At 46.7% G+C, this 57,671-nt stretch carries 47 protein-coding genes and 1 pseudogene; 14 read left to right on the forward strand and 34 right to left on the reverse strand.

Annotation, left to right across the window (positions count from 1 at the left end; all coding sequences use genetic code 11):
* Positions 1 to 330 precede the first annotated feature (330 nt).
* Positions 331 to 543, forward strand: coding sequence for a DUF2949 domain-containing protein (locus K4A83_RS04910; protein WP_265263319.1), 213 nt, complete (start codon positions 331 to 333; stop codon positions 541 to 543).
* Here the strand turns inward: K4A83_RS04910 and K4A83_RS04915 are convergent, their stop codons facing one another.
* The 8 genes from K4A83_RS04915 to K4A83_RS04950 all read right to left on the reverse strand — a co-directional run bounded on the left by K4A83_RS04915 (position 544) and on the right by K4A83_RS04950 (position 8,780).
* Positions 544 to 1,323, reverse strand: a complete 780-nt coding sequence (locus K4A83_RS04915; protein ID WP_265263320.1) for an ABC transporter permease — start codon at positions 1,321 to 1,323, stop codon at positions 544 to 546.
* Positions 1,324 to 1,338: 15 nt separating this feature from the next.
* On the reverse strand, positions 1,339 to 1,962 hold the full coding sequence (locus K4A83_RS04920; RefSeq protein ID WP_265263321.1) for a hypothetical protein: 624 nt from the start codon (positions 1,960 to 1,962) through the stop codon (positions 1,339 to 1,341).
* Between the two features lie 124 nt (positions 1,963 to 2,086).
* The gene (locus K4A83_RS04925) at positions 2,087 to 2,629 is read right to left on the reverse strand and encodes a hypothetical protein (protein ID WP_265263322.1); all 543 of its coding nucleotides are present in this window, start codon (positions 2,627 to 2,629) and stop codon (positions 2,087 to 2,089) included.
* A gap of 576 nt (positions 2,630 to 3,205) precedes the next feature.
* Positions 3,206 to 3,988, reverse strand: a complete 783-nt coding sequence (locus K4A83_RS04930) for a hypothetical protein (protein ID WP_265263323.1) — start codon at positions 3,986 to 3,988, stop codon at positions 3,206 to 3,208.
* Positions 3,989 to 3,995: 7 nt separating this feature from the next.
* Positions 3,996 to 5,342 (reverse strand): Mur ligase family protein, encoded by a 1,347-nt coding sequence (locus tag K4A83_RS04935; RefSeq protein ID WP_265263324.1) that lies wholly within the window; start codon positions 5,340 to 5,342, stop codon positions 3,996 to 3,998.
* Between the two features lie 60 nt (positions 5,343 to 5,402).
* The gene (locus K4A83_RS04940; RefSeq protein WP_265263325.1) at positions 5,403 to 6,290 is read right to left on the reverse strand and encodes a methylenetetrahydrofolate reductase; all 888 of its coding nucleotides are present in this window, start codon (positions 6,288 to 6,290) and stop codon (positions 5,403 to 5,405) included.
* A gap of 79 nt (positions 6,291 to 6,369) precedes the next feature.
* The gene (murJ, locus tag K4A83_RS04945; RefSeq protein ID WP_265263326.1) at positions 6,370 to 7,962 is read right to left on the reverse strand and encodes a murein biosynthesis integral membrane protein MurJ; all 1,593 of its coding nucleotides are present in this window, start codon (positions 7,960 to 7,962) and stop codon (positions 6,370 to 6,372) included.
* A 362-nt stretch (positions 7,963 to 8,324) separates the two neighbouring features.
* Positions 8,325 to 8,780, reverse strand: a complete 456-nt coding sequence (locus K4A83_RS04950; RefSeq protein WP_265263327.1) for an RNA recognition motif domain-containing protein — start codon at positions 8,778 to 8,780, stop codon at positions 8,325 to 8,327.
* A 722-nt stretch (positions 8,781 to 9,502) separates the two neighbouring features.
* On the opposite strand from K4A83_RS04950, the gene K4A83_RS04955 reads away from it, so the two are divergent.
* From K4A83_RS04955 to K4A83_RS04965, 3 genes are all read left to right on the forward strand, one after another.
* Positions 9,503 to 9,697 carry an NblA/ycf18 family protein gene (locus tag K4A83_RS04955; protein WP_265263328.1) on the forward strand — a complete coding sequence of 65 codons (195 nt, stop codon included), beginning with the start codon at positions 9,503 to 9,505 and terminating at the stop codon, positions 9,695 to 9,697.
* Between the two features lie 561 nt (positions 9,698 to 10,258).
* The gene (locus K4A83_RS04960) at positions 10,259 to 11,137 is read left to right on the forward strand and encodes a universal stress protein (RefSeq protein ID WP_265263329.1); all 879 of its coding nucleotides are present in this window, start codon (positions 10,259 to 10,261) and stop codon (positions 11,135 to 11,137) included.
* A 126-nt stretch (positions 11,138 to 11,263) separates the two neighbouring features.
* The gene (locus K4A83_RS04965; RefSeq protein ID WP_265263330.1) at positions 11,264 to 12,586 is read left to right on the forward strand and encodes a four-carbon acid sugar kinase family protein; all 1,323 of its coding nucleotides are present in this window, start codon (positions 11,264 to 11,266) and stop codon (positions 12,584 to 12,586) included.
* A 219-nt stretch (positions 12,587 to 12,805) separates the two neighbouring features.
* Here the strand turns inward: K4A83_RS04965 and ftsH are convergent, their stop codons facing one another.
* The 16 genes from ftsH to K4A83_RS05045 all read right to left on the reverse strand — a co-directional run bounded on the left by ftsH (position 12,806) and on the right by K4A83_RS05045 (position 28,135).
* Positions 12,806 to 14,752: an ATP-dependent zinc metalloprotease FtsH gene (gene ftsH / locus K4A83_RS04970; RefSeq protein WP_321160995.1), complete on the reverse strand. Its 1,947-nt coding sequence runs from the start codon at positions 14,750 to 14,752 to the stop codon at positions 12,806 to 12,808.
* Positions 14,753 to 14,955: 203 nt separating this feature from the next.
* Positions 14,956 to 15,795 (reverse strand): hypothetical protein, encoded by an 840-nt coding sequence (locus K4A83_RS04975; RefSeq protein ID WP_265263331.1) that lies wholly within the window; start codon positions 15,793 to 15,795, stop codon positions 14,956 to 14,958.
* Between the two features lie 94 nt (positions 15,796 to 15,889).
* Positions 15,890 to 16,162: a CRISPR-associated endonuclease Cas2 gene (gene cas2 / locus K4A83_RS04980; protein WP_265263332.1), complete on the reverse strand. Its 273-nt coding sequence runs from the start codon at positions 16,160 to 16,162 to the stop codon at positions 15,890 to 15,892.
* 126 nt (positions 16,163 to 16,288) lie between these two features.
* Positions 16,289 to 17,290, reverse strand: coding sequence for a type I-D CRISPR-associated endonuclease Cas1d (gene cas1d / locus K4A83_RS04985; RefSeq protein WP_265263333.1), 1,002 nt, complete (start codon positions 17,288 to 17,290; stop codon positions 16,289 to 16,291).
* Between the two features lie 2 nt (positions 17,291 to 17,292).
* Positions 17,293 to 17,889: a CRISPR-associated protein Cas4 gene (cas4, locus tag K4A83_RS04990; protein ID WP_265263334.1), complete on the reverse strand. Its 597-nt coding sequence runs from the start codon at positions 17,887 to 17,889 to the stop codon at positions 17,293 to 17,295.
* Positions 17,886 to 18,140 carry a hypothetical protein gene (locus K4A83_RS04995; RefSeq protein ID WP_265263335.1) on the reverse strand — a complete coding sequence of 85 codons (255 nt, stop codon included), beginning with the start codon at positions 18,138 to 18,140 and terminating at the stop codon, positions 17,886 to 17,888. The genes cas4 and K4A83_RS04995 overlap by 4 nt, the downstream gene beginning before the upstream one ends.
* 130 nt (positions 18,141 to 18,270) lie before the next feature.
* Positions 18,271 to 20,565, reverse strand: a complete 2,295-nt coding sequence (cas3, locus tag K4A83_RS05000; RefSeq protein WP_265263336.1) for a type I-D CRISPR-associated helicase Cas3' — start codon at positions 20,563 to 20,565, stop codon at positions 18,271 to 18,273.
* Positions 20,558 to 21,343, reverse strand: a complete 786-nt coding sequence (cas5d, locus tag K4A83_RS05005; RefSeq protein ID WP_265263337.1) for a type I-D CRISPR-associated protein Cas5/Csc1 — start codon at positions 21,341 to 21,343, stop codon at positions 20,558 to 20,560. Before cas5d ends, cas3 begins: the two co-directional genes overlap by 8 nt.
* A 114-nt stretch (positions 21,344 to 21,457) precedes the next feature.
* A complete protein-coding gene (gene cas7d / locus K4A83_RS05010) occupies positions 21,458 to 22,465 on the reverse strand; it encodes a type I-D CRISPR-associated protein Cas7/Csc2 (RefSeq protein WP_265263338.1) in 1,008 nt (335 codons plus the stop codon).
* 124 nt (positions 22,466 to 22,589) lie between these two features.
* A complete protein-coding gene (locus K4A83_RS05015; protein WP_265263339.1) occupies positions 22,590 to 25,286 on the reverse strand; it encodes a hypothetical protein in 2,697 nt (898 codons plus the stop codon).
* 22 nt (positions 25,287 to 25,308) lie between these two features.
* Entirely contained in the window at positions 25,309 to 25,746 is a 438-nt protein-coding gene (hepT, locus tag K4A83_RS05020; RefSeq protein WP_265263340.1) for a type VII toxin-antitoxin system HepT family RNase toxin, read from the reverse strand.
* Positions 25,743 to 26,177, reverse strand: a complete 435-nt coding sequence (mntA, locus tag K4A83_RS05025; RefSeq protein WP_265263341.1) for a type VII toxin-antitoxin system MntA family adenylyltransferase antitoxin — start codon at positions 26,175 to 26,177, stop codon at positions 25,743 to 25,745. Before mntA ends, hepT begins: the two co-directional genes overlap by 4 nt.
* A gap of 146 nt (positions 26,178 to 26,323) precedes the next feature.
* A complete protein-coding gene (locus tag K4A83_RS05030) occupies positions 26,324 to 26,533 on the reverse strand; it encodes a hypothetical protein (protein ID WP_265263342.1) in 210 nt (69 codons plus the stop codon).
* A 318-nt stretch (positions 26,534 to 26,851) separates the two neighbouring features.
* Positions 26,852 to 27,445 carry a Uma2 family endonuclease gene (locus tag K4A83_RS05035; RefSeq protein ID WP_265263343.1) on the reverse strand — a complete coding sequence of 198 codons (594 nt, stop codon included), beginning with the start codon at positions 27,443 to 27,445 and terminating at the stop codon, positions 26,852 to 26,854.
* 88 nt (positions 27,446 to 27,533) lie between these two features.
* Positions 27,534 to 27,887 carry a DUF5615 family PIN-like protein gene (locus tag K4A83_RS05040; protein WP_265263344.1) on the reverse strand — a complete coding sequence of 118 codons (354 nt, stop codon included), beginning with the start codon at positions 27,885 to 27,887 and terminating at the stop codon, positions 27,534 to 27,536.
* The gene (locus K4A83_RS05045) at positions 27,884 to 28,135 is read right to left on the reverse strand and encodes a DUF433 domain-containing protein (protein WP_265263345.1); all 252 of its coding nucleotides are present in this window, start codon (positions 28,133 to 28,135) and stop codon (positions 27,884 to 27,886) included. Before K4A83_RS05045 ends, K4A83_RS05040 begins: the two co-directional genes overlap by 4 nt.
* Positions 28,136 to 28,294: 159 nt before the next feature.
* Between K4A83_RS05045 and K4A83_RS05050 the strand changes: the two genes are divergently transcribed.
* Entirely contained in the window at positions 28,295 to 29,161 is an 867-nt protein-coding gene (locus K4A83_RS05050; RefSeq protein WP_265263346.1) for a helix-turn-helix transcriptional regulator, read from the forward strand.
* On the opposite strand, the gene stpA is transcribed toward K4A83_RS05050, so the two are convergent.
* Positions 29,144 to 30,427: a glucosylglycerol 3-phosphatase gene (gene stpA, locus K4A83_RS05055; protein WP_265263347.1), complete on the reverse strand. Its 1,284-nt coding sequence runs from the start codon at positions 30,425 to 30,427 to the stop codon at positions 29,144 to 29,146. The two genes, K4A83_RS05050 and stpA, sit on opposite strands and share 18 nt — an antisense overlap.
* A 367-nt stretch (positions 30,428 to 30,794) precedes the next feature.
* Positions 30,795 to 31,406, reverse strand: coding sequence for a molybdenum cofactor guanylyltransferase (locus K4A83_RS05060; protein ID WP_265263348.1), 612 nt, complete (start codon positions 31,404 to 31,406; stop codon positions 30,795 to 30,797).
* A 241-nt stretch (positions 31,407 to 31,647) separates the two neighbouring features.
* On the opposite strand from K4A83_RS05060, the gene K4A83_RS05065 reads away from it, so the two are divergent.
* Entirely contained in the window at positions 31,648 to 33,369 is a 1,722-nt protein-coding gene (locus tag K4A83_RS05065; protein ID WP_265263349.1) for a diflavin flavoprotein, read from the forward strand.
* Positions 33,369 to 36,062, forward strand: a complete 2,694-nt coding sequence (locus tag K4A83_RS05070) for a serine/threonine-protein kinase (RefSeq protein WP_265263350.1) — start codon at positions 33,369 to 33,371, stop codon at positions 36,060 to 36,062. The genes K4A83_RS05065 and K4A83_RS05070 overlap by 1 nt, the downstream gene beginning before the upstream one ends.
* A gap of 224 nt (positions 36,063 to 36,286) precedes the next feature.
* Here K4A83_RS05070 and K4A83_RS05075 read toward each other — a convergent pair whose 3' ends face one another.
* Positions 36,287 to 37,669 carry a cation:proton antiporter gene (locus K4A83_RS05075; protein WP_407809843.1) on the reverse strand — a complete coding sequence of 461 codons (1,383 nt, stop codon included), beginning with the start codon at positions 37,667 to 37,669 and terminating at the stop codon, positions 36,287 to 36,289.
* Between the two features lie 282 nt (positions 37,670 to 37,951).
* Between K4A83_RS05075 and bicA the strand changes: the two genes are divergently transcribed.
* From bicA to K4A83_RS05090, 3 genes are all read left to right on the forward strand, one after another.
* Positions 37,952 to 39,646, forward strand: a complete 1,695-nt coding sequence (gene bicA / locus K4A83_RS05080) for a bicarbonate transporter BicA (RefSeq protein ID WP_265263352.1) — start codon at positions 37,952 to 37,954, stop codon at positions 39,644 to 39,646.
* 569 nt (positions 39,647 to 40,215) lie between these two features.
* Complete coding sequence (locus K4A83_RS05085) at positions 40,216 to 42,123, forward strand: cation:proton antiporter (RefSeq protein WP_265263353.1); 1,908 nt, start codon at positions 40,216 to 40,218, stop codon at positions 42,121 to 42,123.
* Positions 42,124 to 42,144: 21 nt separating this feature from the next.
* Positions 42,145 to 43,788 (forward strand): serine/threonine protein kinase, encoded by a 1,644-nt coding sequence (locus tag K4A83_RS05090; protein WP_265263354.1) that lies wholly within the window; start codon positions 42,145 to 42,147, stop codon positions 43,786 to 43,788.
* A 222-nt stretch (positions 43,789 to 44,010) separates the two neighbouring features.
* Here the strand turns inward: K4A83_RS05090 and ureE are convergent, their stop codons facing one another.
* The 3 genes from ureE to K4A83_RS05105 all read right to left on the reverse strand — a co-directional run bounded on the left by ureE (position 44,011) and on the right by K4A83_RS05105 (position 47,082).
* Positions 44,011 to 44,451 (reverse strand): urease accessory protein UreE, encoded by a 441-nt coding sequence (gene ureE / locus K4A83_RS05095; protein WP_265263355.1) that lies wholly within the window; start codon positions 44,449 to 44,451, stop codon positions 44,011 to 44,013.
* Between the two features lie 27 nt (positions 44,452 to 44,478).
* The gene (locus K4A83_RS05100) at positions 44,479 to 44,946 is read right to left on the reverse strand and encodes a DUF4168 domain-containing protein (RefSeq protein ID WP_265263356.1); all 468 of its coding nucleotides are present in this window, start codon (positions 44,944 to 44,946) and stop codon (positions 44,479 to 44,481) included.
* A gap of 318 nt (positions 44,947 to 45,264) precedes the next feature.
* Positions 45,265 to 47,082, reverse strand: coding sequence for a serine/threonine-protein kinase (locus tag K4A83_RS05105; protein ID WP_265263357.1), 1,818 nt, complete (start codon positions 47,080 to 47,082; stop codon positions 45,265 to 45,267).
* Positions 47,083 to 47,374: 292 nt separating this feature from the next.
* Between K4A83_RS05105 and groES the strand changes: the two genes are divergently transcribed.
* Both groES and groL read left to right on the forward strand, forming a co-directional pair.
* Positions 47,375 to 47,689 (forward strand): co-chaperone GroES, encoded by a 315-nt coding sequence (gene groES / locus K4A83_RS05110; protein ID WP_265263358.1) that lies wholly within the window; start codon positions 47,375 to 47,377, stop codon positions 47,687 to 47,689.
* An 80-nt stretch (positions 47,690 to 47,769) separates the two neighbouring features.
* Complete coding sequence (gene groL, locus K4A83_RS05115; RefSeq protein ID WP_265263359.1) at positions 47,770 to 49,395, forward strand: chaperonin GroEL; 1,626 nt, start codon at positions 47,770 to 47,772, stop codon at positions 49,393 to 49,395.
* 283 nt (positions 49,396 to 49,678) lie between these two features.
* Here groL and K4A83_RS05120 read toward each other — a convergent pair whose 3' ends face one another.
* The 4 genes from K4A83_RS05120 to hemW form a co-directional block, all read right to left on the reverse strand.
* Entirely contained in the window at positions 49,679 to 51,130 is a 1,452-nt protein-coding gene (locus K4A83_RS05120; RefSeq protein ID WP_265263360.1) for a RecQ family ATP-dependent DNA helicase, read from the reverse strand.
* A gap of 18 nt (positions 51,131 to 51,148) precedes the next feature.
* Entirely contained in the window at positions 51,149 to 51,988 is an 840-nt protein-coding gene (locus K4A83_RS05125) for a Uma2 family endonuclease (protein WP_265263361.1), read from the reverse strand.
* A 131-nt stretch (positions 51,989 to 52,119) separates the two neighbouring features.
* Positions 52,120 to 52,806 (reverse strand): helix-turn-helix transcriptional regulator, encoded by a 687-nt coding sequence (locus tag K4A83_RS05130; protein ID WP_265263362.1) that lies wholly within the window; start codon positions 52,804 to 52,806, stop codon positions 52,120 to 52,122.
* 30 nt (positions 52,807 to 52,836) lie between these two features.
* A complete protein-coding gene (gene hemW, locus K4A83_RS05135) occupies positions 52,837 to 54,045 on the reverse strand; it encodes a radical SAM family heme chaperone HemW (RefSeq protein ID WP_265263363.1) in 1,209 nt (402 codons plus the stop codon).
* Positions 54,046 to 54,148: 103 nt separating this feature from the next.
* On the opposite strand from hemW, the gene K4A83_RS05140 reads away from it, so the two are divergent.
* Both K4A83_RS05140 and K4A83_RS23020 read left to right on the forward strand, forming a co-directional pair.
* Entirely contained in the window at positions 54,149 to 55,228 is a 1,080-nt protein-coding gene (locus K4A83_RS05140; RefSeq protein WP_265263364.1) for a PIN/TRAM domain-containing protein, read from the forward strand.
* Between the two features lie 694 nt (positions 55,229 to 55,922).
* A pseudogene (locus K4A83_RS23020) lies at positions 55,923 to 56,480 on the forward strand (DUF4912 domain-containing protein); the annotation flags it as partial.
* Positions 56,481 to 57,671 lie beyond the last annotated feature (1,191 nt).

Here is a 57,671-nt window from a genome sequence, read left to right on the forward strand (position 1 = left end):
TGCTCCCCTGCTCCCCCTCTCCCCTGCTCCCCCGCTCCCCTGCTCCCCCTCTCCCCCGCTCCCCCTCGGGGATCAAGGGAAAAATAATAAAAATTGATACAAACCTCACAAATTCAACACAATTGTCGGTTAGAATGGCCGCATTCACTTGAGCGGGTTCTCCCGGATGAAGAGAAAAGGCTTGGGTGATTAAGCAATCCTCAAGGGTTGGTGAGTGGGGGGCTAATTCGCTTGAAGCCTGAGTTTTTCCTAAACTCTGGTTTCGTTCCTCTTCCCGGACTCCATAGGACTGCTATCTCTATGTTCTATCGTTTATTTCCGATCAGGCTCATGGCATCCTCTTTACCTCCTCCCTTTCTCGCTTACCTTGAGGAAGAACTGGCAATCCCTCGGGAGTCTATTCAGTTAGTCTTGCGTTGTCAGTCTGTCACCCTCAGTTCTTTTCCTATGTTGTTGTGGCAGTATGGTTTGATTAGTTTGGCGCAACTGGAAGAGATTCTGGACTGGCTGGATAATTTGCCGACTCCGGTGTTAACTGTGTGATTAACTCGACGCGCTGGTATAGAAGCGTAGGGCGAACTGCCAAAAGATTTGGGAGCAGTAGAAGAGTGCGATCGCCAAAAGAGCGGATCCTAACAGCCAAACTCCCGAACTTCGCCCTAAAAGCGTTTGGGCTGGAACCGTGGTGAGAAAAGCTACAGGCACAATAAAGGTGAAGAATACCCGAAACAAACTCGGATAGGCCACTAAGGGAAAACGCCCCGCTTCTAAGAGGCCGCGCAACACTTCGGTAACGTTATAAATCTTGACAAACCAGATACTGGTTGCCCCTAAGATAAACCAGAGACTGTAGAGAATAATCAGGCCCAAGGTGAGGGGAAAGAGGGCGATGAGATAATTCAACGGGTCGAGATTAAGGCGAATGCCCGCGTAGAGAATCAAGATTAGACCAAAGCAGAGATCGGGAAATCCCCAAGGGGAAATCTTGCGCGTCGAGAGCCAAAACTGACTACTAATGGGTTTGAGCAGGACAAAATCGAGGGTTCCCTCTTGAACTTGCTCCACAATGCGGTTGAGATTGGGGCTTAAAAAGGTAGCGGCACAGCCTTGAAGGAAGGTAAATAGGCCCAAGACAATCAGGGCCTCTTCCCAAGTCCACCCGGAGAACTCGTAACCTGTACGATAAAACAAAAATAGCCCGAAGAGGCTACCGGAAAGATTAATGGAACTGGTGAGAGCAGCGATCGCAAAATTGAGCCGATATTCTAGCTCTGCTGCGATCGCCGTACTCCAAAACAACTTTAAAACCTGCCAGTAGCGCATTCCCTAATACTCTGCCTAATACAAAGACAAACTTGAACGTAAAATCACCCCTAAATCTTCCTCGGGATAAATACTAATTAATTCCGCCTTATTCCGACCGCCCAAGAGATAGCCCCCTAAAGCGCCAGCCCCGGCACCGCCTAATATTGTACCAACATTCAGGCGACGACTCCCCGTTACCGTAGAAATCACCGTCGCGGCCGCCGCACCAATGGCCGCCCCCTGTAGAATACTCCCGGTATTGGTTCCCCGCTCAATTTCTTCGGTTCGGGTCACCACCTCGGAACTGCCATCAATGGCAATGCGTTGCGTTCCCTGAGCATTTTCAATGATTAATTCTTCCGCTACAAAGCGCATCCCCTTTTCATCCGGCACCGGTTCAATTTGTCCCACAATTTGACTCCCGGCCGGAATAATCATCCGACGCTGGGAGTCCCGTAAATTCGCCGCCACCGTTAAGGTCAGGGGGACTGTTTCCTCCCGAGTGAGCAGGATTTTCTCTGCTTCCTCATAGCGGACTGGAATTTTCTGCCCAGCGCGCACCGTAAAGCGGGGAATCTCGCTGGGAATTTGTCCCGACGAGGGAAAGAGTTGTGCCGTTGCCGAGAGCGGGATTAAGAGTGGGGCAAATGCACCCATTGTGCAACAGAGAACCATGAGAGTGGATGTTCTAGCCTGCCACGTTTTGCCCAACATAGTGAAAGTGTCCTAATCATGCGCTATTTTGAACTCTAGACGTAAACCCTTCCCCTTTTGTTGCCTCCTAGAAGCGAATCTGGCTATGGTGAATCAGTCCCATTGAACCACAAGCATCGGTATAATACCAATCTCCCGCATTGCCAGCGTTGCCATAGATATTAATGGTTTGGCGCGATCGCACCACACACATAATCGGCCCATTAGGACTACTACGCACATTAGAAGGGGGATCAATCACCAGAGCTACCCAAGCTTCCCCCCCAGCCCCATCTCGGCACACCATATCTAACATATTCGCCGTAGCCTGAGAACGAGGACTGTGGGTGATACCATCATGAAACGTCGTCCAAGTTCCCTCAGAACAATGAGCTTGCCCATTAATGCGTTGTTGCCCCAAAAAGTAAGTAAAATTAACACTGCGAGCGCTGACCGGATTCACCGAACATAAATCCACAAACACACTTTGTCCCGTCACAGCCTGACCCGCATAAGAGCGGCAATTTTGAGGCGATATAGGGGATTGAGAACCTAGCAGTGTCCCCACAATAATACCGACCGGGAGAGTGGTCAACAGAAGAATTCGACCGATTAAATTAAGTTTTTTCATAGTTCCTCCGCAGGGTTTTCACCCGTGGCGAATGATGAGTTAAGGTACTGCACGAACCGCAAAAGGAGGAGATCCATCTCTTCCCCTTACAGAATCTCCAAGGGGAAAGATGTAGGGAGTCAGGCGAAATCGTCGGTAGATACATCTGATTCCCCTAACAAGGGTCAGCTTCTCATTCGATCCTAATTGAGTATTCCTACGGATGCCCTTAAATTCCTGATGTTGTTTACAAAAATGCAGAGATTGAGGGTAAAGCACAACAAAAACTGATGTAATTGCTCTCCTTAAGATTTTTTGTACTAAAGCATTCTTTTTTCTATGTTGGAGAATCACTAATAGGGGAGTTCTGAATTGAAAACCGATGAAACTGTAGAAAAAGCGGGTTGCTCTAAGGTCTTAAAATATTGAACCGATTGGGTTTCAGGTTCTTTAGTATGAGTTGACCAAATTTGCATAGATTGAGTGTCTGAGGCAAAAATGACCCTCGGCCAAATAAATCCATGATAACGTCCTGTGGCTGATGACTCAAGCTGTGCTTCTAAGGGAGTTCCATCATCCAACACTGACCAAACATTTTTAGGCTATCCTTGTGTAATTAATCAAACTGGCTGCGATAAAAGCAATATTACTGACTGAAATCATAATCAAAAATAAGAACCTTTTTTGCTTCAATGCGGCTATAGGATCTGCCACCCATTCAATGATTGGGGCATCAGAATTAGCCTGTAAACTATAGTCCTCAGTGGCTTTTTGAATGGCTTGTTTGTAATAAGAATTACTGCCAGAATCGACTCTTAAACCCGCTTGATGGAGAACTTGCCAATCCCTCCGACAGGGATTAATAGAACTCGCTGTAGTTGAACAAGCAGCCCATAAGGATATGGGATCTTCTATTCGCCAATCTGAGGGGACAATGGGAGCAACAAAATAATAGTAGTAGCGCGTTGTGCGGTCAGCACTATTACGAACTCTGCGACTATAAATTGTAACAGCATTGTTATTTACTGCACCATTATTAAAGTAAAAAATAGTCGCTTTAGGATAGTTAACAGCTTCACTCACTGAGATTTGCTCAACAGTTTCCCCTCTAGCAACTTCATAGTATTGTCCCCCTAAAACTCCTGAAATTCCTGACAAAACTATAAATATAATTGAAATAACTAATTGCCAGCCACTATTGAGGGAAAAGGAGAAAAAAATCGCCGCAATAATGAATGAAAAAATCAAAAAAGCATACATTAATATTGTGGAAATTGTGCTTAACCAAGCACAGCCTAAAAAGATAAAATTACCGACAACTAAACCGAATAAGATAATTTGCCAGAGGGATAAGTTTGCTAGGGGTTTAAAACTAAACATCTAATTTTTACAAAATTTTTCGCCCGGTGAGGAATTGTCGCACTTCTAACATGGCGGAATAGGTTGGGAGAATGTGTAAGGTTTCTTGGGGAGGGGTGTGGGTGAGTGCGGTGGAAATGGCTTCTTCTAGGTTCTCTTGGATGATTAAATTAAGGGGTTTTGCGGCTTCGGAAAGCTTGTCCTGACTGTATTGGAGACGTAATGCCATATCATAGACGCGATCGCCACTTACCACAATGGTTCCCCCATTAGCGACTAATTTCTCTGTATCGACATCCCAAATCCAAGAAACATCCGTGCCATCGGGAATCCGATCATTCAAAACAATTAAACTCACCGAAGATTTACCTTTTGCTTGAATATCATTCACAGCGCGGATGGTTTCATTCATCCCCACGGGATTTTTAGAGAGTAAAATTCTAACGTGCTTGCCGTCTACGGTTAATTCTTCTGCCCTACCAAAGGCTGCCCGGAAGTTTTTAATTGTCTCATCAATGGCAGGGCGTTCAATGCCAATTTCTTGGGCTAAAGTAGCAGCCGCTAGGGTGTTATACTTATTATAAACTCCAATCAAAATTTGTCCCCATTCTGTACTTTGTAATAGTGGGGGACTTTTTTCAAAACCACAACTGGGACAGTGATAATCTCCTAAATGGGACAGGTACACTCCTTTATAGTCTAATAAATGACCGCAACTGGGGCAATAAATAGAGTCTACGGCGTGGGGAATTTCTCCTAAGTATAAGTCGGGTTCGTTTAAGCCAAAAAATAAAACTTTTTGGGGTAAATTTTGCCCAAGATAAGCGAGGGTAGGATCATCGGCATTGAGTACAACAACGGTATCCTTGGGGAGGGGTGAAATGGCTTTTTGCCATCGGAAACTAATGGTGTCTACTTCTCCGTAACGATCCAGTTGATCGCGAAATAGGTTTAAGCCTAAAATATAACGGGGACAACAGTCTTTTAAAATGAGGGGCAAAATGTTTTCATCAACTTCTAAGATGGCGTAATCTCGATTAAGTTTTCCAATCAGGTTAGTATCGGCTAACAGGGCTGTAATTAACCCATTAATTAGGTTAGCACCTGTGGCATTGTGGGTAACGCGATAACCTTGATTTTCCAGAATGGTGCGCAGAAGGAGGGAGGTGGTGGTTTTGCCGTTGGTGCCAACAATCAGAATTACCCCGGATTTAACTTGTTCAAATAAGAGGGGAAGTAAGCGGGGGTGAATGCGTCGGGAAATCTCACCGGGTAAGACGCTAGCTGCACCCAATTTAAGGGCTTTCACGAATGCGGTGACACTTTTGGCAATTCCGACGGCTAATCCTAGACGAATTTGGTCAAATATGTTCATTTTCAGTTAGGGTGAATAGGGGGAGTTGTGCTGTTTAGAAGGGCTTAAATTAAGGGGGGGTTAATCGACGGGGGCAACTCCAGCGAGGTCTAAGATTTGGGGGATTAAGTCCTCTCGTTTGACGGCCATCATGTGGACTCCTTGACACAATTCGCGGGCTAATTTAACTTGTTCGGCGGCAATTTTTACCCCTTCGGCTAGGGGATCTTGGGCTTTGGCGAGACGATCAATAGTGTCTTGTTCGATGTGAACGCCGGGGACACAACGATTAATAAATTCGGCATTTTTGGCGGATTTGAGCAGGAAAATTCCGGCTAAAATGGGTTTGTTATATTGGGATGCGACGTTGTGCATAAATTTATCTAAGCGTTCAAAGTCGCTGACTAATTGACTTTGAAAAAATTGCGCTCCGGCTTCGATTTTGTATTCAAAACGTCGTTTAACACTAGACCAACTTTTAATTTGAGGATCGACGGCCCCTCCGGCAAATAAATCTAAATGACCATCGACGAGGGGTTTGTTGTTAAAGTCTTGACCTTGGTTGAGTTTATCAATCAGTTTTAATAGACGGACGGATTCGAGGTCAAAAACGCCTCGCGCTTGTTTGTGATCTCCGGCGCTGACGGGATCTCCGGTGAGGGCGAGAATGTTGGTGAGTCCGAGGGCATGGGCGCCCATTAAATCAGCTTGTAGTCCGATAACGTTGCGATCGCGGCAAGCAATTTGATAGATCGGTTCTACCCCATTTTGCTGGAGAATGACAGAGGCCGCTAGGGATGACATCCGCAACACCGCCCGACTGCCATCTGTCACGTTAACCGCGTGGACTCGACCTTTCAGCAGTTGAGCCATTTTAATCATATGGCTAGGATCTCCCCCTTTGGGGGGCATCACTTCAGCCGTTACTAAAAATTCTTTATTGTGAACAGCACGACGAAAACGAGTCATTGTAGTTAAAAGAGTAAAGGAATGAGCGTTTTTTCCCCTTGGATAAGGGAGGAAAGAGGGGATTCTCCCTTTCTTATTATCAGCGCCGACGGAACAATTTTTGGCTAATTCGGGCTAAGAGGATATTTAATTCTGGGAGTTTGAGGCCACTGGCTAATCCCAGAAATACCCCAAAGGCGATGGCTGTACTGAGGATAACTTCTCCGGCTAAAAGGAAGATATTATCACTGCCGAAATGCTGCATCCAAAGGGAACTAAACCCCCAACTGGCCGCCGAGGCGATCGCACTACAGCCCATCAATCCTAACAAAATCCCCCCCCACTCCCACAGGGGCAGGCCATTGAGACGACGATGCAGCAGCCACAAAAACACCCCCATTGAGGTGACATTCACCCCCACCGTCGCTAAAACTAATCCCGGTGTCTCAAACTGTTGGACTAATAAATAATCCAACAGGGCATTTAAAAAAATATTGGCAATACTCACCCGAAAGGGCGTTTCCCCATCCCCTAACGCATAGAACACCCGCACCAATACATCCCGCCCTAAATAGAAAAACATCCCAAAACCGTAGGCCATTAAAACCGGGGCGACTAAGAGGGCGGCATCTTCTTCAAAGGCGAAGCGTTTATAAATTAAATCAATAATCGGTTTCGCCAAGGCCACAAAAACGGCCGTCAGAGGGAGCATAGAAAGGGCGCTGAGGAGCAATCCTTGGCGAATCCGTGCTTTTAACTCTAAATGGTGTTCCGGGGCTGCCAAGCGGGAAAAAACGGGCAGCATGGGGACGAGAATAGTATTGGAGAGAATGCCGAGGGGAGTGAGGACGACAAAATTGGCGTAACGCATGGCCGCCGCCGCCCCTTCAATAAAGGAGGCAAAATATAAATCGGTGTAAACGTTAATATGGAGCATCCCCGAGGAGAGGGTAGCGGGGATCATCACCCGCATCACTTCTTGTACTCCCGGCAACTGCCAAGCGAAGCGCAGACGCATCCCCCCCAAACCGGAACGCCATTGGGCGACTTGTTGGGCAATCCATTGTAAAATCCCTCCGGCTAAAGTCCCTCCCGCTAGGACTAAACTGCCGAGGGTAAAATAGGCGGGGGCGTTGATTTGCTCGCCTAAATACCAAAACAGAAAGCCAATCCCGGCGATCGCCGTTAAACTGGAAAACAGGGGGCTAATACTGGGCAACCAATACTGATCCGCCGCGTTTAAGGTGCCAAAACCAATGCCAATTAACCCCGCAAACACCGCCAAGGGGGCCATAATTTGCAATTGCAACACCGCGAGGCGATGATCTACTGGGTTTAAACCGGGAGCCAGCACATCAATACAAAAGTTCGCCCCCAAGGCCACCGCCACCGCCACCACCAGTAAAATGAGGCTGACTAAAGTCGTCACTGTCTCCACGATGGGAGCCGATTCTGATTTATCCCGCTTCGCCAACACACTCACTAGGGCGCTGTGAAAGGGGCCATTGATCCCTCCCAACAGGATTAAGAGAAACCCCGGGATCACGTAGGCGTAAGCATAGGCGTTGACCACTGGACCCACCCCAAAGGCAGCCGCGATCGCCTGTTCCCGAAATAAACCAAAAATCTTACTAATCAGCGTCGCTAGGGCAACAATTCCCGCAATTCCCGCTAGTGAACGTTGTTTGGTCATGAAACCATCCTAAAAAACAGGGTAGGGCAAAGAACGCGCAACACGCGCAACAATCTTAGCCCAGAAAGCCACTTTCTAGGCGTGAACAGGGGTTTTCTTCGCTCAGAAGCCCCTAGCGCGACCGTAGGTTGGTGAAGCGTCCCCTAGGAATGACCACGGGGCAAACCCCGAGCTAAATAAATTGATTTGTACGGAAAAACCTAAACTTCCCATCCAGATTAGATCACGAACGAAGCTCAGAGCAACACGCTTCCAAATACAGATATGGGAAGATTATCCGGTTGGTGCCAACCGAAAAAAGAGGTAACAACAAACAGGTCAAGATGTGAAACACCTTGCTGTTTACCTTTTACTCCCCAAGCTTAGGAATTATTAGAGGTTTGCGCCGCTAACATTTCTTTTAACTTGGCGAGATCATCCGCCCAACGGGGATCCGGTTGTACTCCGCCTGTCTCTGCCGTTTTGGTTGTCCCATTGCGACGAGAAGCATTGTTAGAGCTCCGTTTCCGACCTCCAGCACTTGGAGTCGGAGCGGCTTCACGGGGTTCTTTTTCTGACTTACCCTTACTACGGGGTAAAGCCTTCTCAATTTTTAAAGGACTCTCCATGAAGGTTTCGCCGTTGTGCTTCTCAATCAGTTGATCCGCTACTTCATCATTGGGAACGGTCACGAAGGCAAAGCCCCGACATTTCCCGGTTTTGCGGTCTTTAATTACCTTGGTTGATACATCCTGCCCTACATCGGCAAACACCGCTTGTAACGCTTCGCGATCCACAGGTTCTTTGGGCAAATTACCCACATAAAGACGAATAGACATACTACTCTTCTCCCGACTTTTGTAACTCTAATCGTTGACGAGGGATTTTCAGCCCAGTACCCTCCACGTTTCCCCACAATTAACGATCCGCACCAACAAACAAAGGAGGGGAATCAGACAATCTCTAATTTCCTCCTGCTGTGGTGCGGTTTTTGTTCATGGGGCCTTGCACAATTTGAATAGGTTTCCCGTTTCGGTTTAATCCTAAGACTGTAATCCCAAGAGACTGTAATCCCAAGACTGTTTTTGTTAGGGCTAACTCGCGTTTTTCGACAACGAGTGAGATGGTGGAAAGTTCCCTCAATCTTAATTATTACAGAATGTTTACACAATCCGTCAAACTACTACTTTTTTATTTTCGCACATTGGGGACTCTACAAAAAATTCAGAATGTCTCTAAACTAGACTCCGAGGGAGTTTGAGTAGATATACTTAAAATTTTGTTCATTTTGAGCATTTTCTGAAGAGCATACTTGATACAACTATTACAAGATTAAGTCACAAAACTTAATGTTTTGTTGACGGATCAGCCATAAGTCAGGCTGAAAACTGGTTCAAATGCTGGTTCAAAGACTGGCAACTTTGTCAAACAATTGTTATATTCTGTAATATATAGCAAGTTAACCTTGTTAGACAAAGCCCTCTAAGCTTCCGCTCTCGTCTGGCGAGAAAACCGTTAGAGTTTAAATCTCACCGTCGTTCGTAGTTTGGAGTTCATTCTTATGTCTCAACCCGTTGAATTTTCCTTAGAGCAGCAGTTCAGCATCCGTTCCTTTGAGGATCAGGTGAAAAAGATGAGTCGCGAACAAGCGCAAGATTTTCTGGTCAAACTGTATGAACAGATGCTGGCTCGTGAAAATATGTATAAAGAATTCCTCAAACATGAGTGGGGAATTGGCTCTATGTTGTCCGAGTAGCGATCGCCTTTGAACTGCGACCTCTTTCTCTTGCTTTCTCCCCCTCATCAGATGCGGAAAAAGCTGGGGATCGCGGGACGCAATCCCTTCTGTTAAGGTTTTCCCAAATCCACCAGTCGAGTTGTAGCGTGCAACAATCCAGCGTCAGACCAAACCATCAGGACAGTCAAAAGCATCGGAATCCTAAACCCTCGCACTATATTCCCTAGAACACTATCCTATTTGTGAATCCCCTCTAGATGCCTCACGCTCATTACAGCATTGTCTGGTTTTCCCGGTCTGGTTTTCCCTTCAATTCGTGAACTTAACCCTCTGTCGCCTCTTCCTGAAACGATCCAATATATAGGAGGATGTAGCGCGCAGAATTTTGCACTATAGTGAGAAGAAGTAGTCTAACAGTAGCCATCCTAATGGGGAAAGGCTTTGGTCGGGATATAGGTAACAATATCTAGCCAAGAGTCTGGGAAACCGCCATCTCCATCTAGACCTGTTAGGGTTAAATTGAGAGCGTTCATCCCGGCTTTCTGTGGTAAGCGGAACTTTAGAAAATCGGCCTAATCAATGTTTGAAACCAGTCTAATCTGCACGGACTTTTCCGACGGTCTACACCGCCTCATGGATTTTATTCCCCATTTAGCGGCAGGTGGCCTGAAAAATATTGTTTTTGTTCACAGTGTCCCCCTATGGGAAGAGGGAAATGTTCCTCGGGTCAATGAAAAGGGGATTGAGAAGGGGAAAAAGCGTTTAGCGCAAGCTTTGGAGAATATCCCGGCGGGGGTCAATGTTCAGGTTGAAGTACCGTCGGGTAAACCAAGCGATACCATTCCGAAGTTGGTCAATCAGTATAAGGCCGAGGTGGTCTTTACGGGAACCCCGACCCGCAGTTTAATGCAGGAGCAAATCTTTGGCAGTACGACGGCAGGTTTGACCCGGAATATGAATGTGCCGTTGATGATTTTGCGGCCGCAACTGATCTCAACTTACACAAAGGAGGAGTTAGAGTTACGCTGTCAACATTTATGGCGTTATTTGCTCATTCCCTATAATGATGGTCCTTCGGCACGGTATTTGATTGAACAGATTAAGGAATTAGCTCAAAAGCAACGGGAGAATTTTCCCCGTCAGTGTATGTTGGTGTGGGTGTTGGGGGAAACGGGACGGAAGGAGTTACTCCAAGATTATAAGGCTCAGGCGGCTCAGGAGCGTTTGGCACAGGTGAAGGCTGAGTTAGAGGGGGTAGGTTTGGAAGTGAATACGGCTTTGCGGTCTGGTAATCCCTTGCAGGAAATTTTAGATGCGGCACTGACGTTTGATATTACGGCGATCGCAACCTCTACCCGCAACCGTAACGCTCTGTTAGAACTTACGGCCCCGAGCTTTTCTAATGAAGTCCTCCGACGGTGTTGGTTCCCGGTGTTGTTCTTTTCGCCTAAACGGTGAGAATTCTAGAATACTGTCGGGGGTGGGGAATCAATTAACCTAGGGGAGCATTGTTATGTTCTCCCTACTCATGAACAATGAGTAATGAGTCCGTGAAAATTGAGAATTGATAGTTGATCCTGAAGAATGACCACTCAACCGAAAATTATTGTTCTAGATGATGACCCCACCGGCTCCCAAACGGTGCATAGTTGTTTGTTGTTGATGAATTGGGATGTGGAAACCCTGAAATTGGGTTTAACGGATGCCTCGCCGATCTTTTTTGTGCTGACCAATACCCGCGCCTTAACCCCAGAGAAGGCCGCATCTGTGACCCGAGAGGTCTGTCAGAATTTAAAAATTGCGATCGCCGAAACCCAAACCCAAGAATTTTTAGTCGTCAGTCGTTCCGACTCTACCCTACGCGGCCACTACCCCATTGAAACCGATGTCATTGCGGAGGAACTGGGGGGGTTTGATGCCCATTTTCTCACCCCCGCCTTTTTTGAAGGCGGCCGCATCACCCAAGACAGCGTACATTATCTGTTCATCGACGGCGTGAAAACCCCCGTCCATGAAACCGAATTTGCTCGCGACTCGGTATTTGGTTACAGCACCAGCTACCTCCCCGATTATGTCGCCGAAAAAACCCAAGGTCGCATCCCCTCGGAACAAGTGGAGCGTTTTCTACTCGCCGATATTCGGGCGGGAAGTCAAGAACGATTAAAAAGCTTGACAAATAATCAATGTTGTGCAGTAGACGGGGAAACCCAAGCCGACTTAGATCAATTTGCCCAAGATATTTTAACCTGTGCCGCCCAAGGGAAACGCTTTCTGTTCCGCAGTGCAGCCAGTTTGCTCACCTCCCTCGCTCAGTTGGGGCCCCAACCTGTTCCCCCGGAAGACATGGCACAGTACGAAAGAACCCATCAACCGGGAGTTGTGTTAGTGGGTTCCCATGTGCAGAAAACCACCCAACAACTTAGCCAATTATTGCAAGAACCCGGTGTGGCTCCTGTGGAAGTGGATGTTAAACGGTTGCGGGATAATTTAAGTGAAAAAGCAACCTTAAAACAAGAGATTTTGCAACAGGTTCACGGGGTTTATCAAGGGGGAAAAAATCCGGTTATTTATACCAGTCGGGAAGAATTACAATTTGCCGATATTCAACAACGGCTCGATTTTGGGATTGAGGTGTCGAGTTTGTTAATGGAAATTGTCCAAGGTTTGCCGGGGGATATTAGCTTTTTAATTAGTAAGGGGGGGATTACCTCTAATGATGTTCTCAGCACAGGATTAGGGTTAAGATCCGCCCGTTTATTGGGTCAAATTTTGCCCGGTTGTTCTATGGTGATTACCTCGGAAGATCATCCCCAGTTTCCTAAGTTACCTGTGGTTTTATTCCCCGGCAATGTGGGAGATGCTCAAGGATTAGCGACGGTTTATCAGCGTTTAACAGTTCAGAAGTGAGGAGTGAGAAGTGAGGAGTGAGAAGTGAGAAGTGAGAAGTGAGAAGTGAGAAGTGAGAAGTGAGAATAGAGAATTCTCTTCTTTCCTCCCCCGCTCCCCTGCTCCCCTGCTCCCCTGCTCCCCTGCTCCCCTGCTCCCCTGCTCCCCTGCTCCCCTGCTCCCCTGCTCCCCCGCTCCCCTGCTCCTCTATTCCCGACTCCCCAAGTTATTCAGCAAGCCCTACTTACCGCTTGCCGCTAACTGTTTTTTAGGCAGGGGGGTATATTCGGCGACAATTTGGCGGAAATCTTCCCCTTCGATGGTTTCTCGGTCAATGAGTAAATCGACCAAGTGATCCATCAGAGGACGGTGTTGGGAGATGAGGTCTAAGGCCTTTTCATAACAACCTTGGGCGATCGCCTTCACCTGTTGATCAATCTTACTGGCCACCTCCTCAGAATACTCCGATCTTGATTGCCAGCCTCCCCCTAAAAAGACTTCCGCTTCGGGACTTTCCAGCGCCAGAGGGCCTAAATCAGACATTCCGTAACGAGTGACCATTTCACGGGTTAAATCCGCCACCACTCGTAAATCATTGCTAGCTCCGATGGTGACTTCTGCATCACCGAAAACGATCTGTTCGGCTGCCCGTCCCCCCAAGGTAATGGTAATCCGATCCCTTAACCAAGCGCGACTATAAAAGCCACTGTCGATCATTTCCTCATCAAAGGTCTGTTGAGCAAAGCCTCCTACGCCCCCAGAACGGGGAATAATCGTGACTTTGTTCAAAGGGTCAGAATGTTCCAAGAGGGTCATTAACAGGGCGTGACCGACCTCATGGTAGGCAATCAGACGTTTTTTCTTGCTATCTAATAGGGGATTTAGGGTCATGCCAATGGTGATCCGGTCGAGCGCGTCATCAATTTCTAGCCCGGTGATCGCTTCCTTGCGACGACGGGCCGTTAAAATAGCCGCCTCATTGAGTAAGTTGGCCAAGTCTGCTCCAGAGAGTCCGGGGGTTTTCCGTGCGATCGCCTCCAAAGACACCTCCTCAGATAGTTTTTTCGTCCGACCATGAACCTCCAAAATCCCCAAACGCCCCTTATACCCCGGCAAATCCACCGTTACCTGACGGTCAAACCGTCCCGGCCGCAACAGGGCTGTATCCAACACATCAGGGCGGTTAGTCGCGGCAATGACAATAATTCCCGTATTGCCCTCAAAACCGTCCATCTCCGTTAACAACTGATTGAGGGTTTGTTCCCGTTCATCATTGCCGCCTCCAATACCAGCCCCCCGTTGACGGCCGACCGCATCAATTTCATCAATAAAAATCAAACAGGGAGCATTTTCCTTCGCTTTACGGAATAAATCCCGCACCCGCGAGGCCCCGACCCCGACAAACATCTCCACAAACTCCGACCCAGAAATACTAAAGAAGGGAACCCCAGCCTCCCCAGCAACGGCTTTGGCTAACAGGGTTTTCCCCGTCCCCGGCGGTCCAACGAGTAACACCCCTTTAGGAATTCTTGCCCCAATCGAAGTAAAGCGTTCCGTTTCCTTCAAAAACGTCACCACTTCCTGTAATTCTTCCTTAGCTTCATCAATCCCGGCCACATCATTAAACAGAATCCCGGTTTTGGCTTCCATTTGGAATCGGGCCTTAGACTTGCCAAAATTCAACGCCTGACCGGAAGATGCGGCAGAGCGGCGTAGAATCATGATCACAATGCCAAAGAGGAAAAACAACAGCAGCATATTGACTAATAAACCCATCGCGGCGGAATTATCGCTCTTGGGCTTGACATCAAACTCCACCTGTTGACGACGCACTCGTTCAATTAATTCCGGGTTTTGATCGAATAATTTCACCTGCTTGGGCGTTCCTTGCTGTCCCACTAACTCCACTTCAGCCATGCCCGTGGTGGGGTCATACTGAATGCGTTGCACCTGTCCCTGTTCCACTTGTTCCAGCAATTGGGTATAGGTCAACGTATTGTTGTTTCTCTGTTCTTGGGCTGCTAGGGGCATTCCAGACAGCAGGGTTTGACAAAGCATCCAACCCACCGCCACCTTGAGCAAGGGGTGTTTACGAGGCTGTGAAGGGGATTGTGCGCCTCGTTTTGACTGTCCCTGTCCCAAGGTCATCCAGAACGTTTTATGTTTGCTTGTGTGATGGGCGGTCATAGGTGAGACTCCGTAAATTTCAGATAGATCAACTTCAGCACAGGAGAGGCAATAATTCTTTAGTTTAACGAATCTGTGCGTCGGGGAGAGGGGATGTCGGGGTTTGATACTTGAAAAAAGAGAGAGGGGATGAATGTCCTCTCTCTTGGGTTAGATGAAATCCTTAAATGTTGACTAGGGTTAGGTGGTATTTCACGCCAATTTTAACGACGACGCCCCCCCACAGAGCGACGGGTACCACTGCCAAAACTGTTCCGAGAGCGATTGGCTGGACGATTGGTTTGGGGACGAGATTGACCGGAGGATCTTAAATTGCTTGACCCAAAACCGGAGCCTGTGGAACGATTGGCGTTAGGATTATTCCGTCCTGTGGTGGTGTTGTTGCGCAAATTCCCTGTCGTGCGCAGGGTTTGGCGATTTTTGACCGCCGGGGGAGGGGCGTTGTTCTGTTGTTGATAGCGATTGACGGCCTGATTGTAACTAGAACCATAGCCACCATATCCGGTCATGACTCCACCTGTATAGACGGGGGGGACATAGTATTGGGGGGTAAACAGTAAACTGCCTAACGCTTGACCTGCTAAGGCTCCGGCAAAGGGGGTCCAGAAACTGGATTCTCGACGGACAATGACGGTTTCGGTTTGTCCGGTTTGGGGATTGGTTTGGGTTTCGGTCACATTATGGACATATTCGATTTTAAAGTCTTCGGTGAGGTGTAAAACGGCTTGGTCGTTGTCAATTTTGAGGTAGGTTTTTTGACCCGCTTGGATTTCTTCGTCTGTCAAGCGTGCCATTTGTAAGTCGGTGGTGCGATAGATGGGGGGGGTGCCAGGGGGAGTATTTAGTACCATGAGGGTATATTCTCCGGTTGCGTCATCATACTCTGCTTGCTGGACGGGATACTCTCCTCCAGCGAGTTGAGAACGGGATGCCGCAGGGGGTGCATTGTTGGTGCTGGGATTTTGACTGACGGTGGAACTCCCACAGGCCACTGTGGTCCAACAGAGGGTTAGGGTGAGAAAAAGGACTAGAATTTTTCGCATTATGATTTAATCCAAGGTATTCAATCTCTTTCTATCTTAGTCGAGTCAGAATCCCCCTTGATGGATAGGGGGTTAAGGGGGGAATTTTGGGGGACTAAGCAAAAAAGATGGTGTCATCCCGGACGGGTTCCCCTCCGATGCGTTCTACTTTGCCTTGACAGCAACCACAAAGGAAGTAGAAGCGGATGCTGTCTGTCTCGCTGTTGATTATTTTGTTGAGGCGCGATCGCAGTTTAGCATATTGGGTGGGGGTTAAATCGCACTCAAAGACACTGTACTGCATCCACTGCCCGTAAGATTTGAGGATATTATGAATTTTGGTGCGGCGTTTATCCTCGGAAATATCGTAACTCACAACAACCAACATAAATGATTGAGCCTCGTTACAGAACTTCGTAGGTTGGGTGAAGCGATAGCGCAACCCAACAGTGAAAGTAATTCGTAGGTTGGGTGAAGCGACAGCATAACCCAACAGTGAACAATACTCAACAAATTATTTTAAAACGAGGGGTGGATATTGCTCCGTTTCTGCCATTAAGTATTTGGCTAATAAACGCCCTTGAATTTCAAAAGATTCCTGATAAGTACATTGACGGCCTAAGACGGGATGTTTGAATTTAGATTGTTTTTTTTCTTCATACAAACGGAGAAAAATTTTTAGTCCTTCTAAGGTTAAGGAAACCGCTTCACTTAAGGGTTCTGTGGTGAAATAGTCAGGTTTTAGTTTTTGTTGGTTCAGACTGGCTAAAACGACAGCATCAACAACGAGAGGACGAAACTCTTCCATGAGGTCTAAAGCTAAGGCAGGACGACCATAATGGGGAACGTGAAGATAGCCTAAATAGGGGTCAAATCCGACGATATTAACGGCACTTTGGATATCATGACGTAGGAGAGAGTAACCTAGACTCAATAAGGAGTTAACGGGATCAGTGGGAGGGCGACGATTGCGGGTTTTAAAGCTAAATTGGGGGTTTTGGATGAGTTGATTAAAGCAGTTGAAGTAAGCGGCACTTCCCGCCCCTTCTAGACCGCGTAGGGAGTCTATCTGGTCGTTTTTGGATAGGGGGTTTAGGGCTTGTTCTAGCTTCTGGATGGTGGGTTTAAGGTCTAGGTCAGCATTTTGGCGATCGCGCCGTAATAAAGCATTTTTATAATTTTTGAGTTTTCCGCGAATAAATCCCCGAACTACTTGAATAGCTTTATCTGTTCCGATGGCTTCCCATTGTGCTTTGCGGACGAAGATATTTTTAGTCATTTCGGGTTCTAATCGTCCTAAATATTTCCCGGTTACTTTCAGGAAGCTGAGGGGAATTTTACGCTCTAATAATTCGGTTACGACGGCAGGAGAAACGGTGGCACGCCCTAATGCAACAATCCCTTCTATCTTCATCAAGGGAATATCTAATATTTGTTTTTTGTCTGCTTTAACGGTTAATCGTTCATCTGTTTTTCCAATAAAAGCATCTTCTTGTGTAATGTAGACTGTACCCATGATTACGGTTCCTCGTGATAGGTGTTGACTTTTTTGGTGGCTTGGGGGAGACAATTTTGAGATAAACTGCATCCCTTACAACGCTTGCTATAATTGGGTTTGGGGATTTCTCCTGTTTGGCTGATTTGGCGAATTTTTTGGAGGATTGCGATCGCCTCTTCCCGCAATTCCCGTGAAATTTCCACCCCTTGCCGTTGGTGAGACTGGGCATAATAGAGATACCCCAGTGCAATCTCTTGTCCTGTCATCTCCTCTAAACACAGTGCTTGTGCGCATACTTGCAAAGCATCATTTCCCCACTCTCCCTTTTTCCCCCGTTTATATTCAATGGGGTAAAATTTCCCTCCTTCTGCTTCAATTAAGTCCGCTTTTCCGATAACTTGATATTGTTCGGATTTGAGCCAAATGGAGCGAATTTGCCAGATTTCCCCTTGATTTGTCGTGCCGAATTGGTGAACGCGATCGTGTAAACTTGTCCCTTCAATAGTATATTCATTGTCGGTAAATTCTCCCGCTTCAAACATTCGCCAATAGCGATGAGGACAATAGTCATACTGATTTAAAGCCGCGATAGGGATATATTCATCTGTTAGATTCATGGGGTTTTATCGAGTAAATAGTGAGGGTTATATCCTCCAAGAAAAATCGCCGATATTTGCTGATTTTTAGGGAGATTGAGGGGAGCAAGAGAATGGGCGCCCTTACAAGGATGACGCTGGGTGTTCAGTTGCAGGCAGATGGGATAAATGGTGAGGATATCGTTATAGCCACTATAGTATCCAGCGATAACGACTCGCATTTTGGGGTCATATTTTTGCAGATGTTCAATCAGTTCTTGAACGGTGATCATTGTAGTTTAATAATAGGAGGATGATAGGATTTAATGACTGAAACGATAGGTCATATTTTGAGTCAATATCTTAGGATAAAAGGGTTTAAACCAGAATACGACCTAACATATTTAAATGCGTAGCCCAACATCAAGCTACCCAAAATTCCGCATCATCAGGACATTTGAGGGCAAAACCTGCTTGCGCGATCGCCAAAATACCGGATAAACTGGGAAACAATAGATATTTTTGAGGTTTGATGGTGTGGTAATCTGAAACTTCGACGGGATAACAGCCTAATCCTTGTTTCTTAAGCTTAGAAATTGCCCAACGATTTTTACGATGTTCTTTCACAATTACACTGGGGATGTAAGTATTTTGAATGGCATTTTGTAAAGCTAGGGAAAAATCTGTAGGACGAGTGCTATCTCCTTGTGTTCTTTGAATTGTATAGTTCTTGAACGCATAGAGTTTGCTTAGACAAGTATTTTCAAAGGTTTCTAAGTCTTCAACGGTTAATGAAAAAGTCAGATTATAGGGAGATTCTGCACGTCCTATTAACTCAATAGTTTCTCCGTCTGTGACAAATTCTAAAAATCGTAACAAATGAATGGGATCAAGATTGGTTTCCCCTACTTCATCTAAAAGTAAGTATTGGGGATCATAAACTTTTAGGTTCTCAAAAATACTATCTCGAAAGCGGAAAAGAGGAGAGTAGCTTTCTTGAACAATTATAGCATATTCATGCAACTCTTTAGCCACAGATTTTTCTTTTTTAATCAAATCTTCGATTTCCTCAATAGACGTTTCTCCTGATTTTAAAGCTTGCCACTCTTCTTCATATAAAGCTTTAAGAAAGCTGTTTACAAAGCTACGACCACATTTAATATATTGCCAATCTTTTTGAACTTTTTTTATAGGTAGTTGAGCAATATTGATTGCTCCTTGAATGACTTTCATTCGGTTTCGATAATAACTCCAATCTTTTTGACCTCCTAAAATAGCTTGCAAGTTATGGTATAAATCCATAACAAGATGTTCTTGTGGCAAACCCTCCAAAACTTTCTCAAGTTCTAACAAAGGTTTTGCGATTTCTAAAAAAGCTTCAGATTGCCAATAGACTTTTAAAAAAGGACGCTGCATACAGTCTAGTTTTTCTAACATTTCAGCCAGTGCCTTGCGTCCCCTAGTCGTATCCAACTCCTCAATTCCTTCTTCCCATGCTTTTTGAGGAAGATAAGCAATCGCTGTACTCGGAATATCAGTCTGAGATTTTCCTAAAACTCTTCCAACTCGTCCGATTCTTTGCCAGAATGAAAATTGATCACGGGTGGAGAAAATTAACCAATCTAGATTCTGCTTAGGCGGATTAGGTATTTTTTTGAAATTAAACCCAACATCAACGGTACTGGTAGCTAAAATAACCTGTTTTTGTGCTGCAATTTCTCGATGTGCTGTGGGAGTATTGCCAATAATTCGCCCCACTTGATGTTCTAAACCCTTGGCACGCAATTGATCAGAAATTCGATTTAGAGTATCTTTTGAATCTAGAATAACTGCCCCATTTTGATCAGGATACTGTTTTAAAAACTGAATGACTAATTGTGTAATTGTAGAAATCCATTCTTTTTTTTCTTCAGGTTGTGAACGAATCTCTAAGTTAACCTGTGTTTGAGAAGGAATCAGATTGTTCTGCTGTTCTTTTCCCTCTATATAAGCAATCTTTACTCCTGATATCTCAAGGTTCTTTAAGGCTGCTTGACAAGCCGCTTCTGGTGTTGCTGTAAGTAGAACAATTTTGCGATTATGCTGAAAGTAACCAAAAACTTGAGAGAGGGTGAGATAGAATAATAAACCAACCAGTTGTTTGGCATCATAAAGATGGAATTCATCAAAAATGATGGTCGAAAAACTGCTATAAAATTCACTGGCAATATTGGTTTTATCTAGCTTGTTATAAGCAAAGAATGTGGCATAGTAAAAGATATCAGGATTGGTGACTAATAAAGTTGGATTGCCGCTACATTCAGGAAAAATAGTTGCGGGTTCTCGTAACACATTATAGAGTTTTTCCCCTGATCGTGTTCCTACTCGCTGATCTGACCAAGTTTGGATATGTTTTGCTGAGGCTGCCTTGACTATATGGGGTAAACCTGCTTTTTTTACAAACTCTTTAGCCGCTTGGGTTTGCTGTTCAATCAGCGCATTTGTTGGTGCGATATAAACAGCATTCCGATGAGGATTATGTTTTAATACACTCAGTCCAGCTTCCGTTTTTCCGGTTCCAGTGGGGGCAAGATCCAGAATAATATCATGGGTTTCAGCCACATTAAAAACATCGACTTGATGTTGTAATGCGTTCGGCATACAGCTTTGTAATTCGGAGGGAATTTCTAAGCATTTTGCAATGAATGCTGATTCGAGTTGAATTTCAAGTTTATTCATGATGATGGCTACCACAAAAGTTCAGATTTGCTGGAACGATAAAGTTGCCGATTTGCCAAGCTGCACCGTAAAACTGTAAGTTTTTGAGCAATGAAACAGGAGGAATTGAAAGGACATCAAAGGCAAGCATTTGCAAATTTTGAGGGATATCTCCGGCACTCAGATAGGTATTGCAAAGATAATTGTCCTCTGGTAAATTGCGGATTTCATACTCTTGTATAATCTCTACACGGACTTTGCTAGTAAATTTGCCCACTCGGATATATTCAGGTAGGGTGCGATCGCCAAATACCAGAGTTTGAAAGCGATTATTGCGTTCAATGACTCGTAAACGACCTGTTTGGGGGAAGTTGCTGGGACGAAAACTATTCGGTTTTTTCCCACTCCGCACGATGGGTAAATCCTCCCTTGCCGTTGCAACACGATTATTCGTCATCGCATACCAATAGGCATCAGAAAGGGCGTTAAAGCGTTCAAAACGGAAGGATACTTGTTGATTAACAGGCCATGCAGGAAGGATGTAGGAGTCTCCTGCTAGGGGGGTAAGGTCTTCCAGATAGCGTGGTCTTCCGGTATCCTGTCCTGTGAGACGATAAGGCGATCGCGCCCATCCTAACGCATAAGCTAGGGCATAGTTGCCAATAGTTCCCTCGGTGTAATAGGTGTCTGACAATTCCCGTGAGGCAAAAAAGACAGGTTCAGCACACCATAATTCAACTAATTTAGCCGTTTTAGAAAATGCTTGAGAGGTAGTGATTTCTAATTCAAGTTGTGGCATGATTCAACAAACGAAATAGTATGAATAATTTAGGTCAAGTGAAGCAAGGTCTAACCCAACAGTCCTGGGTAAAGGTGTTGGGCTTTATGTCATTCTAACTAACTGATAAAAACCTTAAGAATCACCCCCTTTTTTCTTTTTTTTACTACTAGCTTCTGGGGTCTTCCGAAACTCTGAATAGGTACTATCTAAGCGTTTTAAAAAGCCTTCTTGCTCAGTTAAAGACCAATGGTGATCAACATCATTTAGAAGGCTGTTTAATTCAGACACAGAAAGTTGCATTGAAATTCCTCGCTTGGTAGTCCAAGTTGAAATAATTTGTTGGGTTGCAGCCACAATCGGCTCAGTTTGTAAAGGATGCTCTAAGGCTATATTTCCGGCTTTCAGTTGATCATAAACACCTTGCACTAACTCAAGAGAACTGGGGAGTTCTGCAATGCCACCAAATACCCCTAAAATTTGGTTGTCCATTCGTCCAACTCGACTGGAAACTGCACCATAGCGTGTGGTGAGTAAGACATTACCTAACACATAACGCAATTCGTCTGCGGTGACATCTTTGAGGGTGACGATATCCAGGAAATGAACTCCTGGTTTAATGTACTCACTGGTATTTAATGCCGTAGAAGCTTTTCCTTCTTCATCCCGCATGGTTCCTGTTTCAAACACGGCGTTGATCGTGCGATCGCCAATTAATTCCGTAGAAGGTAAGATACTAAAGGCATCCTCTGTCCAAATACGGCTTTTTTGCGCTCCTTCTCCTCCTGCGGCAAAACCATAAAGAAAACAATCAATACAATTTTCACAAGGTGCATTCGTATTTAAGGAGCAAATTTTACCATTTTTAGCGGTATAGAGTAACTCATGAGAGCGCAAAAATTCCCGTCCTTTTCGTCGTTCTGGAGCAACTTGTTTGCGTTTAGTCATCACTAAACGAGGAATAATTGTTTTGTCCTGAATCCCTGCGGCAACAGATTCAGTACACATGGGTTCACCTGTGCCTTCTGTCCGAAAAATGGTTTCAGATTGGGTAGTTCGTAACACAACTAAACCAATGGTGCGACCTTTCGGAAAGTTTTCGTACTGAGGAGCGAGGAAAGGGGTTAATTTTTCAATAGACATGGAAATCTCCTAGATTATCGTGTGGTATGTAGAGGCGTATTTTATACGCTGAAGAGGTCTTGAGATTGAGTGACTCAAAGCTTTTAGAACGGTTGGATTATAATACGTTCCATCCAACCTACAATTATTCTGCTTTTTCCTCATTGATTTTGAGGTCTTGCCGTGCTTCTTGCAAGAAGAATAAGTAAGCCGCTTCTAAGGTCTTACTATCAGATAAAAGACGCTCAGGACGGTCATTGTAAACTTCATCAAACATTTGACGTAAAACTTGATAAAATTGCTTAATTTGTTCATATTTAGTTGCTCCTACTCCATGTTCTCGAATCCGGTCTAATCGAGTGTGATATTGCTGCACTAAAGAAGCAAAAACTGTATCCCAATCTAAATGAGATTTGCGAGAACGAACAGCTTTAATGAACTCTGAAAAGGGTTCAGCTTGAGATGTTCTACGGAAAGAACTTCCCCGTAATTTCGCCGTTTCTGCAATCATTGCAGCAGTTTTGAGATAGTATGAAATCTGATCATGTTCTTCTGACATGAGACTCTCCAGTAAAGTGGTTAAAGGTTGTTTTACTTTATTCCAGGTTGCTTCTAAGTTGGGTTCATCTTGTTCTCTTAAAACCCATCGTAAAAGCACATAATAAAGCTGTAAAGGACGTTGAACTGCTCTTGCTAGGTCATACAAGCAATCATCTTTTTTCTGTAAGCTAGCTACAGAAATAGTGAGCTTGCCCAAACATTGTAATCGTTCCAAAACTTTTTCAGCCGTTAACGCATTGGCTCTTACTTTGTCTGAAAGTTGACCGTCACGATAGTATTGTCCATTCCCTAATAAAGCTTGTAATGCAGAAGGAATCCCTTCAACTCGTCCAAATAGCTCCCAGTGGGGTTCAATTTCTAAATTTCCGCCCAAAACAAAGGGGAAACCAAAATCGAGGGCTAAAGCTAATTCTAACGCTAATCGCAAAGATTTGAGTAACGCCAAAGAGCTATTAACTTCCCCCCAAACAATGGGAATAATCACAGTGGATTGAATTAAATCAGGACGCTTTGGTAAAGCTGCACCCACTACTTTATTTGCTTGAAAAGCCACAATATTATCCCGATATAATTGTAACTCATCAACCGTAACTGTTCCACCATCTGCATTGGTACTTGCCTTATCTTCTAGCCATTTTCTCCAAATCGCTTTTAGTTCTGGACTTGAACCTTGAGGTAAGGCAAAATGTAAATAAGTTGGGTCTTGTTTACCCGCTTTAGGAAAGTTTGCCCCAATCGCTAAAAGTTGGTAACTTAAAGCGGCTAAGTTATCCCCCCTACGTTTAGGTTCTGCACTCATTCCTCCGGGTAAACGATTAGAAAATGATTGAACTTTTGTCCCTGGAGGCATTTGATTAGAAATCAGTTCACTAATTTGGGATGAAGTTGTCCCTAACGAGCAACGTTGACGAGGATTTGCTTCAATATAAGAATTGAATTCTGAGAATCCATTCCATTCATTCCTTTGTGATAAATTGAGCAACCGTTGCACGGCAATGATTAGGTCTTCTGGAACTTCATTTTCTTCCGTTTGTCGCAGATCAAAAGAATCTTTTAAAGCTGCTTGAATGCCTTCCATACCTTTAGTTGCAACGACTGATGCAGCGAATAAACTCCGTCCATATTGGGCATTAAATGGTTCTAAAGCATCTCTTCGTTCAGGAGAAATATCCAACTGTTTAGAAATTCGATCCCAAGCATCTTTAGGACTTATTTTTGCTTCTCGATAACTGAGATAAATAGCTTTTAATCCTTCGGAAAAAGCAAATTCTTCAGCGTTAGAAACAGGATAGAGTCCTAATTGTTCTGCCAGTTTAACTGCTTCCTCTCCGGCATCACCTCCATATTTTGCAATATCTTGTGCTAATTTATCAGCTTTATAGGTATTGCTTTTTTTGACCAAAAGAGCATCAACTTGATCTAAGGCAGCATCTGGATTTTGTTGTACTGCTTGGTCATTGACTTTAATACCATCCTTAGTAGCTTTAACTAATTGTTCAACATTGCTGCTAAATACACCGTTAATTTTTTTCTGCCATCGTTGGGCAATTTTTGGAATAATGTTTTCTGTAGGAAAACTATCCCCTAAAAAAATTTGACCATTAGGATTAATGGCTAAAGTATGGAGTCCATGACGATGCAAAATTTCCTCACAAGCCACTAACAATAAAGATGTGAGATATCCGCGCTCTTCCGAGAGGGTAATCTCAAACAGTTGAATATTCCGACCGAGTGCAACAGTAAGCTCCGTTTCAACTTTACTTATTCTCTTTTTTTTGTCAATTCCTAAGTCAAATAAATCTGCCCCGATGAGCATAGCTGCCCAGCGTTTTATATTATTATCTTCAGGTAAAAATCGCAATCCATCACTGGCATTGTGTCCAGAATGTCGTTCAATTAAACGTCTAATTAATTCTAAGTCTTCATCGGTTTTTACCAATTCGGCAACAGCAGCACGTCCTAATTGTTCTTGAAGGAAGGTTTTATCCCGTGCTAAGGTTTTTACATTGCGTCCATCCTCGGCTAGCTTATTTAAATCATGCACCGCAGTAGCTGCTAAAATGCAGCCGCGTTTGTCTTCTGTCACTTTTGCAAGTTTGCTCACCGTCAGGACAAATTGACAAGCAGAATCTAAATGTTCTGCTAAACTGCGTCCTGTGCGCGTGCCATGTTGAGCATGACTCCCATGTAATTCATACAGTTTAGGGCGAATTTCTTTATAGTAGTGGTTTTCAAGGCTTTCTGTTGTAACATTTCCTAGCAAACGACTTCGTTTAAGCATTAATTTTGAACTCCTTCGTAGTCTAAAGTGTATCTAAATAATTAGCAATTTGACGCAAATAAAGAGGGTAGAATTTTAGACTGTTGTGAATTCCTAGAAAAACTTTTCTAGGATCAATCTCTAAATACAAATGGACTAACACATTACGCATTCCTGCTGCTTCAGCAAGTTTTTCTGCCAGTTCAGAAGTTAAAATGCTATACTTTGCAGCTTCTAAGAAATATTCTTTATTTGTCCAATTCTCTCGCTGTTGCAAAATACCGAGTTGAGCCAGCAAATATTTATTGATATCTAATGCTACCTCAGTAATGAGTTGAATCATTCGCTCCACAATTATTTGTGCATCTGTATCTTGTAAAAACTCTTCCAGTGTCATCGATTCATAGCGTTCTAAGCGAGTCAGATATTCTTGGATTTTTTTTATTCGCACGAATACGACATTAATATCTAAATTTTTCATACCCCTCGTTTTTGTAAGAAAGATTCTAAGCTATCGCGTAATATTTTGCGCTCTTCGAGCAGTTCTTGTTCACTCATCACCACTTGTTGTCGGAATTTTTCAAATAATCCCGATTCTTCCTCATACAAGAGCTTTCCATACTCAGCAATTTGATAAGCGAGTAAAGGAGGACAGCGCTCTAGTTCAACAATATCTATTTTTTCACTGGGAATTTGGAAGTAATCTGAGAACACCATATAAATTTTCAGAAATTCCCAACTTTGAGCTTTTTGAATCATTTGTTCATATAATTCGTGATCATAAAGAACAGCAAAATCCCAATCACTATTCACATGAGGATTTCCCTTTGCTCTTGAACCAAAGAGAATGAGCATTTTGAGATAGGGAAGTTCTTGCAAGATGGCGGAGTTAGGAGCAATGGGGTGAATCATGGGTTTAGAGGAAAGAAGGGGGATGTTTTGCGGTTGGGATGCAAGATTGATATTGTACGGAATGCTGAAAAAGCCTATTTCCAAAGAATGAGTTTTTGGGGTTTTGGGATGGGAACAGATTGAATCTGTTCCCATTACGGTCAAATCTAAATGATTACTCTTGACTCAATCACCAAACGATATTCATGTTGTTGATCTTCAAGACGACGACGCGTGTCGAACTTGTAACCTCGCTTACGAAGAATGTGCATCGTTGCAGAAAACCGATGACTGATTTTTTTAACCAATTCTTCAGTAGAGTGCCAAGCACCATCGGACATAAGCTCGATCATTTGTTCGGGTAAGCTTTTTTTCATGAGTAAAATTCCTCATAGATTGGATATTGCCAACCAGACGAGTTCTGTCTTACCCTAGAGGTTAGAAAGAATATTAATCAGAGAGGACTAGACAGACGACTGTCTGGTTCGCTTTTTTTAGTATAGCAGATTTCTGGGTTAGTGCGGCAATGGATACGAAAATCCTCCGCAACAGAATCTATCGTTGAGGTATAATGACACTTAGCACCCCACAACCTATAAGGAATTGAAAAAGTGCCGCAATTGATATGAGGACTTGTCCATCTCATCAACCAATACCTACGAGGGTTTGAGAGCCAGAGCTTGTCTCTGGCTTTATCATTGAATTCTTCCATCTCGTTGACCTCCTTCTAACACTACATCTTCATAAATCTCTGTAATCACACCTTCCCACCCCACACTCCTGAATGCGACTGACTCCCCCTCGGTGTAGGTGTACAACTCCCAAATCCCCTGATCGTTGCGGTGAAAACACTCCACTGTTATTTGATCAGCACTCACTAAGATGTACTCCTGTAACTCGGCAATTTGACGATAATTTTGAAACTTGCGGCCTCGATCAAAAGCTTCGGTACTGGGAGACAATACCTCAATAATGAGACAGGGATGATATAAAACTCGCGTTGCGCGTCTGTCTCGTTCATCGCAACTCACCATCACATCTGGATAATGAAATGGCCCCTGTTCAGAAATTCCCACTTTGGCATCGGCCATTTGCACTTTGCATCCTCTTCCTCGCAGGTGATTTTTTAGGAGTGTCGTGAGGTTAACGGCTAAATCATTATGGGGAATTGTTCCCCCTGTCATGGCGTATACTTTCCCCTCTAGATATTCATATTTTAGGGGTTGTTTTTCCTCCCATTCTAGGTATTCTTGGGGGGGCATGGGGATAGGATCTAAGGCGGCAATCATGATTGATGATTCTCCTCAATTCGTTGATTTAGACGGGTTTTAGGGTGATGGAATAGGGGGACATAGTAGATTAGTTTAATCGATTATATTAAGTATCAGATTGTCTAATTCTCACCCTTCCTCGTTCGGCAGTAATGATTGCACCTGATGCTAATTCTGCGCCGTAAGTCGTTAAAATTTGTAGGCAAATAGTACATTGTTGTTGAGTGCTAAGATTGACTAAACGGAGAATGCCACAGTGGGGATGTTGTTGAAGAATAGCTAATTCACCAAAATCTTTATCTAGGGTTACGAGAATACGATTTTCACGATAGGCTGTTGCTAAAATCTCTTCATCATCGGGATCGGTTAGCCAGTCTCCTGTCCAAACCACATCAAAACCTGCTTTTAAAAGGTGTGAAAGTACCAATGCTGATACACAGGTATCTAATAAAATTCTCATGGGACAGCTTTCATAATCAAGGGTTCTACTCGTTCCCGACTAACTAATCGATAAGCATATAATAAACAAGCTTGAATATCTTCAGGTTCAAGCCAAGAATAAGCCGCTAATATGGTTTCAGTTGTGTCTCCTGCGGCTAACATTCCTAAGATATGTTCAACGGCTAAACGACGACCTCGAATGATTGGTTTTCCTCGGAAAATATTCGGATCAATCGTAATTCTGGCTAAGAGTTGTTCATCGGTCATAGTTCACCTCAATTATGGTGTTTATTCTCATATCTCCTTCATTCTAGAACAAATTTACGAATCTAGAACAAATTCATAAATGCACTTAGCAGCAAATCTGCCTAAAAACCTTTACAATACATACTATGGCACATAAAACAAAAAAGTGCAAGTATTAATATGCCCAGAAAAAAAGAAACACTGACACTATCAATTCCGCCGGGGACGAAGGAACAACTCGAAGAGGTTGCCCGTCGCCTGAATATCTTGTGGGGCAATAGTCCGAGCATTTCTGGGTTGTTGGTGGCGATCGCCCAAGGGGAAGTAGAAACCGGAAAACCCTTTACCCTCAACTCTTCCCAAGTCCACGCACTCCAACAAGTGATTAAGGCTTTGGTAGACTCTGGACAGATGGCCGAAGCGAAAACTATCGTTGAGCTTTTACTCGCCCGAGGACAGCTAGAAAGCCCCCTGCGTAAGGCTTTAGTACAACAGATTAGTCATGATACGGAGGCCTGGCGCAGGGTGGTGGATGGGCAGATTGAGAAACAACAACCCTTTCACTTAATTTACACCAACAGTCAGAAAGAACATGAAGAATTTAACGTGCAGTATGGTCAGATTGGCTTTAGTGAGAAACGCTTTTACCTTGAGGCCTGGTGTGAGGAGATCAGTCCAGATCAACAGATCCCTGAACTCCAACACAATCGCTGCTTTCGTTTAGATCGGATTGTCAATGTCTTGCAGTATGACGGAACTTGGCGTAAAGAGGGGTTAGGTTACATTGAAGTGCAATTACACTTTAAGGGTGGAATGGTAAAAGCCTATGAACCGAAAGAAGATGACCTGGAAAACGAAGTCATGGGAGACATTCGCCAAGTAGTGCGGAAAGTGACTAATCCTTTTTGGTTAGTCCGGGAGGTCTTTCGCTATGGGAATGACTGCGAAATTGTGGCCCCGGAGTCGGTGCGGAATATCTTCAAGGAGAAACTTGGGGAAATGTGCCAACAGTACGATCTCCCCTTAGGATTAGAACGAACGGACTGAGGCAGCCCGTTTGAATAGGGTGCAGTATTCCTCATGTCCCCCCGCAAAGACCAAATTCAAGGTCAGGGGATCGTCTACATCTTTGGGATCACAAGGGTTTTCGGTCACTTTCGCCTCGCCGTTCACCTGTTCTACTTTCACGGAACGGCGATTTTTCACCTCTCCCCTGCTACTGTCAATGTAAACGACCACATTCCCCATCTTGAAGGCCTCACCAATATTCTGGACGAGTTGGAGGAAATTGCGATCGCTCCCCCCCCGACAAACCACCCGTTTCCCCTCTCGCTCCTCCACTTGACTGGTGACAGTATCCCCTACCCCCACTATCACAGGCATCCACTGGGGGTCAAAATGGCGCTGAACCAGGTCTAATAGCCCCTCTAAGGTCTGGGGAGCCGTGCGAACACTAAAAGACTCTCCGAGGGGGTAAGTCCCCGTGCGTTGGCCATAATAGCGGTTTAGCAACGCCACCACCCCAGCCTCCTTAACCCCTCCAGTCAGCATAAATTGAAAGTCTGTCGTCCCCGAATCCCCCTCAGCAAAGGGTTTGAGTCGTTCTAAACCCCGTTCATCTCGGCCTAAATTGGGGGCATAGTGAACAAAGAAAGAATCGCCTAATCCCTGCGCGGCCGCCTCTTGTAGCAGTTGGGACATCAGATGTGCGATCGCCTCCTGCAACTTCCCATACCATCCCGCCTGATTTTGTTCTCGCAACAGCCCATAAAAAGTGTTTAAATTCGCCGTAGGAGAAGCCACATTATCTAACACCGAGGCATCAATAGCACCCTCGATCAATTCAGGAGAAAACCCCGGCAAATAATGAGAGGCAAACTGTTCTAAACACCCTTGAATTCGTTCAGGAACAGCCCCTAAAAACTGCAATTCCGCCTCACTCACCCCCGGATGGTCAATGCGTCCTTTCCGGTCTTGCCATTGTACTCCGCCCGCCGCTAAACCCGGTAAATAAAAACCTTGCCTTTGGGCAATTTCTACACCCCCAGCCGCCCGTTCCACAATTCCATTAACCCCCCGTTTGCCAATATGTTCCCCATTAGTTAACACATAAAAATGACCCTCAAATTGTTGAGTCGCTTTCACATAATCAAGGTCAATCACTCGGTTTAATGGGTCTTGAACTAAGCCCATACAAACCCCATCTAAATCTTGAATAATTAAGACATTTTCAATTTCAGTGAGTAGGTTAAATAATTGCTCTGTTTTCAAAGAAAGACAGGATTCTGTTAACAGAGGATGTGCGGAAACCATTTAAAATTCTCCCAAATTTTGCCAACCTATCTATTTTCTCAGCAGGGAAGCCATCTCCCAAATTACTGAGATAGCTGCGCCCCACTACCTTCTCGCCTTCGACAAAGCTCAGTGATCACTAACCTTGACTCAGAAGCTCCTTGTTATTACAGAGGGTAGAAAAACAGGCTTTACCCGTTAGGGTAAAACAAAATCGCCCCCTTGACAAATCTGGGGGCTATAAAAGTATTAAAACAAGAGAATTTTAACAATGTAGGTCACGTCCATCACTTCGGGTGAATTTTCTGCTGTTTATGACGATATAGCGTTTCCCAATCATTTATGAACTCTCAGAGAGGTTTCTCCTAATACTTCAATCTCCTTAATTCTAGTCCTCTAAGTTTTCTAAATCTTCAGGAGTATTGCAGTTAAATAGCATTTGATCAACCCTTGAATTTATCGCCAGAGGCTTAACCTCAACTTGTTCTAGTAAGCCTTGAAAAGAACGCCTATTTTGCCCTAAATACTGTTGTAAATAGGGAATAATATGGGGACGATAAAAAGCACATAAAGGTTGCCAGTATTTCTCTGATTTAGGGACAACGGCTAAAATATTAGGCTCAAGGTTTTCTAAATCTTTAATCCAAGCTTTAATAATATCTTCCTGTAAATAGGGCAAATCACAAGCTAGGAGTAAAACCCAATCCGGTAAAGAGAACTGAGCTAATTGGTCTAAACCTTCAACCAAAGCCACTAAAGAACCTTGTCCGGGTGTTTTTTCTCCCAAGAATTGAATATTGCTAGAACATAACTCTTGATAGCGTTCTGGCCAAGGGGTTAGGATATACACTTGAGAACAACAGCTTTCGGCAACCTTTAGCACTCGTTGCAGCAGAGGGATATTTTGATAGGGGATTAGGGCTTTATCTTGCCCCATTCTTGAACTTTGACCTCCGGCCAATACCAAAGCATAAACGGTTAAAGGGGGGGGGGATAACATAACTTTAACTCCGACTGGCAAAATTTATTGTAAGATAGGGAGAAACTATAAAAAACAACAAAGTCTGATTGATTCTGATTTTATCAATTGTTAAAGAAGCCCTTCTCAATAGGTTGTAATGGGGGGGTAACTCATGAACTACTCCGACAATATGGGTGAAGATTCCAAAAGATTACAACTTAAATAGGATGGCCATAGCCCAAGACTCAATCATTCTCAAAACTCAAGGATAAATGACAGCATGATTAACAATAAACCCCGAGATACCCAAATTATACCCATTAGTGCCGAAACAACAGTTATCCGATCTCGCACTTGGGATAGATTGAAATTTGAAATTGAATATGCGCTACAAAAGGGAACAACGGCTAATTCCTTTATTATTAAAGCTCATAAAACGGCCGTGATTGACTTGCCCGGGGAATCTTTTACAGAGATTTTTTTAAAGGCACTAACGCAACGGTTTTCAGTGAGTGAAATTGATTATGTAATCTGTGGTCATATTAACCCGAATCGGGCTGTCACGCTGAAAGCTTTGTTAGAAATTGCGCCGGATGTGACTATTATTTGCTCGAATCCGGGGGCTATTTCCTTGCGTAAAATTTTACCGGATCAGGCATTAAATATTCAAGTGGTGAAGGGGGGGGACACTCTAGATTTAGGTCAGGGGCATAATTTGGAGTTTATTTTAACTCCTAGTCCTCGCTGGTCGGATCAAATGTGTACCTATGACCCCAAAACTCAAATTCTATATACGGGTAAATTGTTTGGGGCCCACGTTTGCGGGGATCAGATTTTTGATGAGGGGTGGCAGGTTTATCGAGACGATCGACGCTATTATTTTGATTGTTTGATGGCTCCCCATGCTAATCAGGTGGAGACGGCGTTAGAGAAGTTGGCCAATAAATCGGCTAAGTTGTATGCAACAGGTCACGGGCCGTTAGTGCGTTACGGTTTGACTGAGTTAACGGGACTGTATAAAACTTGGGTTGAACAACAGCAAAACCAACAAAATCGGGTAGCTTTAATCTATGCGTCGGCCTATGGCAATACGGCGATTGTGGCACAGGCGATCGCACGAGGAATCACGAAGGCTGGAGTGGCTGTAGATTCCATCAATTGCGAGTTTACGGACCCTGAAGAAATTAAAACCGCCGTCACCCAATCGGCCGGGTTTATTATGGGATCTCCTACCTTGGGGGGTCATGCCCCTACCCAAGTTCAAACGGCACTCGGATTAGTGATCTCAACAGCCGATAAACAACAATTGGCGGGGGTGTTTGGCTCCTATGGTTGGAGTGGGGAGGCCATTGATTTATTGGAGGGGAAATTACGGGATGCGGGGTATCGTTTCGGTTTTGATCCCATTCGCGTTAAGTTCAAACCAACGGACACGATTATTAAGTATTGTGAAGAAGTGGGGACAGATTTTGCCCAACTGGTGAAGCGGCGACAGAAGCAGAAAAAGCCGAAAGCGTCAGTGAGTGAGTCCCAATCAGCGCGGACAGAACAAGCGGTAGGGCGTATTGTGGGGTCTTTATCGGTGGTGACGACCCGCAAAGGCGAACTTTCTAACGCTATGTTAGCATCGTGGGTGTCTCAGGCCAGTTTTAGCCCTCCGGGTTTAACCATTGCGGTGGCCAAAGAACGGGCGATCGCAGACTTAATGCACCGTGGGGATAAATTTGTCCTCAACATCTTGCAGGAAGGGAAACAACTCCGTAAACACTTTATGAAAAACTTCGCCCCCGGTGAAGATCGGTTTGTGGGGTTGGAAACGGAAACCGCAGAAAATGGTTGTCCCATTCTAAAACAAGCCTTAGCCTATCTAGAATGTCGTGTTAATGACCGTATGGAATGCGGCGATCATTGGCTGGTCTATGCGGTGGTGGATAGTGGCAAGGTGTTAGATAACGAGGGGATAACGGCAGTTCATCATCGGAAGACAGGCATTTACTATTAATGGCGATTCCTTCTCAATGGCAATTTTGGCGCAAAAAACCCAGTTCCCCTAAACCCAGGGATCTCAGTAGTGGATCTCGATCCAAAACCGATAATTCCGCCTTAGTTGGCAAGCGAATCTATTGGAAACGGGCGAGTGTGGGGATGATGGTCTTTTGGGCGCTCTGTGGTGCGATCGCCACAACCCAAAATAACGCCACCGTGCAATGGTTAGACAACCAACTGCGCACCCTCTGGTTTCATCTCCATCCCCCCTCGGGAGTGCCGGAAAAGATCGTCATTATTGCCATTGATGACTATTCCATTGCCCAAGGGACAGATTATGCCAAAAACCCCGACTTAACCTATCTCGAACCCATTCAACGCTGGCCGTGGGAGCGCCAAGTCTACGCCCAAGTGATCGAAAAAGTGTTAGATAGTGGGGCAAAAGTAATTGCCTTTGATCTGCTCTTTGACCTGCCCAGTGGCTACGGAGAGGCCGATGATCAAGCGTTAGAACAAGCCTTGCGAGACTATGGACCACGAGTCGTTTTAGCCGCCAGCTACGAACAAAGTAACGTTCGACGAGGGGAAATGTTGCGCTTAATCTCCCCCCAATTTGCCGAGAGCGTCCCGAACTTAAATCTAGGATTCATCAACTATCTCTATGAAAATGATGGGCGGATTCACCGCTTAGGGCGGGTGTTTCAGGAAAGTTGGCTCGCCCTGAATCCTGACTTACGGGAACTGTTTCAAGAATTTATGGGGGTGATGCCGTCTTTTGCCCAAGCCACCGTACAAGGGGCTGATTTACCCCAAATTGAGGGACCCGGTGAGGGGATTTTCTTCCGAGGGCCCCGCTACAGCTTTGAGTATATTCCCTTTGTGGATTTGCTCGATCCCGACAATTGGCATAGTTATCTCGGCAGTGGGGCTTACTTTCAGGACAAAATTGTACTGGTGGGAGTAACCTCTGAACTCGCCCAAGACTTCCACCGCACCGCCGTAGATGAACGAATGCCGGGCATTGAAATCCATGCCAATGCGATCGCCACCTTACTCACCGGGCAAGCCCTACGAGAAGCCTTTCCCCAGCCCCTCACCAAAGGCGCTGTCGTGTTAATCTCCACCCTCCTCCTCGGTGTATGGATTAGTCAACGGAAATATTGGTTCCATAGTCTCCTGTGGGCTGTAGGTTTTATGGTGTTGTGGAGTGGGGGCAGTTATCTCCTCTGTTTTTACGCCCAAATCCTCATCCCCACAGCCGTTCCCCTCACCCTGTTGACCTTAACAGGCATCTCTACCGCCACCTTGGGAGTCGTGCGCGAATTCTTAATTAAACAGAACCTGCGCACCACCCTGAAACATTACGCCTCCTCCCCCATTATTCAAGAAATTATTGCCCAACAAGACGACTTTCACGACCTCCTCGCAGAACGAGAACGAGAAGTTCTCGCGACTAAATTAGTGGGACGCTATCAAGTGCTGAAAAAACTCAGCGCCGGGGGATTTGGCGAGACATATATTGCCCTAGATACCCTGCGGCCGGGAAAACCCCAATGTGTGGTTAAACAACTCCATCCCACCACCAATGATCTCCGTTACTGGCAACTGGCCAAGCGTTTATTTGTTAAAGAAGCAGAAACCCTCGAACGCTTAGGCAAACACGACCAAATCCCCCAACTGTTGGCCTATTTTGAGGAAGGAGACGAGTTTTATTTAGTGCAGGAATTAATTGAAGGCCACCCCTTGGGTCAAGAATTTAGCCGGGATGTCCCCTTCTCAGAAGTAGAAGTGATTGACCTGTTACGAGACCTCTTAGAGGTTTTATTGTTCATCCATGAGCAGGGGGTGATTCACCGGGATATTAAACCCGATAATATTATCCGTCGTCAGTCCGATCATAAACTGGTGTTGATTGACTTTGGGACGGTCAAAGAAATGCAGATGCAATGGCAAGATGATCCCGAACATCAAACCAACCTGACCATTGCCATTGGGACAAAAGGCTACACCCCCAAAGAGCAGGCCGTTGGACGACCCCGTTTTAGTAGTGATATTTATGCCACGGGAATGATTGCCCTGCGCGCTTTAACCTTACTCCATCCCACCCAACTCGAAGAAGATCCCCGCACGGGGGAGTTACTCTGGGAACACTTCAGTTTCGGCATCAGTCCAGAACTCTCGACCATCCTCAATAAGATGATTCGCTCCCATGTGCGCGATCGCTACCAAAACGCCAAAGATGTCCTCTGTGACCTACAACCCTTAATTCAGCGTTATCAGTACCAACTCGCCCACCTTCCCCATCGTAGTCAGACCTACACCCCCACCGCCCCAGAGTCTGTCCCCTCCACAGCCTTTATGCCCACCTCCGACGCAGACACCCAAACCGTCGCCGATGAGGAGGGGGTAACAGCCATTGATCCCGTAGAAGCGACCACTCAACCCCTCCCCAACGAAGAGATCACAGCCATTGATCCCGTAGAAGCGACCACTCAACCCCTCCCCAACGAAGAGATCACAGCCATTGATCCCACTCAGGACGATTCTGAGCGGAGGTTCTCTAAACAGGCGGATTCCCATGCCCCTGACGCAAAAACAGCCCCCTTACCGCAGGAAAATGTCAATCCTCATTTATCCCGGAAGCAACAGGAACATACCGCACTGACTCCCCTGGAAGATGTTACCCGTCCCCTTGGGGATGAGCCTTGACCTCCATAGGGCTTGCTGAATAACTCTACTCGTAGGGCTAGGGAATCGGGAATTGATAATTGATAATTTTTCCCCCGCTCCCCTGCTCCCCGATTACCGGGATGAGAGCCTTATTCAGCAGACCCTAATGAGTAGTGGGTCAGGACTACCGAATTGTAGTAATCCCGACCCACTCTAAAACTATCTAAATTGACCTCTAATACGAGGGCGAATCCATTAAATCACTAGGATTCAACCGGATTAGAAACCACCGTTTCCGCCTCCGTCTCCGAGTCACGGAACGCTAAACGGAGGAAAGGAGGAGCTAAAAACGTGGTGAGAATGACCATCATAATAATGGCAGCATCGAGAGATTCCGACAGAACCCCGCTTGCACTACCCACACCAGCAAACACTAACCCCACTTCACCCCGGGGCACCATACCCACCCCAATAGCTAAACGGTTGATATTGGGTTGACCGAACACCGTCCATCCGGTGACAACCTTCCCCACAATGGCCACCACAATTAAGAAGGCCGCAATAATTAAACCCTCACGGTTAGCGGGATTCGCCGGATTCAACACACTTAAATCCGTTTTTGCCCCCACCGTGACAAAGAAAATCGGTACAAGAATGTCAGCAATCGGCATCACCTGCTTATCCAATTCCTTGCGCTTGTCCGTTTCATCCAACACCAAACCCGCCGCAAAAGCCCCTAAAATGGCTTCGAGGTGAATCGCATTGGCCAGAAACGCCATAAAGAAAGCGAAGACAAACGCCGGAATCACAAGGTTTCCGCGAGTTTTGAGTTTATCTGCGATCGCCACAAAACTCTGGTTAAACACTTTCCCCAACAAAATCGACCCCAACAGGAAGCCACTGGCACTAATAATCAGGTAAATGACATTCATCACATCCACTTCACCCGTTTTCGCCAGACTAGCCACCACCGCTAAGACAATAATCCCCAAGACATCATCAATCACCGCCGCCCCGAGGATAATTTGACCTTCCGAAGACTTAAGGCGACCAATTTCCGACAACACCTTAGACGTAATACCAATACTGGTAGCCGTCAAAGCAGCCCCCGCGAAAATCGCCGGAATAGTGGGAACCCCAAACACTAGGATTAAGCCAGCCGTGCCAGCCACAAAGGGGACAGTCACCCCCATCACCGCCACAACAACAGCTTGAACACCCACCTTCATCAATTCCCGTAAATTGGACTCCAGTCCAATCTCAAACAGGAGAACAATCACCCCCAATTCTGCCAACAGGGAAATGACCTCACTTTGGCTAGCAAACACCTCACCCGCCGCTTCTGGAGACAGAGGAGTAATAGCATTTAAAACCCCCATAATCAGGGAATTTCCCGCCTCTGCGCCCCCTTCAGGAAACACCAACAAATGCAAAGCAGAGGCACCAATCAGCACCCCTCCCACCAATTCCCCCAGCACCGGAGGCAAATTCAGCAGACGGGATAACTCCCCCCCCAACTTACTCGCCACATAAATCACCACCAAACTCAGCAGCACCCCAGCCAGAATCGTTGGGCTATTCTCAGATACCGCTTCCGTTGCCAAAAGGGGAGTCGTCCACCCCTGAACCAAAGATTCTAATAACATCATCTCCATGTACTACTACAACCTTGCCCTATTAAAGGCTATTGCGGTCACTTTTGTAATCTAACCATAGACATAAGTCAATGATTTTTAAATTGGCATTGATTATTCTGAATAGACGCTAGGATCTCACCGAGTTTCCACCCCAGAATCGGTCATTTTGACAATCTAACCATAGATAGAAGTCAATGATTACATTTTTGACATAGATTCTCTTCAATACAATGCTTGGTTTTTCCCTAGCCCCCGGCTCTCAATCAACTGATTAACTCTCTCATTTATTTAATGAATATTTCAATCACTCAAGTTACAAACACCATTCACCTGCGTAACTTGCGGGGTGATATCCTCGGAGGAGTCACCGCCGCTATTATTTCCCTGCCGATGGCGCTCGCCTTCGGTGTAGCTTCCGGTGCAGGTGCAGCCGCCGGACTCTACGGGGCCGTTTGTGTTGGTTTCTTCGCCGCCCTTTTTGGAGGAACACCCACCCTCATGTCGGAGCCTACAGGCCCCATGACGGTAGTCATGACGGCCGTAGTCGCCAGTTTCATCGCCAAAGATCCCGAAAATGGCTTAGTTATGGCCTTTACTGTCGTCATGTTGGCCGGGGTTTTTCAGATTATTTTCGGCTTGTTGAAATTAGGTAAATATATCACCCTAATGCCCTACACCGTGATTTCCGGCTTCATGTCCGGGATTGGGTTAATTATGGTTATCCTACAAGTCGGTCCCTTTTTAGGTCAAGCTAACCCTAAAGGTGGCGTGTTAGCCATTGTGCAGAACCTCCCCAATTTAATCAATAATATTAACCCACTGGAAACGATTTTAGGGGTGTTAACCGTTTCCTTAATTTACCTGACCCCGAAACAAGTTAAACGCTTTTGTCCTCCTCAACTCATTGCTTTAATTGCCGGAACAGCCGTTTATTTAATCTTCTTTCACAACAGCGAAATTCGCATCATTGGGGAAATTACCCTCGGTCTTCCCACCCTTCAATTCCCCACCTTCCGCGCAGATTTAGTCCAGGAAATGGTCATTGATGGGTTAGTGTTAGGGATGTTAGGTTGTATTGACTCTCTCTTAACTTCTGTCATTGCCGATAGTTTGACCCAAACCGAACACAATTCTAATAAAGAATTAATTGGTCAAGGCATTGGGAATATCATGTCTGGTTTCTGTGGTGGATTGCCCGGTGCCGGGGCAACGATGGGAACAGTCGTTAACATCCAAACAGGGGGCTTAACAGCACTTTCCGGCATGGCACGGGCCGGGGTGTTATTAGTCGTCATTTTCGGTGCGGCTGAATTAACTCGCAATATCCCCCTCGCTGTATTGGCCGGGATTGCCCTGAAAGTCGGGATTGATATTATTGACTGGAAATTCCTCAGACGGGCGCACAAATTATCCTTAAAAGCTGCCGCGATTATGTATGGGGTGATGTTACTCACCGTATTTGTAGACTTAATTGTTGCGGTGGGTGTGGGTGTATTTATTGCCAATGTGTTAACCATTAATCGTCTGGCAGAAATTCAATCCGAGAAGGTTAAAACCATTGATACTCCCGGCGACGAGGTGCTAAAAAATGAGGAAGCTAAACAGTTACTTCATGATGCCAATGGTCAGGTTCTCTTATTACACTTAGGCGGTCCGATGAGTTTTGGGGCAGCTAAAGCTATCACCCAGCGTCAATCGATTTTAGATAATTACAAAGTCGTGATTCTAGATTTAAGTGATGTGCCTTTGTTGGGGGTAACGGCTACTTTAGCTCTTGAGAAACTGGTAGATACTGCTTACGAAAAATCTATTCCGGTGTTCATTGTTGGGGCAGAGGGTAAAGTGCAGCAACGTCTGCAACGCTTTAATATTCTAGATCGCATTCCCTTACATCATCGGGTTGCTACTCGTTTAGAAGCGTTACAACAAGCCACTCAATTAATTCATCCAGTGGTGTTAGAGTCTCCTGCTTCTCTTGTCCCTTAATGGACGGGTAAAAATATCAGCTTAAAATATCCGCCCTTTGCCATTGCTGAGGGCGGATATTTTGATCTGGGGGGGAATTTTTAAGGAGTGAGAGCATGAATACTCCTCCACCTGCTACGCATTTATCCCTCCCGACAGGCGATATTCTCGCGCCCGTTCTGGGAACTTTTGCCCAGAGACACCCCCAAGTCGTTTCCGCTATGGGGCTTTGAGTGAAACTTTGACCCGGAGTCCGACCTATATGAAGCGACTCTCTAGGATTTACAGGGTGCTTCTCCATCACTTGAGAGGTCGTGTCTCCGGGGTGTTCGGAGATCTCAGTTCCGAAAACCCCAAGATTGTCCTCAGAAACCGGGTTGTTTCCTGCTCTGTTGCAACAATTGGGGCAGGAGCGCAACGTTTGCGCCTAGGTGGTGTATCTCAACAAACCGGGAAAAAATCTCCACAACAGACTCCCAGTTGTTGCGCCCAATTTTCCCAACCCCTAAGCGTTAATTCGAGTCCAGTGCTACCCTGAATAGAGAATATCCTAACCGTCTTTTAAACGCGATCGCCTGCCTAAAACACCTATGGAAGGATCATTTACACTGACCCTAATCATCGTGATTGCCGTTCTCGCAGGCATCAGCGCCCAAGTCTTGGGTGAACTGATCAAAGTGCCGAGTATTGTCTTTCTGCTGCTTTTCGGGATCTTATTAGGGGCTGATGGCCTGAATATCATTCACCCCCACGACTTAGGAGTTGGCATTGAGGTGCTAGTTTCCCTCGCCGTTGCTATTATCCTGTTTGAGGGCGGTTTAAACCTCGAATTACGAGAATTAGGGCGAGTTTCTGGCAGTTTACGCAATCTCGTCACCCTCGGCACCCTCATCACCTTACTGGGGGGAGGGATGGCCGCCCACTGGCTGGGTGAGTTCCCTTGGTCCATTGCCTTCCTATACGCGGCCTTGGTCGTGGTGACAGGCCCGACGGTGATTAGTCCCCTGCTCAAACAAGTGGCCGTAGACCGTCAAGTTGCCACCTTATTGGAAGGGGAAGGGGTACTCATTGACCCGGTGGGGGCGATTTTGGCGGTGGTGGTGTTCGATACCATCGTAAACAGCGACGCGGTACCCTTGGCCATTTTTACCAGTTTGTTCCTGCGTTTGAGTATTGGGGCGGCCATTGGGGGTCTGGGGGGCTGGCTATTAGGTCTGTTCCTCAAACGCTTTAATGTCCTCTCAGAAGACTTGAAAAACTTGGTGGTTTTGGCGGGGGTGTGGGCTTTATTTGGCTTGTCTCAGTTCCTGCGCAGTGAATCTGGGTTAATGGCTACAGTGGTAGCAGGAATCGTCCTCAGAGCCTCTTCTCTGCCCGAGGAACGAATGTTAAGACGGTTTAAGGGACAATTAACTGTTTTAGGGGTGTCGGTCTTATTTATCCTGTTAGCGGCGGATCTGTCCATTGATAGTGTATTTGCTCTGGGCTGGGGCAGTGTGTGGACAGTGTTGGCGTTGATGTTGGTGGTGCGTCCCATTAGTGTGATTTGCTGTACTTGGACCAGTAATCTTAACTGGCGACAAAAATTATTTCTCGCTTGGGTTGCCCCGAAAGGAATTGTTTCGGCTTCGGTGGCCTCGTTGTTTGCCATTTTACTCACTCAACAGGGCATTACGGGGGGGGATTCGATTAAGGCACTGGTGTTTTTAACCATCATGATGACGGTGTTTATTCAAGGTTTATCAGCCCGGTGGGTGGCGAAAGGGTTAAAAATTACCAGCCAAGAAGCAACCGGGGCGGTGATTATTGGCTGTAACCCCTTGGGGCGACTGGTGGGGCGTTTATTCCAAGAATCGGGGCAGTCGGTGGTGATGATTGATACAGACCCGGAAGCGTGCGAAATCGCTCAGGAGGAGAATCTTTCTGTGGTGCAAAGTAGCGCTCTGGATGTGGATATGTTGGCGGATATTGGAGTGCATTCCATTGGGACGTTTTTGGCGTTAACCAGTAACGGGGAGGTGAATTCGGTCTTAGCACAACGAGCAGTTGAGGAGTTTGAACCGCCTCGGGTGTTGGCGATTTTTCCCCAAAATGACCAAAATAGTAATCATGGGGGCAAGAAGAAGAAAAAAATTAATCAGGCTTTTGTGGCGCAGTTGAAGATTAAGACTTGGAATGAGTACATTCGTGAGGGTCAGGTGAAGTTAGGTAAGACAATTTTACGGCCTTCGGGTTTGGAGTTTCAACAGGCCCATTTACAGGCGTTAATTCGTTCGGGGGAACTGTTGCCATTATTGGTTCAACGGGGAGATGGGTTAAATATTGCGATCGCCTCTGAACAATGGCAAGCGGGGGATCAGATTATCTACCTCCTCCACGATCCTAGACCGAAACTGCTCAAACAGTTATCCGGCGAAAGTGCCGCCTCTCCCTTAGCTCTCGAAACCCTCCCCGCTGTGGAAGAAATCCCCCTCACGGTGAGTTTACCCAATCAATAATTAAACAAGTGAACTGAATGAATGACTCCCACAACTCTCCTGAATAACCGTTATCAAATCACAGAAACCCTAGGGAGTGGTGGGTTTGGGCAAACCTATTTAGCCATTGACACCCATTTACCCTCCCAGCGCCGTTGTGTGATTAAACAACTCAAACCCGCTTTTCCTGTCTCTCAACCGGAAGAGTTAAAACATCGCTTTCAACGGGAAGCGGCAACCTTAGAAGCGTTAGGGGATAAACACCACGCAATCCCTCGACTCTATGCCTATTTTTCCGAAGCATCGGAGTTTTATCTGGTGCAGGAGTGGATTGAAGGGGTGACGCTGGGGGAGTGGGTGCGGGACCAAGGACCGCGGCCGGCGGAGGAAGTGGGGGAAATTCTCCGGCAGCTGTTGGAGGTTTTGGCGGTGGTTCATGGGGAACGGATTATTCACCGGGATATTAAACCGGAAAATATTATTTTACGTCAGCGCAATTCTCGTTCTGAGACGCTAGGCGATCGCACTCCCGTTTTAATCGACTTCGGGGCAGTGAAAGAAGTCATGGGAACTTTAATCAATACCTACGGCAATGTTACCCGTTCCGTTGCCATTGGTACCCCCGGTTTTATGGCCAGTGAACAGGCCGCAGGTCGTCCCCTCTATTCTAGTGATTTATACGCTTTGGGACTAACGGCTGTTTTCCTCTGGACGGGGAAACTCCCCCAAACCTTAAGCGTCAATCCCGAAACGGGCGAGTTTCTTTGGCGAGACGCTGTTTCTGACCTCGATAAAGGGTTAGCTCAAGTGATTGAACGGGCCATTTGTTATCATCCCCGCGATCGCTATCCTACCGCTTCCGCAATGTTAGCCGCCCTCACCCCAGCCTTAACCCCTAAAGTCTCTTCTACCATGGCGACAGTAGCCGTGGGAGGGGCTGCACCTACACCCGGAGGGACTGTTCCGGCGAAAATCACCCCCCAGCGCGATCGCCTTCCTTTCCCCCTCCTCCTCATGGCCGCCCTGATAGCCCTCTTAGGTGCAGCCATTGGCTTTGCTACCTTCCGCGATAACTCCCCTCCGCCAACCAGCTTAGAAACCCCCAGTCCCTCTCCTTCCCCTTCCCCCAGTCCCTCTCCTTCTCCTTCACCCTCTCCCAGTCCTTCCCCTTCTCCCAGTCCTTCCCCCTCTCCCAGTCCTTCTCCCTCTCCCAGTCCTTCCCCTTCTCCCTCTCCCAGTCCTTCTCCCTCTCCTTCTCCCTCCCCAAATCTCTCCTCACAAGTCCCCATCTTTACCCCCGGCAGCACCCGCGAGGACATCCTAGCCCAGTTAGGGACTCCCAGTTCTGATCGTCGGGGGTATTGGGAAGGGACAAGGGCGATTTCCTATATGAACTATCTGCCAAATTTGGTCAATTTAGGCTATATCATCAACGCAGAGACAGGAATCCTCCGTCAAACGGAAGTATCTTTTAATCAATCCGTGAGCTTGGAAGACATAGAACGAGTGATGGGGCAACTGTTGGCAGGGGAACAAAGTGCCGCCGCGACACAGGGATTACGAGAAGTGTATAATCGACAGGCGGATCGGCGTGCCTTCAGTACGTCGTCTTTTGGGGGAACTATTAGCCGAGATCAGCGCGATCGCATTTATATCGGCATTTGGGATCCTAATCTCTCGAATTAGGGGAATCGGAGATGGGGGAGCGGGGGAGTGGGGGAGTAGGGGAGCAGGGGGGTCAGGAGTCGGGTGTAATGTCATTGACTAACTTTAGCCAGAAACCGGGTTGCGTTCATTGTCTAGTTTTCCCGATACACCCTAGCAAAAACCCGGTTTCTAATATCAATTATCAATTATCAATTATCAATTCCCTAGCCCCACGAGTAGAGTTATTCAGCAAACCCGATCCTAGTGATGAGAATGACCGTAAGCCCCCGATTCCGGAGAAAAGGGGGCGATTTCTTCCCTTACCCTTAATCCTAAATGTTCCAGCAAATGCTGCAATACCGGATCGGGGGCTAGGCGGAGATAAGATGGGTTAATTTCCAAGGGAACGTGACGATTGCCGAGATGGTAGGTGGCCTTGAGTAAAGCAAGGGGGGTGTCTGCTTCAACAGTTAATACGAGTTCAGGTTTGGCAAGCACGACTACATATTCCCCTGTTTCAGCCTGCAATATATCCCCATGTTGCAAGGTTGTCCCTCGGGGAAGGTCAAGCACCATTTCCTGACCGCTAGGACTTGAGAAACGATAGCGACTCCTTTGGCGTTCCTCTGCCGTCAAGGGGAGTTCGTAGTTAGGAGTGGGATTCAATTCTGAGGCGTTTAGGCGTTGGGTTAGCGTTAACATCGCAAGCAACAAGAATTAAGCAGAATTTTATTGTAAATTGCGAATCGCTTGTTGAATGCGTTGCTCTAAACTGTTGTCCGATTGTCGTTGAGAGGTAATCTCATTAAAGCGTTGAATGGTTAGCCCATGACGCTCTACAATGACCGTCGATTGATTGCAGTAACTTTCTGCAATTTGTCGGGCATTGCCGGGTAAACCACTAAAGGCAGCCCGTTGATTACAGGCAATATTCGGCACGGGATTCACTAAGCGTTTGATCTCGCTGTAAGTATTTTGGCGTAATCGTTCTACGGCGATCGCCGCCCGGGCATAATTGGTCACTTCTTCCGACGAAACAGACTGAGCATACACCGTGGTATCAAACCAACGGGTTAATGGCTGAGTAACATTGGGGGCAACTCCCATCACAACTCCAGCCCCTGCGATCGCACTGGTCAGGGCAACCCGTAATAGTGCTTTTTGTAATCCAATTGAAGAAAAGTTTAATGTCAACATAAGCAGTAGGTGGCTCAACAAAAGACTAGGTATATCCCCTGTATTGATTGGTTTTAGACCTGAGAAGTTCCTCAAAAAAGCGAGTCCTTCTGAGGTTAACCGGATGACTAGGTTTCTTTGAACAGCCGGAACCGTCCTTAAGCTGTTTTCCTCATTTACCCTGAATCTAGTGCTTGTCTAGTTCTGCTTGTCTCTCAAAGAGGTGCTTCAGAAACTAGACCGAACCGTTTTTTCTTTCGGCTCCAGTTAATTCCAGTCTAACCCGAAATTCCGAATCAGGGGGAGATTCTACCAGTTCCCGCTACAGAGATCATCCCCTTAAACCACCTGCCACAACTTAACGGTTTGATCCTGTGATGCTGTAGCAATGAGGAGTCCAGTGGGGGAAAAGGCCACATCCCGAATCGCCCCCTCATGACCGGACAGGGTGATTAAAGGGATGGTTTTGCCCGGATGCCAGAGGGTGAGGGTGCCTTGTTCGCTGGCCGTGACTAGGAGATTGCCCGCCCGATTGAGGGCTAAACAGGTGATGGCACTGCCGGACTCGTTGACGGAATGAATGAGCTTGCCTGTGGTGCAATGCCAAGTTTTCAAACACTGATCGGCGCTGCCACTGTAGAGGAGTTGACTACTGGGACTAAAGGCTAAAGCGGTAACTTTATCGGTGTGTCCCGTGAAACGGTGCAGGAGTTCCCCAGTTTGTAGGTTCCAGAGGCGGATGTTGCGATCGCCACTCCCACTGGCTAATTTTTGCCCATCGGGACTCACGGCCAGAGCGTAAATGGCGCTGTCATGATCTTTGAGGGTGTGTCGGAGTTCCCCAGTGGGTAGGTGCCAGAGTTTGAGGGTGCGATCGCTACTCCCACTGACCAACAACCCCCCATCAGGACTCAGAGCCAAGGCGTGAATCCAGCCAGCATGGGCTTCTAGCCGTTTGACCTCCTGCTGCTCCTGCCAAAAGCGGATCGTATAGTCCCAACTCCCACTGATTAACTCCCCCGTCTCGGGCTGAATCACCAGCGCATCAATAATACTGCGATGCCCCGAACAACGGCGAGGCTGAGGGTGTTCTTGTTGCAGATTCCAGCGCAAAATTTCCCGATCCGCCCCGGCACTCGCTAACTCTTGCCCTCCCGGAAAAAAAGCGAGGCTATGCACAGAACTATGATGGCCTTCTAAGGTTTGCACACATTGCCATCGGGGGGTGACTCGATTCAAGACCTCTGGGACAGAAATGGGGAGAGTTTGTCCCCGAGAAACGAGGGTTTTTCCCGGATTCAAGTCCTGATAGACCGCTTGGGCGCAAGCATAACGAAGATTGAGAGATTCTGCCAACAGTTTATTTAAAACAGCCCGCAAATCATCACTCACCGGATCCGCGAGATAACTTTCCCAGACCCAAATCCCCTCCATCGTACTAAACAAATCAAAGGGGTGAAATCCCGTTAATAGGTGAATACAAAGCACCCCCAAACTATACAAATCACTGGCATAGGTTGCTTTCCCCCGCAACTGTTCCGGGGCGCTATAGGCCGCCGAGCCAATTAATGTTCCCGTTTGCGCTAAGGCTGTTTTGCGGGTGATTTTAGCCGCGCTGAAGTCCACAAGGACTAAATGACCATTGGCCTGTCGGATCAGGTTTTGCGGGTTTAAATCCCGGTGGATAATCTGATGATCGTGGATGAATTGCAGGAGGGGCAAGACTTCATTGAGCAGTTGGCGAATTTCTCCCTCCGTAAACACTTCTTGCTCAATACTCTGCCCGGCAATGTATTCTTGCACCAAGCTGGGCGAAAAATTCTGGATGGTGGGTTCTTGTTCAATATAGGCGAACAGTTGAGGAATTTGGGGATGTTGCCCTAAAACCTGCAATTTTGCCGCTTCTTGGCGAAAGTAATCTAAAGCCGCTTCTGGGGTTTGAAATCCCAGATTTTGGTGGGCAATTTGTTTAATAACACAGGGTCTAGAAGGCGAAACCCCCTCGTCAACCCCGTAAAAGGTGCGAGAACCTTCTAATAAGGGTTCTAGGGCGCTATAACGGTCACAGAGGCGCAATTTTGACCCACAATGGCTACAGAATAAATAACCCGGTGGGTTTTGGGGCTGAGTGCATTTCCGGTTAAGACAATGAATCATTTTGGTCTTGAATTGCCTCATTTTAATGCTCCTGCTGGGTCGGCGGCAGGCTTGCGCCCATGCCTAATTGTAGAGTACAAACCCTTGAATCCGCCGCTCCACTCTGCCCCCTCACAACTTCTGGGGACTTGATAACGGATTGTTTATATTGTAGAAGTTCGGGAAACCGTACACCTAGAGGAGTTGCTATTGGATACCGACTTTCGCTAAATTAGCACTCGGAAGGTGAGAGTGCTAAATTCACTGCCGGATGGCGCTCAACCCCGACACTTAAAACATTTGGAGGTTTTGCATGGCAGCACTAACAATTAACGTCTCTACTGTTAATCCCTTGGGCGATCGCGTTTTCGTGAAAATCAGCCCCAGCGAAGAGAAAACCGCAGGTGGGATCTTACTGCCCGACACCGCGAAAGAAAAACCCCAAGTGGGTGAAGTCGTGGCCGTTGGTCCCGGGAAAGTAGACAACAATGGCAATCGCACCCCTCTAGAAGTGAAAGTCGGTGATAAAGTCCTCTACTCCAAGTATGCAGGCACCGACATCAAACTAGGTGGCGAAGACTATGTTCTGCTCTCGGAAAAAGACATTCTCGCTTCTATCTCTGAATAGATTGGACTGACCTTTAAATCTGTTCGTTCATCGAATCATTACATCATCGATTCCTTAAGTAATCTAGAAGACACCGAACTATGGCTAAGACAATCATTTACAACGATGAAGCGCGCCGTGCATTAGAACGAGGCATCGATCTACTGGCTGAAGCCGTTGCCGTTACCCTAGGACCCAAAGGCCGTAACGTAGTCCTAGAAAAGAAATTTGGCGCACCCCAAATCGTGAACGATGGGGTCACCATTGCTAAAGAAATCGAACTGGAAGATCATATTGAGAATACTGGCGTTTCTTTGATTCGTCAAGCGGCTTCTAAAACCAACGATGTCGCTGGGGATGGAACCACCACCGCAACGGTTTTAGCCCACGCCATGGTTAAAGAAGGATTGCGCAACGTGGCTGCTGGAGCTAACCCCATTGCCATCAAACGCGGGGTAGACAAAGCCGTTGAATACTTAGTGGGTAAAATTGCCGAACACGCCAAACCCGTTGAAGATTCCAAAGCCATCGCCCAAGTGGGTTCTATTTCCGCCGGGAACGATGAGGAAGTGGGTCAAATGATCGCCAGTGCAATGGATAAAGTCGGCAAAGAGGGGGTAATTTCCCTTGAAGAAGGCAAATCCATGACCACTGAACTGGAAATCACCGAAGGGATGCGCTTTGACAAAGGCTACATTTCCCCCTACTTTGTCACCGACACCGAACGGATGGAAGCGGTATTAGATGAACCCTACATCCTGATTACCGACAAGAAAATCACCCTCGTTCAAGACTTAGTACCTGTCCTTGAACAAGTGGCGCGTTCTGGTCGTCCTTTGGTGATTATCGCCGAAGATATCGAAAAAGAAGCGTTAGCTACCCTCGTGGTGAACCGTCTGCGGGGTGTTCTGAACGTTGCTGCGGTTAAAGCGCCCGGATTTGGCGATCGCCGCAAACAAATGTTAGAGGATATCGCTGTTCTCACAGGCGGTCAAGTGATCACCGAAGACGCAGGTTTGAAACTGGAAAACGCCAAGCTGGAAATGCTCGGTGGCGCTCGCCGTATGACCTTGACTAAAGACAACACCACCATTGTCGCCGAGGGGAACGAAGCCGCCGTTAAAGCGCGTTGTGAGCAAATTCGCCGTCAAATTGACGAAACGGAATCCTCCTACGACAAAGAAAAATTACAGGAACGTCTTGCCAAACTGAGCGGCGGTGTTGCTGTGGTGAAAGTGGGTGCGGCCACTGAAACCGAAATGAAAGACAAAAAACTGCGCCTGGAAGATGCCATCAACGCCACGAAAGCGGCCGTTGAAGAAGGTATTGTTCCCGGTGGTGGTACAACCTTAGCTCACCTCGCCCCGGGCTTAGAAACTTGGGCGAACGAAGGTCTGCAAAATGAAGAGTTAACGGGTGCGTTAATTGTAGCTCGTGCTTTAACCGCTCCTCTGAAACGCATTGCTGAAAACGCCGGACAAAACGGTGCAGTGATTGCTGAACGGGTGAAAGAGAAAGACTTCAACGTAGGCTACAACGCCGCTAACGGTGAGTTTACCGATATGTTGGCGGCTGGTATCGTTGACCCGGCTAAAGTGACCCGTAGCGCCCTGCAAAACGCTGCTTCTATCGCTGGTATGGTTCTGACCACAGAATGTATTGTGGTGGACAAACCGGAAAAAGAAAAAGCCCCCGCAGGCCCCGGCGGTGGTGACTTCGATTACTAAGGTTTAAAGGGGGGTTTTCCCCCTGTGAGAAAAACGACCTCCTCCTTTTGAGGGGGTCGTTTTTTGTTGCACCTTCCCGACCTTTCCCGTAGGTTGGGTGGAGCGACAGCGCAACACAACATTCCCCCTCAAAGGGAAAGAAACCGGGTTTCAGGGAAGCTATAGCCGCAACAAAGTTAATGCAAGAAACCCGGTTTCAAGTTGGGCGGGATCATCCGGATTGTTGCGATCGCCTTGGGGGCCTGAATTGTTGGGTTACACTTCGTTTCACCCAACCTACAATTCAGGTTCGTTTTGCACCTGAACAATTATCACAATGACCACAACGAAAGGCTGTATCTGGCTGAAAACCAAAAGCCGCCATGAGAAACTGCCAACGACATTGGGAGGTTCGTAAATAATGGCGCAGTTGTTGATAATGTTCCTGCTGCTGTTGATAGCTCCGATCTAACGCCTGTTTCACATTGCCCGGTTTCACTTGGAAATGAAAGGGATCTAACCAGACGAGTAACTTGGCACTATGGAGTAGGGATAAGGCCATTGCCGCGTCTTTTATCCCTTCTAGCTGGGTTAAATCCCCTTCTGGGGGGAGTTTCTGCACGATCTGCTGGGCTTGGCGGTATTGTTGGCGGAGGGTGTTGTGAAAAAAGCGATCGCGCTGTTGATCTTCTGGATTTAACCATCCGGTGCGATCGCTCACTAGGGTTAATGTGTCGCTCATCTTCCCATCTCTCCCCCCCCGTCCCACTTCCTGCAAGTATTCTGTTAACAACAGAGGGGGGCTAAAGTGTGCCACCCAGCGCACATCAGGTTTATTAATCCCCATGCCAAAAGCAGAAGTACAGACAATTACAGGGACTTTCCCCCCTAACCATTGCTGCTCAATCTCTCGTCGCTCTTTGGCCTCATATCCGCCATGATAGGACAGGGTGGGATAACCTTGAGCGGTGAACCACTGGCTGAGGGTTTCACTGTCCTGACGAGAACGCACATAGACTAAACCGCTACTGTTGCCCTGTTGTTGGACAAACTGAAACAGTCGCTGTTTTCGACCTCGGGGAGTCCAAACATTTTGCACCTTTAGAGATAAGTTAGCCCGATAGGGACTTTGAGTAAATAAGCGGGGTTTGCGTAGTTGTAAGACCCGACAAATGGTGTTTTTCCCTTGGGGATCTGCGGTGGCGGTGAAGGCTGCAATAGGGATCTCGGTTCCGGGGGGTTTATGGTGTAATAAGGCGGGTCGCACGGTGCCTAAACGGCGATAGGCTGGGCGAAAGGTTTCCCCCCACTGGACTAAACAATGGGCTTCATCTAAAATTAGCCCGTTAATGCGGATCTGGGGTTGGATTAAATAGTCCCAAATGGTAGGACTCAAGAGGGTTTCTGGGGAGAGGTATAACAGGCGGAGGGTTTGCTTTTCCAGTTGGTGCAGGGTGCGCTTTTTGAGCCATTTGGGGGTTTCGCTGTGGTAGGAGGCGGCCGGGAGTTGGCGATCGCGCAATTCCTGCACTTGATTCTCCATTAAGGCCACTAAGGGCGAAATCACAAGGGTTAAGCCCTGTTGTAGGAGTGCCGGAAGTTGAAAACACAAGGATTTCCCGCCCCCCGTGGGCAAGAGAATTAAGGCATCTTGTCCGGTTAACAAGCATTGGATAATTTCCCGTTGGAGCGGCCTAAAGTCAGAATAACCCCAAGTTTTTTGTAAGCGAGTTTGCAGGGTGTGCCAGATGTCCACTGATTCGAGAATATGAGATCACTGCATTATATTTTGCACTTGTTCGATGGATAAATTGAGGGCTTGAGCAATTTGTTGAGCATTTAAGCCAAATTTTTGTAACTGGGCGATCGCATTTAAACGCGCTTGTTCACTCTCTTGGGCGCGCTGTTCGGCTTGTTGAGTCCGTTGTCGTTCCTGTTCGGCCTCTTCCCGTCCCGTCAACAACAAATTACCGTCCCTATCCCACCACCTTAACCAACGTTGAGCTTGATTTTGATAGTTACCTTCCCAAACGCCTAACTCTACCCCCAAGGGATTAACCGGATAATGACCCCGTTCATTGGGGGGAAGCGGTTCATAAAACCCGTTAACCAGGTGATACATTTCGAGGGTTCCTGTCACCACTAAAAAGATCCCATAGTAGGGAATGCGCAGGATGTTTTCATACACCCAAAATTTACCTGGCCGCGTGGGGGGATTGTTTTGTGCTAAAGGAGTGCGATCGCGCTCAACCGATCCATCTCCACTAGCAAATTCTAAGGCAATCAGGGGAGTAATAAATTCTCGCCACAGGACATAGGAACGGCGAATCTGACCATTGAGTAAAGGGGGGACATTGGGGACATAAAACCAGTCTGGTGCTTCGGCTCCCTGTTCAGGAGGATCGGTTTCTCGCCAATAAATCCCGCAATCCTGACCAATGGCATAGTATCCATCGGGATGGCGTTGTTGGAGAATTGGGGTGAGGGAGTCGGTGAGGAAAATACTTTGGGGGTGTTCTTGAAAGTTTTTCACAAAGGTTCCGTCAGACTCTGGCAGTTGGGTATGGTCAGGGAAAGCACGAGGAAGATCAAGTCTAGAGATCCCTTGGGTCATGATGATATCAGCGTTCTTTTTTCTATAGTTTAGCGCAAGCTTAGGGGTGAAGTTCTCCCCCGCTAACCCTGGAGCAGGGGAGCGGGGGAACAATTATCAACTATCAATTATCAATTCCCTATTACCTATATCTAACCAATGCCCAAAATATAATCAAAATTCCCTCGTCCTACCGTACTTTCCAACGTCTTAATCACCTGACGGGGATTATCATAGGGGCCATTAATATAAAGGGGTTTACCTTCACAACCGAAGGGTAATTTTAACGCCCCATCCCATTCTCCTAAGTGCTTTTGAGTCTCCGCAAACTCCGGCGGAGGAGAAAATCCTAACCTTTCTGCATAGTCTACCGACCCATAAACAATTCCTTGGGCTTCACTGAGGCTAATTTCTCGGTAGCCATCGGGAAAAGAGGCGTAGGATTGAGCCACAAAATAATCATAACGACTTTTATCTAACTTGCGGACTTCCATGGTATCTTTCACCCCTAAACAGAAGTAATCCACCAAGTAACTACAGACTAAAAATTTATCATAACCATTAAATCTTGTCACTAAAACAAGGGCTAAACTACTTAAAATCTCATCATCCTTTAACGTAGCATCTAATAAATGTTTAGCGCAATTTTCATTAACTAAACAACTAGACACCGGGGGTAAATCTCCCTCATGAACAATTCTTAACACCTGATAGCCGCCATTAGAACGAATCACACCCCGCACTTGCGAAATCCGCAGCCCCAAAAAACTGGCAATTTCTCGGGGGGTGTAATTCTGCTCATGGAGTTCTAAAATTTCTTGCTCAATATCAGACAGCATTCCGGGCTAGATTTTTAGTAATAATGGGCTTTAAGAGAATAGATTAAATAAATCCGATAAGATGGTATTAGAAAACAAAAAACCATCGGGATCGGTCAATTGTAAGCGCGTGGAATGAGGGGAATAAATAACCCAGCCTTGTTGGATATAGGGCTGTACACCCGTGAGAATCTTCTGGGTAATTTCTGGGCTAAAATTAGCCAGTTTTAGTCCTTCGCTGAGTCTTAATCCTAACATGAGGGTTTCGAGAAGGCGATCGCACTCAGAAATCACGTCCCCCTCTGTTTCCCCTGTGCCAAGACTCAAACCCTCTACCCAATCATAATACTCCCGACGGGTGCGCGGTCGGGTCAATCGTCGGCCCCCCACATAACTGGCAGCCCCCATCCCAAACCCCCAATAAGGGCGATTCTCCCAGTACACTCGATTATGGCGGCATTGCCAACCCTTTTGAGCATAATTTGAAATTTCGTAATGTTCAAATCCAGCCGAAGTCAGTAAATCTCTTGCCGTGCGGTACATTTGGGCGGTTATTTCATCACTGGGCAGGGGATGTTTTCCCGCTTCATACTGCTTACCAAACGCGGTTACAGGTTCTAACACTAAGTCATAACAGGAAATATGAGTGGGGGCTAGGGCAATGGCTTCCTTGAGGGATTCTTCCCACTCCGTCAAAGTTTGACCGGGTAAACCGGAGATCAAATCTAGACTAAAATTAACAATCCCCCCTTGTCTTAAGTCCCCTACCGCTTGGAAAATATCCTCCCGAGAGTGCGATCGCCCAGCCCGGTGTAATAATTCATCTTGAAACGCCTGTACCCCCAAACTAAAACGATTCACCCCCAGCGCCTGGTACCCCTGCACCTGTTCCAAGGTAAACGTATCGGGATCAATTTCGAGGGAAATTTCCGCCCCCTCCCTGATGCCAAACTGTGCCGCCAAAGCGTCCAGAATTAGCCCCAACTGAGACGGGGCTAATAGAGAAGGAGTCCCCCCCCCAAAAAAGATCGTTTCTAAGGGGGCTGTGGGCTTCGTGAGGGCAATTTCTCGCCCCAAAACCTCGATATACTGCACAATAGAGCCAGAAGCCTCTCCTTGGATGCGATCGCCCAAAACCGAAATCGGGAAATCACAATAAAAGCAACGGCGACGACAAAAGGGAATATGAACATAAGCCGAAGTGACCATTTCCTCCGTCAGACCAACCCCCTCAACCCCCAACCCGTTCACTAGCAACATCAACCCTCAGCCCACAACGTATAATAAAAATAACCAACCCATTCAAATCGTCCTTGACCCGGTAAACCTCATTATCCTAGACCCATTTTATTCCACTCCTATCATGCTTGATGCCGTTATTATTGCCCTATTTGTAATTGCCGCCGCCGGGGTTGGCTTCGGTGTAGTAGACCTCCTCCCCCCCGATGTTCTCGTTCAAGTCACCAACCTAGAAGCCGTCCGCTTAATTGCCAGCGCCTTCGCCGCCATCATCGGGTTAGCCTTGGGTTTAACCGCCCAAACCACCTATCGCCGCCTAGAAGCCCGCGTCCGCAAACTCTCCATTGAGATTATCCTCACCCGCGCCGTCGGTTGGATTCTGGGCTTGTTATTAGCTAACCTCATGTTAGCCCCCATTTTCCTCCTCCCCATCCCCCATGAATTCGCCTTTGTGAAGCCCATGATGGCCGTCTTGGCCAGTGTCATGTTCTCCTTCTTTGGCGTGAGTTTAGCCGACACCCACGGCCGCACCTTCCTCCGTCTCATCAACCCCAACAGCATTGAGAGTATGTTAGTGGCAGAAGGTACCCTTAAACCCGCCACCACCAAAATTTTAGACACCAGTTGCATCATTGATGGGCGAGTCGAAGAATTGCTAGATACAGGATTTATCGAAGGGCAAATTTTAGTCCCTCAATTCGTCTTACAAGAATTACAACTGCTGGCTGATGCCGCCAACGACCAAAAACGCAGTCGAGGCCGACGGGGATTAGATATTCTCAACCGGATGCAAAACGCCTACCCCGAACGCTTAGTGATTAATCCCGAGGAATACGAAGAAATTAATACAGTCGATGCAAAATTAGTCCGTTTTGCCCAAGAAATTAACGGAATTTTGCTCACCAATGACTACAACTTAAGCAAAGTAGCTAACTTACAACGGGTCCCGGTGTTAAATATTAATGACCTCGCCCAAGCCATTCGTCCCATTTACTTACCCGGCGACACTTTGGAGTTAAAAATCCTCAAACTGGGCAAAGAACCCCAACAAGGGGTAGGCTATCTCGAAGATGGCACAATGGTTGTAGTAGAAGAAGGCAATACCCACGTGGGAGAAGAAATCCGCGTGATGGTGACTTCTGCCCTGCAAACTTCCGCCGGACGCATGATTTTCGCTAAACCTCAAGCCTCGGTAATGGCTTAAATGGAAGTATTGAAAAATGGGTAATAAAAAGCCGTCCTGAAGGACGGGGCTTGTATCCCATTATTTTCGGTCAACTGATTTAACAAAATGTTGCGGAATTCCCCTTCCTCGCTTGCAGGGAGCAGGAGGGGTAGTTCACTCAAAACACAGGGCTTTCACGCTCCCGCTTCTTGATGGTAAATAGGGCTTGCTCAATCTTGACAAGTTCAGACCCAAAGTTAGAAGTCAAGAGCATTTCTGGGTCACGCTGCGCGTTCGCGGAGCGTGACCATAGAGAATTATTACAGACCCCTGACTCTCCCCTGCTCCCCTGCTCCCCACTCCCCAAGTTTTTCAGCAAGCCCTAGATCAGGGGATTCAGCAATTATCAAGAATTCATGACATGATGATCCCCGTTGATCCCAAAATTTCGTTAAAACTCCTAAACTCTCCTCAGCCTCCCCTTGACCATTCCCTAAAAGGTTTTGTTAAGTATATGTAACAAAACAACTACCAACACTCTAAACCTAAGAGTTCTCAAGCTCAAGAGTGCTTGCTCTTTCTAGCAACAGAGCAACGTGGAGGGGTTTTGTTACTCGGATGGGTTCTGCTCATCCCTCCTACCTACAGAGTGGTTGACTCTGTACCTGCTCACCTTATCTTCTGACGAGTTCAGAGAAACGCTATGGCACAAGAACGCCAACCTTTAGATCAAATGACCTTGCGGCAACTGCGCAAAGTTGCCAGTCAATACAACATCTCGCGTTACAGTCGGATGCGCAAGTCGCAACTTTTGGCTGCCATACAAGAGATTGAAAACGAACAAGGGGTTGTCTCCTCCTCCACCAATGTACAAGTTCAAACAACATCTCGTCCTCCAGAGGTTCAAGCAGACGTGGAAGCATCGAAATTTCAAGTGGGTCAAAACGATCCCATTGATGATAATTTGGCATCTGTTGATGAAGGATTGCCGGATTTGCCCTCTGGTTATGGGGAAAGCCTGATTGTGTTAATGCCTCGGGATCCTCAATGGTGTTATGCCTACTGGGATGTGCCGAATATCCACCGGGAAGCCCTGCGCCGCCAAGGGGGGCAACAACTGGCTTTACGGATTTATGACATTACTGATTTAACGTTTGAGTTTCACAGTCCCCATAGTGTTCAAGAGTATCCCTGTGATGAATTGGCGCGGGAATGGTATATCCCCATCCCGGTGAGCGATCGCGACTACCTCGTAGAAATCGGCTATCGTTGCTTTGATGGTCGTTGGTTAGTCCTCGCTCGTTCCCATCCCGTGCGGGTTCCCCCCATCTATCCCTCAGATTGGGTGGAAGATCATTTTATGACTATTTCTTGGGAACAAGAATTACAAGGCAAGCGCGTTTTTCAACTCGTTGCCCCCAATGAACGCTACACCGGAGCCCAGAGTAGACCCGTTTACGATGATATCTTTGGCCTCTCAGAAGCTGCCGAGGCCCAACGCTTGGCCGGGTCCCTCTATGGTTCCATGCAGCAAGCACCAGAAGAGTCGGTGAGTTCCTATGTCTTCCCCTCTGGGGTTGGACAATGGGCTTCTGGGGCAGGTAAATCCATGTCCGGTGTGGGAATGTCCGGGGCTGCGATCGCCAAATCCATGTCCGGTGTCGGAATGTCCGGTGTCGGGATGGAAACCACCATGTCCGGTGTCGGGATGTCCGGTGTCGGGATGGAAACCACCATGTCCGGTGTCGGGATGTCCGGTGTCGGGATGGAAACCACCATGTCCGGTGTCGGGATGTCCGGTGTTGGTTTAGAAACCATGTCCGGCGTGGGCATGATGTCCGGTGTCGGTGCTGTCACCACTTCCGGTGTGGGCATGATGTCCGGCGTTGGTCTAGAAACCATGTCCGGTGTCGGTATGATGTCCGGCGTTGGTGCTTTAACCACCTCTGGTGTGGGAATGTCCGGCGTGGGAATGCAAATGTCCGGCGTGGGAATGTCTGGCATTGGTCTAGAAACCATGTCCGGTGTCGGCATGATGTCCGGTGTGGGTCTAGAAACCATGTCCGGTGTCGGCATGATGTCCGGTGTGGGTCTAGAAACCATGTCCGGTGTCGGTATGATGTCCGGTGTCGGTGCTTTAACCACCTCGGGTGTGGGAATGTCCGGCGTGGGAATGCAAATGTCCGGCGTGGGAATGTCTGGCATTGGTCTAGAAACCATGTCCGGTGTCGGTATGATGTCCGGTGTTGGTCTAGAAACCATGTCCGGTGTCGGCATGATGTCCGGTGTCGGTTTAGGCGTGCCTACCATGTCCGGTGTGGGAATGTCCGGCGTGGGAATGCAAATGTCCGGTGTAGGAATGTCCGGTGTCGGGATGCAAATGTCCGGTGTCGGTTTAGGCGTACCTACCATGTCCGGTGTAGGAATGTCCGGTGTCGGGATGCAAATGTCCGGTGTCGGTTTAGGCGTACCTACCATGTCC

Origin of the sequence: Spirulina subsalsa FACHB-351, from assembly GCF_026130165.1 — a bacterium.
GTDB lineage: Bacteria > Cyanobacteriota > Cyanobacteriia > Cyanobacteriales > Spirulinaceae > Spirulina_A > Spirulina_A subsalsa_A.

Excerpts from the sequence above, each read along its gene's own strand:
- K4A83_RS04910 (WP_265263319.1), top strand. The coding sequence starts at position 331 with ATGGCATCCTCTTTACCTCCTCCCTTTCTCGCTTACCTTGAGGAAGAA.
- K4A83_RS04915 (WP_265263320.1), bottom strand. The coding sequence starts at position 1,323 with ATGCGCTACTGGCAGGTTTTAAAGTTGTTTTGGAGTACGGCGATCGCA.
- K4A83_RS04920 (WP_265263321.1), bottom strand. The coding sequence starts at position 1,962 with ATGGGTGCATTTGCCCCACTCTTAATCCCGCTCTCGGCAACGGCACAA.
- K4A83_RS04925 (WP_265263322.1), bottom strand. The coding sequence starts at position 2,629 with ATGAAAAAACTTAATTTAATCGGTCGAATTCTTCTGTTGACCACTCTC.
- K4A83_RS04930 (WP_265263323.1), bottom strand. The coding sequence starts at position 3,988 with ATGTTTAGTTTTAAACCCCTAGCAAACTTATCCCTCTGGCAAATTATC.
- K4A83_RS04935 (WP_265263324.1), bottom strand. The coding sequence starts at position 5,342 with ATGAACATATTTGACCAAATTCGTCTAGGATTAGCCGTCGGAATTGCC.
- K4A83_RS04940 (WP_265263325.1), bottom strand. The coding sequence starts at position 6,290 with ATGACTCGTTTTCGTCGTGCTGTTCACAATAAAGAATTTTTAGTAACG.
- murJ (WP_265263326.1), bottom strand. The coding sequence starts at position 7,962 with ATGACCAAACAACGTTCACTAGCGGGAATTGCGGGAATTGTTGCCCTA.
- K4A83_RS04950 (WP_265263327.1), bottom strand. The coding sequence starts at position 8,780 with ATGTCTATTCGTCTTTATGTGGGTAATTTGCCCAAAGAACCTGTGGAT.
- K4A83_RS04955 (WP_265263328.1), top strand. The coding sequence starts at position 9,503 with ATGTCTCAACCCGTTGAATTTTCCTTAGAGCAGCAGTTCAGCATCCGT.
- K4A83_RS04960 (WP_265263329.1), top strand. The coding sequence starts at position 10,259 with ATGTTTGAAACCAGTCTAATCTGCACGGACTTTTCCGACGGTCTACAC.
- K4A83_RS04965 (WP_265263330.1), top strand. The coding sequence starts at position 11,264 with ATGACCACTCAACCGAAAATTATTGTTCTAGATGATGACCCCACCGGC.
- ftsH (WP_321160995.1), bottom strand. The coding sequence starts at position 14,752 with ATGACCGCCCATCACACAAGCAAACATAAAACGTTCTGGATGACCTTG.
- K4A83_RS04975 (WP_265263331.1), bottom strand. The coding sequence starts at position 15,795 with ATGCGAAAAATTCTAGTCCTTTTTCTCACCCTAACCCTCTGTTGGACC.
- cas2 (WP_265263332.1), bottom strand. The coding sequence starts at position 16,162 with ATGTTGGTTGTTGTGAGTTACGATATTTCCGAGGATAAACGCCGCACC.
- cas1d (WP_265263333.1), bottom strand. The coding sequence starts at position 17,290 with ATGGGTACAGTCTACATTACACAAGAAGATGCTTTTATTGGAAAAACA.
- cas4 (WP_265263334.1), bottom strand. The coding sequence starts at position 17,889 with ATGAATCTAACAGATGAATATATCCCTATCGCGGCTTTAAATCAGTAT.
- K4A83_RS04995 (WP_265263335.1), bottom strand. The coding sequence starts at position 18,140 with ATGATCACCGTTCAAGAACTGATTGAACATCTGCAAAAATATGACCCC.
- cas3 (WP_265263336.1), bottom strand. The coding sequence starts at position 20,565 with ATGAATAAACTTGAAATTCAACTCGAATCAGCATTCATTGCAAAATGC.
- cas5d (WP_265263337.1), bottom strand. The coding sequence starts at position 21,343 with ATGCCACAACTTGAATTAGAAATCACTACCTCTCAAGCATTTTCTAAA.
- cas7d (WP_265263338.1), bottom strand. The coding sequence starts at position 22,465 with ATGTCTATTGAAAAATTAACCCCTTTCCTCGCTCCTCAGTACGAAAAC.
- K4A83_RS05015 (WP_265263339.1), bottom strand. The coding sequence starts at position 25,286 with ATGCTTAAACGAAGTCGTTTGCTAGGAAATGTTACAACAGAAAGCCTT.
- hepT (WP_265263340.1), bottom strand. The coding sequence starts at position 25,746 with ATGAAAAATTTAGATATTAATGTCGTATTCGTGCGAATAAAAAAAATC.
- mntA (WP_265263341.1), bottom strand. The coding sequence starts at position 26,177 with ATGATTCACCCCATTGCTCCTAACTCCGCCATCTTGCAAGAACTTCCC.
- K4A83_RS05030 (WP_265263342.1), bottom strand. The coding sequence starts at position 26,533 with ATGAAAAAAAGCTTACCCGAACAAATGATCGAGCTTATGTCCGATGGT.
- K4A83_RS05035 (WP_265263343.1), bottom strand. The coding sequence starts at position 27,445 with ATGATTGCCGCCTTAGATCCTATCCCCATGCCCCCCCAAGAATACCTA.
- K4A83_RS05040 (WP_265263344.1), bottom strand. The coding sequence starts at position 27,887 with ATGAGAATTTTATTAGATACCTGTGTATCAGCATTGGTACTTTCACAC.
- K4A83_RS05045 (WP_265263345.1), bottom strand. The coding sequence starts at position 28,135 with ATGACCGATGAACAACTCTTAGCCAGAATTACGATTGATCCGAATATT.
- K4A83_RS05050 (WP_265263346.1), top strand. The coding sequence starts at position 28,295 with ATGCCCAGAAAAAAAGAAACACTGACACTATCAATTCCGCCGGGGACG.
- stpA (WP_265263347.1), bottom strand. The coding sequence starts at position 30,427 with ATGGTTTCCGCACATCCTCTGTTAACAGAATCCTGTCTTTCTTTGAAA.
- K4A83_RS05060 (WP_265263348.1), bottom strand. The coding sequence starts at position 31,406 with ATGTTATCCCCCCCCCCTTTAACCGTTTATGCTTTGGTATTGGCCGGA.
- K4A83_RS05065 (WP_265263349.1), top strand. The coding sequence starts at position 31,648 with ATGATTAACAATAAACCCCGAGATACCCAAATTATACCCATTAGTGCC.
- K4A83_RS05070 (WP_265263350.1), top strand. The coding sequence starts at position 33,369 with ATGGCGATTCCTTCTCAATGGCAATTTTGGCGCAAAAAACCCAGTTCC.
- K4A83_RS05075 (WP_407809843.1), bottom strand. The coding sequence starts at position 37,669 with ATGTTATTAGAATCTTTGGTTCAGGGGTGGACGACTCCCCTTTTGGCA.
- bicA (WP_265263352.1), top strand. The coding sequence starts at position 37,952 with ATGAATATTTCAATCACTCAAGTTACAAACACCATTCACCTGCGTAAC.
- K4A83_RS05085 (WP_265263353.1), top strand. The coding sequence starts at position 40,216 with ATGGAAGGATCATTTACACTGACCCTAATCATCGTGATTGCCGTTCTC.
- K4A83_RS05090 (WP_265263354.1), top strand. The coding sequence starts at position 42,145 with ATGACTCCCACAACTCTCCTGAATAACCGTTATCAAATCACAGAAACC.
- ureE (WP_265263355.1), bottom strand. The coding sequence starts at position 44,451 with ATGTTAACGCTAACCCAACGCCTAAACGCCTCAGAATTGAATCCCACT.
- K4A83_RS05100 (WP_265263356.1), bottom strand. The coding sequence starts at position 44,946 with ATGTTGACATTAAACTTTTCTTCAATTGGATTACAAAAAGCACTATTA.
- K4A83_RS05105 (WP_265263357.1), bottom strand. The coding sequence starts at position 47,082 with ATGATTCATTGTCTTAACCGGAAATGCACTCAGCCCCAAAACCCACCG.
- groES (WP_265263358.1), top strand. The coding sequence starts at position 47,375 with ATGGCAGCACTAACAATTAACGTCTCTACTGTTAATCCCTTGGGCGAT.
- groL (WP_265263359.1), top strand. The coding sequence starts at position 47,770 with ATGGCTAAGACAATCATTTACAACGATGAAGCGCGCCGTGCATTAGAA.
- K4A83_RS05125 (WP_265263361.1), bottom strand. The coding sequence starts at position 51,988 with ATGACCCAAGGGATCTCTAGACTTGATCTTCCTCGTGCTTTCCCTGAC.
- K4A83_RS05130 (WP_265263362.1), bottom strand. The coding sequence starts at position 52,806 with ATGCTGTCTGATATTGAGCAAGAAATTTTAGAACTCCATGAGCAGAAT.
- hemW (WP_265263363.1), bottom strand. The coding sequence starts at position 54,045 with ATGTTGCTAGTGAACGGGTTGGGGGTTGAGGGGGTTGGTCTGACGGAG.
- K4A83_RS05140 (WP_265263364.1), top strand. The coding sequence starts at position 54,149 with ATGCTTGATGCCGTTATTATTGCCCTATTTGTAATTGCCGCCGCCGGG.